This is a genomic window from Novosphingobium sp. CF614 (genome assembly GCF_900113255.1).
Classification (GTDB): Bacteria; Pseudomonadota; Alphaproteobacteria; order Sphingomonadales; family Sphingomonadaceae; genus Novosphingobium.
The window spans coordinates 114,203-171,873 of record NZ_FOOR01000008.1 but is presented as its reverse complement, the minus strand read 5'-3'; the positions used below and the strand labels follow the sequence as shown (position 1 = coordinate 171,873).

Below are 57,671 nucleotides of genomic sequence, written 5' to 3'. Positions count from 1 at the left end.
CCCGGTACGGGGAGGTGGCAGCCCGTAAGGGCTGACGGAGGGGACTCCCCGCGCAACCTGTGCCCGGTCGAGAGTCCCCTCCACCGCCTTCGGCGGTCCCCCTCCCCGTAGCGGGGAGGGGTTATGCTACGTCAGAGCTTGCCGACGAGGTCGAGCGAGGGCGCGAGGGTCTCGGAGCCTTCTTCCCACTTGGCCGGGCAGACCTGGCCGGGATGGGCGCGAACGTACTGGGCGGCCTTGATCTTGCGGACCAGCTCGACGGCGTTGCGGCCAACGCCTTCGCAGGTGATTTCCATGATCTGGATGACACCGTCGGGATCGACCACGAAAGTCGCGCGGTCGGCCAGGCCGACGCCATCGCGCAGCACGCCGAACGAATTGGTCAGGTCATGGTTCTGGTCACCAAGGAAGGCATAGCTGCACTTGCCGATCTTCTCGGAAGTGTCATGCCAGGCCTTGTGGCTGAAGTGCGTGTCGGTCGAGACGCCGAACACTTCCACGCCCATGCCCTGGAGGGTTTCGTACTGGTCGGCGAGGTCCTCGAGCTCGGTCGGGCAGACGAAGGTGAAGTCGGCGGGGTAGAAGAAGAACACGGCCCACTTGCCGGCAATGTCCGCCTCGGTGACGTCGAAGAAATCCTTGCCGGCCTGGAATGCGGTGTTCTTGAACGGCTTGATGGTGCTGCCGATGATACCCATGGTTAGTGTCTCCCTCATTGGGTGTTGAACTGACGAGAGGGGAGATAGGCCGGTCGCATGACGATTTGTAGCGCGATGATTCGATTGAGCTGATCGGCTGTGCCGATCAATGGTCGGCGAATTGTGCGATTGCATCGATAAGATGCAATCCGATCACGCCAGGTTCAACCCTCCAGCAGGTCGAGATAGGCGACCACGTCGTTGTCGGTGGCGATGAACAGGCCGTCCTGCACATCCTCGCTCTGCCGCGCCGCGATCCGCATGGCCTCGGCAAGCGGGCCGTAGAACAGCGTGTGCGCCGCGCCGCCCTCGGCGCCGTTGTCCAGGTGGTAGAGCCGCACCGTCGCATCGAGGTGGGTGGTGCGCATCAATTCCCCTCCGGATCGGGGCGCTCGCGCCGGGCGCCGTCCACGGTGCGGTTCCGGCGTTCGATTTCCGCCTCGGCAAGCATGCGCTCCGCCTTGGTGCGCCCGTGCTTCGCGCGGCCGGCATCGGCTCGCGCCTTCTCGGCGGCACGGTCCCTGGCCTTGCGGGCCAGGCGCAGATTGATGATCTCGGCCATGAGTGAGCGAACTTACGCCTCGACCGGCGCGGTTGTCACGCCCATGTCCGGCAGGCTGACCGAGCGTTTACCGGAAAAGTCGGTGCGGACCACCAGCAGGCCGTCCTTCTCCAGATAGTCGAGCAGGCGCTGCACCCGGCGGGGAGAGCTGGTTCCATAGATTCGCGCGAGTTCCGTGTCGTCGGGGCACGGCTCCCCATCCATCGCCGCCCGGGCGATCACGAAGAACGGCGCCAGCGCGTCGTCCGGGACGTGGCGGGCGAGGTTGAACAGATCCTTCCAGCGCTCGTCCTCGGGATCTTCTATGCCCGCCAGCGCGGCGGCGAAGCCGCGCCGGAACATGGTCGCGTCAAGCTCGCGCACCGAAAGGCCCTTCATCCGGCAGCGGATGGAGAAATCCTGGAACAGCGTGGTCGAGGACTGGAAAGTGCAGTCCGGCTCGCTCGCCATGGCGTTGAGGATCGCGATCACGGCGGCGCGGTTCTCTTCCGGCTCGGGCTCTGCGCGCAGGCGTTCGCGCTCACGCGCCTGCGCGCCGGTGGGTTCGAGCATCTCGTTGGCGGCGATGCGCCGGGCGAGCGTCTCGGCATCCTCGACACGCGGAGCCGGACGCGGAAACTCGGGCCGTTCCGGCTCGATGTGAAGGCCGGCGTGGAGCAGTTCACGCATGTCCTCGGTACTCGCCGTGGGCAGCGGCGCGAGGCCGGGCGTCACCGATTTCGCGCCGCTGCGCACCGATCCGATGTCCACCGCCACCGGCCGGCGGCTGATCGCGGGGCCCAGGCCCAGGAACTGGCCGCGCGAGAGATCGCGGATCTGCTCGGCCTGGCGGCGTTCCATGCCGAGCAGATCGGCCGCGCGCACCATGTCGATATCCAGGAAAGTGCGGCCCATCAGGAAGTTGCTGGCTTCCGCCGCGACGTTCTTGGCCAGCTTGGCGAGCCGCTGCGTGGCGATCACCCCGGCCAGCCCGCGCTTGCGGCCCCGGCACATGAGGTTGGTCATCGCCGCCAGGCTCACCCGGCGCGCTTCCTCGGTAACTTCGCCGGCGGCGGCAGGCGCGAACATCTGCGCCTCGTCCACCACCACCAGCGCCGGATACCACTGCTCGCGCGGGGCATCGAACAGCGCGTTGAGGAACTGCGCGGCGCACTTCATCTGCTGGTCGATCTCCAACTCGTCGAGCGCAAGCACGACCGAGGCGCGATGCTGGCGGATACGCGCGGCCAGGCGGGCGATCTCCGCCTCGCCATAAGCCGAACCATCGATGACGACATGGCCGAATTCCTCGGCAAGGCTGACGAAGTCCCCTTCCGGATCGATCACCACCTGCTGGACGATCGGGGCCGATTCCTCAAGCAGGCGGCGCAGCAGGTGCGACTTGCCGGACCCGGAATTGCCCTGCACCAGCAGGCGGGTCGCCAGAAGTTCCTTGATGTCGATCTTTATCGGTTCCCCGCGCGGGGTCTGGCCGATGACGATGGATGCGCTCACGGGCGGCTGTCTGCCAAATCCACGGGGGACAGCGCAAGGTGCGCGGCCCGCGTTATCCAGAGCCGCGAACGCAGTGGGCGCGACCGGCCGCCGCCGGGGAATGCGAAACGGGCGTCATCCCCGCGGGGATAACGCCCGTCGTGTGCCGCGAAACGCCGGCCGGACCTTGGGAGAGAGAGGATGGCCCGGCCGCGAACGCGCGGCGGATCAATCGGCCGACCGTGCCGTGAGGCGGGCCACGTCGGCCTTGGTGAAGCTGACGTAATGATCGTCGAACGTACCCGTCACGCGGTTGCCCTTGACGGCGAGGCGAAACGGTTCCCCGGCCGAGGTGCGGCCCTTGATCACCGTGACGCCGTCCTTCTGTTCGGCGGTGTAGGCGTAGTTCACGCCTTCATGAGAGAATTCGTGGGCTTCGCCGGCGTGAGCCACGGCGGGCAGGATGGCGAGCGTGGCGGCGACGGTGCCGAAAATGGACTTGAACATGGCAATATCCCTAGTTGGATGCAGGAAGATTGCCCCGGGCATCTCTTGTGTTGTTGCGATGCAGCATGACGTAATGTTGCTTCGCAGCGCAATTTCATTGAACGAATGTCATGTTGCAAAATTTGCATGATTCGCTGCATATGCTTAATAACGCGTAATAAAGTTGGCGCGCGGACGGACGGATTTATCGCGGCCAATGCCGATTTCATCCCGCCAGCCCCGTTAAAACGCGGCCCGGGGCCTGACGTCGCCGTGGCGAGAACGGTGAAACGCTTGTCCGGGGATGGGCTTGGCGGTAACGCCGGGCACATGGCCTTTCGTCCCCTTCCCTCCTCGCGCCGTGCGCTGGTGGCGGTGTCGCTCCTGCTCGCCGCCTGTCATTCGGGAGGAGACAAGGTGCCGGGAAATAGGGAGGACCACCAGCCCTGGCACGACATCTCCGAAAGCGAGACCGTGCGCTTCACCGGCACCGAGCCATTCTGGAGCGGCCAGGTTTCCGGCTCCAGGCTGACCTATTCCACGCCGGACAACCTTGACGGCGAAACCATCAAGGTCAGCCGGTTCGCCGGGCGCGGCGGGCTGTCGTTCAGCGGGCAACTGGCGGCGGGCGCGATGACGCTGGCGATCACGCCCGGGCAGTGCAACGATGGCATGTCCGACCGCCGCTATCCTTACATGGTAACGCTGCAAGTGGGCGGGGATTTGCGGAAGGGCTGCGGCTGGACCGACCGCCAGCCTCACACCGGCGGGGAATAACCACGCCCCACCTCCGCATGCGCGGAGGCGCGATCAACGCTTCCTTACGAACTCGGCGCGCAGGACCAGGCCCTTGATGCCGGGGTACTTGCAGTCGATTTCCTGCGCATCCCCGGTCAACCGGATCGATTTTATCACCGTGCCCTGCTTCAGCGTCTGGCCGGCGCCCTTGACCTCCAGGTCCTTTATCAGCGTTACCTGGTCGCCATCGGCCAGGACGTTCCCCACCGCATCGCGCACGACCAGCTCCTCGCCCGCCGCCTCGCCGGAAGCCGCGCGCTTCGCCGCGAGTTCGGATGCAGGCATCCACTCGCCGCTCTCCTCGTCGTAGACGTAGTCCTCGTCGCCTTCGGTGCCTGCCATGGCCGTCTCCTCCGCTGTCTGCGCGAAGCGCCATGGCAGGATCCAGGCCCTCACGCCAGAGCTTCCGACCGGGCTCGCCGGCGCTCGACGCAGGGGCGAGCGCTTGGCAAAAGTAAAGTGGAAAGAAATACCACCCGGTACGCAAATCATATTGCAACGCAAAAATGGCCGATTCCTAAGCTTATTGAGTAATGTTTGCTTTCGATACGGCAAGGGCAATGTTACAAGCGACGAAGAGAAAGGCGGGCCGCATGAACGGCACCGCCGGGGAAGAGGATGATGTCATGAAGCAGATCCTGACAGCGTTGCAAACGGGCCTGATCCTGTTCGCAATGGCAGTGTCTGGTACGGGTTGGGCCAGCGACAGCAGGGTCGAACCCGGTGCGATGACCGGTGCCTACTACATGCGGGACACCCTGGTTCCCCGAGCGGACGATATCGCCCTGATCCAACGCAAGCCAGCGCTCTACCTTGCCAGCTTCAATGACGGCATGGCGACGGTGGCCTATTCGGTGGAAAACGGGCGGATCGTCTATCGGGTGGTCAAGGGCGAGATCGACGCAGCCGCAAAGGCCGAGATCGACCGCGCGCTTGTCAGGCTGCAGCGCAAGCTGGCCTGACGCCTGGCCTGATACAAGGAGCTCTACGGGGTCTTTCGGGTCGCACCAAGGGGCCGAGGGAATGGGGGGAGAGGGCAAGGCGCGGCGGGGAAACCCGTCGCGTCTTGTCGTTTGGCGTCCGTGGCCGTTTGCTCCCGTTCACGCGCCGGCGACCAGGGACGGTGCCGGGATTTTCCACCCCCCTCCCGCGCTGTACATGGAACGGCAAGCCTCTTCTTCGATATTCTTGGAGATCGCGCTAGTCGGACTGTCGATCGCGAACGATCAACTTGAAGGCGTTCTATGTATATCGCCGTATCTCCTTAGCGATCGGATGCCATCCTTTATATACTATCAGTCGAACGACGGGCCGGTTCGTCGATACAGCGAATCCGCTCCGGATCACGAACGATCGCCATTCCCGGGGGGCGGGAAACGGCTTTCGACAGGAGTAGGCAATGCTGAAGTGGTTTGAAATGAACGCGCCCATCCGCAAGAAATTCGAAATCTTGCTGTTGGTGCACGGCGTCCTGGCCGGCATCGGCCTTGCCGCCACGGTGCTTGCCGTCACCGGCGGCCTCCCTGGCACCGTAGCGATCGCCGCCGCCGCCGCGGTGCTGATCGCGACGATCACCACCGTCCTGCTGACCGGAAACCGCATCTGCACGCCTTACGTGAACACCGTTGCCCGCATGGAAGGCCTCGCCGCCGGAGACACGGTGAGCCAGATCCGCTACACCGACTACAGCGACTGCGTGGGCCGCATGACCAAGGCGATGGCAACCTTTCGCGACAATGCCGTCAGCGTACAGCGGAACCGGGAAGTGCAGGAAGCCGTGGTCGTCGCGCTCAGCAGCGCGTTGCAGGACCTTGCGAAGAACAAGCTGGACTGCCAGATCCGCACGCCTTTCCCCGATGGGTATGACGGACTGCGCGAAGATTTCAACCTGGCGATCGATTCGCTTGCCGCGGCAATTTCCTCGGTCCATGAAACCGCGAATTCGGTGCTGGACGGTGCATCGGAAATCCACACCGCCTCGGACGACCTCGCGCAGCGCAACGAGCAGCAGGCGGCCAGCCTTGAGCAGACTTCGGCGGCGATGAATCAAGTGACGCGGGGCGTCAACGAGGCCGCCGAAGCCGCCGTCAACGCCCAGCAGTCGATCGCCAACGCCCATCGGGAAGCCGCCGAGGGCGGCACCGTGGTCGAGCAGGCGGAGAAGGCCATGGCCGCGATCGAGCAGTCCGCCCAGGAAATCAAACAGATCATCGGCGTGATCGACGGGATCGCCTTCCAAACCAACCTGCTGGCCCTCAACGCCGGCGTCGAGGCCGCGCGCGCTGGCGACGCGGGCAAGGGCTTCGCGGTGGTCGCCAACGAAGTGCGCGCGCTGGCCCAGCGTTCGGCCGACGCCGCCAAGGACATCTCCGCCCTCATCAACGCCTCGAGCGAGCAAGTCGAAGCGGGCGTCAGGCTGGTTGGCGATACCGGCAGCCTGCTATCCAAGATCGTTACCCGCGTGGGCGAGATCAACACGCTGATTTCCGGCATTGCCTCGAGCGCGCAGAACCAGGCGGTCAATCTCAATCACGTCAACTCGGCGGTGGCGGATCTCGATCGCGTGACGCAGCAGAATGCGGCGATGGTCGAGGAATCGACCGCCGCAGCACGTTCGTTGACGGACGAGGCGCGCGAACTGTCGAAGATCGTCGGAAACTTCAGCATCAGCGGGGCACGCCGCATGATGCCGGCGGCGGCCACGCGCCGGAGCACCGTACGCTCATCGTCCCCCCGCCCGGCGACGCATGGCAACACGGCCCTCAAGCTCGCCGAGCCCGCCGACTGGTCGGAATTCTGATCCCGGGTTTCCTGCATTCCCTTCGGCGGCTCGCAATGACGAAGCATGCAAGCGTAGTTCACTGTGCGTGAGCGCCAGAAGCGCGGAAAGCTGCCGTTTGCAACCTGGCATGGGCCGGATCTCGACGCATCCTAATAGAACCAGCGTTGCCGCCAGCGGTAGATCGCTTCGATCGGGTTGCCTGCGCCGTCGGCCGCGGGGCGGAAGCGGAAGCGCCTTGTCGCCAGTTCGCAGGTGATGCGGTCGGCCTGGGCATCGGGACTGGGCTGGACCACGCGGCACGCCCTGACCCGCCCATCGGCGCCGATGGCCAGTTCGACGGTGACCGCCGCGCCGATCCTCAGGTCGCGGCTGGCGCGCGGATAGTCTTTCGCCGAATTGATATCGCCCGCGATCTTGACCGTGGGACTGCCCGAGCCGCCGCCCTGCCCCGCTCCGCTCGCTCCCGAACCCATGCCGATGCCTGTTCCCGATGCCCCGGCGCCCTCCCCTTCGGCGCGCGCGCCCGAAGCGCTGGCATCGCCCTGGCCGGGAATCGGCGGCGCCGGGGTCGGTTTCACGGCAAGCGTCACCCGGGGCGCCTCGACCGCGCGCGGACGCGCCTTCTTGCCCGGCGCACTGGCGGCACCCTCCCGCGGCTGAGGCTCAACGCGCGGCGACGCAGGATCGACCGGAGGAGATCGCGACGGCATGGGCACCGTGAATGCCTGCGTGATGGTGTGGACCACCGTCGCGGCGAACTGGGGGGTAAAGGCGCGAATCAGGCCGGCGATCATCACGATGTGGATAAGCAGGACAAGACCGGCCACACCCCACCGCATCCGGTGTCCCATGGCGAGATCGGCCCGTGTCATGCCCCGCCATGCCATGGACGGCGCCGGCGAAGCAATGATCGGCTGCGCCAACAAGCGACTCGGATGTCCGGGGAACAAGAAAAAGGGATGCACGGCCCCCCGGCCGCGCACCCCTGCGTCAGTCTGCGTGCCCGGCGTCTCCTCCCTCCCGCCTGGCCCGCCTTCGCGCTCCGGTCTTAGAATCGGTAGCGCGCCGCCGCACCATAAGTGCGCGGTTGGTTCGGATAGCCCGTGATCGACCCGGGCTGTGCCGGGCTGTCGAAAATCTGGAGGATCGTGCGGTCATCCAGCAGGTTGCGGCCCCAGACCGAAAGCTCGACGCCGTTCGCCATCGCGTAAGTGAGCGAGGCATTCACGTCGTTGATGTCCTGCTTGAATTCCCGCGCGGCCGCGAGCGCGGCCGCCACGCTGGTGACATTGCCCGAAGAATCGCGCACCACCAGGCCGGGCAATCCCTCCACCAGCTGGAAGGGCGCTTCGTAGTGATAGTCGCCCCGCAGGATGATCCGGTCGCCATGGCCGCTCACCGGTTGCACCAGTTCGGCGCCGAACGTCACCGAAAGCGGGCTGGCGCCGGCCGGGCGGGTACCGGACAGGTCCCCGAAGGCCGAAAGCACGAACTTGTCGTACTTGGCGTCGAGATAGGTCATCGACAGCGTCAACGTCAGCGGATCGACCGGCCTGGCCGAACCCTCAAACTCGACGCCGAAAGCCGATTGCTTGCCCGCGTTGGCAAGGAAGAAGCCCGAACCGGTGAAGATGTTCGACTGGAAGTTCTTGATGACCTGCTTGAACACCGCGACATTCGCCGAAACGATCCCCCAGTTGCCCTTGAAACCGAGCTCGTAGACCGTCGAATCCTCCGGATCGGCATAGCGGCTGCCCGAGGCCAGGTTGGTCACCGCCAGGCCCCGCGCGCGCAAAGCCGCAAGGTCGGCCGGGGTTGGCCGGCTGTCGCGCGAAAGGTTGATCGAGGCGGCCTTGTAGCCGGTCGCCCAGGCGGCGTAGACGTTGACCGTGGGCGTCACGTCCCAGGCCAGGCGCGCGGTATAGCTGAAATCGCCGTCGCTCACCTTGCCGGGTTCGACCGCGTTGGGCACGTTCATGAACGGCGGGAAATACTGCAGCGCCTTCAGGCCCAGCAGCGTGTTCACCGCCGGGTTGGCCTTGTTGGCATCGGCATAGGCCACCACCGCCTGGTAGTATGGCGCGGTCGCCGGATTGGTCGCGAAAGCGGCGACGGCCGCCGGATCGGACGGATTGACGCCGAAGCCTTGCAAGCCCTGCACGAGGATCGCCGTCCGCCCATTCGCCACCAGATCGACACCGGCGAAAGTGTCGTTCGAAGTGGTGGCGGTGGCGAAACGCTTGCTGTCGTGGGTATAGTTGATCCCGCCGGTCAGGGTGAGGCCGGTGGCGACCTCGAAATCGAGCTGGCCGAAGAACGAGTAAGCCTTGTTCCCGAGGGTGTAGTTTTCGGTAAGCCCGGTGCCGGGGACGAAGAATTTGTCCAGGTACTTGGCCGGATTGCCCTCCAGCGAGCCGAGGATGAGTTCCAGGTCCCGCGCGTTCTTGTGGCCGATGTTGTAGCCGCCGCCGGTCAGGCTCTGCACCAGCAGGTCGGCATAGCCGCGCGCGTCCTCGCCCCAGTAGACCTGGTTGTCCTGGTCGATCTTCTCGTCGAAGTAGTAGCCGCCGACGAGGCCGTGGAGCTTCTCGCCGATGTCGAAGCTGGCGCGCAGTTCCTGGGTGAAGGTCTTGATCCGCAGGTCCTGCCAGTTGCGCCCCAGCAGGTCGGCGCTGGAGAAATCGGAATCCTGGTTGGCCAGCGCATCGGTACGGCGGTAGGCGGTGATCGAGGTCAGCTTGGCGGCGCCCAGGTCATGGTCGACCTGGGCGGAGAAGCCCCAGTTCTTGATCTCGTTCGACGATTCGAAATTGTTGTAGGTGATGTTGTCGTACTTCTGGCCCGGCTGCGTGACCGCCCCGCCCAGCGCGAAGATCGCCGCCGTCGGCAGCGCCTGGCGCAAATTCACCGCCGCGCAGCAGTTCTCGTCGATCTTGCCATAGTCGCCGATCAAGCGGACCTCGAGGCCTTCGTGATTATCGAACAGCAGCTGCCCGCGCGCGAACCAGCGGTCGCGATCGTTGGTGCGCTCGCCGGTGGCGAGGTCCCTGACGATGCCGCCGCGCGTGTTGAAGCCGCCGGCGATGCTGGCCGCCAGGGTCTCGCTGATCGGGCCGGTGACCATGCCCTTCACGACGATGGCATCGTAATTGCCATAGCTCGCCTCGACATTGCCGCCGAATTCGAACTGCGGCTTGCGCGTCACGATCGAGATGACGCCGGCCGAGGCGTTCTTGCCGAACAGCGTAGACTGCGGCCCCCGCAACACCTCGATTCGCTCGACATCGGGAAAATCCGCGATCATCGAGGCCGAGCGCGAGCGATAGACGCCATCGATGAACAGCCCCACCGAGGGCTCTATGCCTGCGTTGTTGGCACCGTTGCCGAACCCGCGGATGTAGAAATTGGTATTCGCCAGGTTTTGCAGCTGGTTGACCCGCAGCGAAGGCACCACCGACTGCAGATCCTTGAGATCACGTATCTGCGCTTGCTCGATCGTCGCGCCGGTCGTGACGCTGACCGCGACCGGCACGTCTTGCAAGGTCTGCTCGCGCTTGGTGGCCGTGACGATGATGGTGCTGGAAGATTCCTCGCCCGCAGGCGGTGCGGCAGCCGGCGCGGCGCCCTGGGCCAGCGCGCCCGGAGCCCAGAAAAGCGCGGCGCCGATCATGAGAAGCCGGCGCATGGCGATGCGCCCCGCCGATGCGTGAACCGGCCGCACGCCCGGGGCTGCTGACATACCCTCCTTCAAAATCCCGCGACCCTTCCTTAGTCCGGCTGCCCGCGTCGTTCATCCACCGGGCTCACCATGTTCGTGGACGGTTTTTTAGAGTCTTCCTTGACCCCGGACAATCGATCCGCGCGAATATCTGCGGACAATCCGCACCGCTGTGACAGTTGCGCCACAGAGGGCGATGGTCCTGTCAATTTGAGGTGCATGCTTGCCGGAATAGCCCGGATCGGCTAAGGGCCCGGCGATATTGCGGTGCAACATGCCCGCGACACACCCCTCTTTGATGCAAGGCCCACCGATGTCCGCCCCGCTTCCCCTGCGCAATATCGCAATCATTGCGCACGTCGACCATGGCAAGACCACGCTTGTCGACCAGCTTTTCCGCCAGTCCGGCACTTTTCGGGACAACCAGCGCGTGGAAGAACGCGCGATGGATTCCAACGATCTGGAAAAGGAGCGCGGGATCACCATCCTTGCCAAGCCGACCTCGATCGAATGGAACGGCTATCGCATCAACATTGTCGATACCCCCGGCCACGCCGACTTCGGCGCCGAGGTGGAACGCATCCTCTCGATGGTCGATGGCGTGATCCTGCTGGTCGATTCGGCCGAAGGCGCGATGCCGCAGACCAAGTTCGTCACCGGCAAGGCGCTGGGCCTGGGCCTTCGCCCCATCGTGGTCGTCAACAAGATCGACCGTCCCGACGGCCGCGCCAGCGAAGTGCTCGACGAGGTGTTCGACCTCTTCGTGGCGCTTGAAGCCCATGACGAGCAGCTCGACTTCCCTGTGCTCTACGCCTCCGGCCGCAACGGCTATGCCAGCGAGGATATCGACGCGCGCGAAGGCACGCTGGAGCCCCTGTTCCGGCTCATCATCGATCACGTGCCCGCGCCCGACCTCGATGTCGACGCGCCGTTCAGCTTCCTCGCCACCTTGCTCGATCGCGACAACTTCATGGGCCGCGTGCTCACCGGCCGCGTCCAGTCCGGCAAGCTTAAGGTCAACGACCCGATCCGCGCCATCGATGCCAACGGCAAGGTCATCGAGGTCGGCCGCGCGTCCAAGGTCCTGACCTTCCGCGGCCTTGACCGCGTGCCGATCGAGGAAGCCCGCGCCGGTGACATCATCGCGCTCGCCGGGCTCGAGAAGGCGACCGTGGCCAACACCATCGCCGACCCCTCCGTCAACGTGCCGATCAAGGCCCAGCCGATCGACCCGCCAACGCTGGCGATGCGCTTTTCGGTCAACGACAGCCCGCTTGCCGGCCGCGAAGGCGACAAAGTGACGAGCCGCATGATCCGCGACCGCCTGATGCGCGAAGCGGAGACCAACGTCGCCATCCGCGTCACCGAATCGGAAGACAAGGACAGCTTCGAAGTGGCCGGCCGCGGCGAGCTTCAGCTCGGCGTGGTGATCGAGACGATGCGCCGCGAGGGCTTCGAACTCGGCATCAGCCGCCCGCGCGTGCTGTTCCGCACCGATGAAAGCGGCCAGCGCACCGAGCCTTACGAAACCGTCGTCATCGACGTCGACGACGAGTATTCGGGCACGGTGGTCGAGAAGATGCAGCGCCGCAAGGCCGAACTCACCGACATGCGCCCCTCGGGCCTGGGCAAGACCCGCATCACGTTCTCGGCACCCTCGCGCGGGCTCATCGGCTACCACGGCGAGTTCCTTTCGGACACGCGCGGCACCGGCATCATGAACCGCCTGTTCGAGAAGTATGACGCCTACAAGGGCGTCATCGAAGGCCGCCAGAATGGCGTGCTGATCTCCAACGGCACCGGCGAGGCGGTGGGCTATGCCCTCAATTCGCTGGAAGAGCGCGGCATTCTCTTCGTGAAGCCCCAGGAGAAGCTCTACGAGGGCATGATTATCGGCGAGAACGCCAAGCCCGACGACCTCGAAGTCAACCCGATGAAGTCCAAGCAGCTCACGAACTTCCGTTCGACCGGCAAGGACGACGCCATCCGCCTGACCCCGCCCAAGGTCATGACGCTGGAACAGGCCATCGCCTATATCGACGACGACGAGATGGTCGAAGTCACCCCGCAGTCGATCCGCCTGCGCAAGGCGATCCTCGATCCGAACGAGCGCAAGAAAGCCAGCCGCAAGAAGGAAGCCGCGTAACGCCGGAAATGCGTTGAGCATGCCTCGCGAAGGCTGGCGCGAAGAACCCGAAATCCAATACAAGACGCGAAATCGAGAAGAGAGGGGCGGCGCCGTGCCATCCCCTCTCCCAACCTTCTTCTCCTGAAGGAGAGATGGCTTCGTAGGCTCCAATCATCACCGTTTGGTGCGATACTCAATTCCGTTGATCGGAACTCCTGTTCCCCTCGGTTCTTCCCCCGTTTCGTCATTGCGAGCCGCCGAAGGCGGTGCGGCAATCCAGGGCGTTCCGGTGCTGCCATGGATTGCTTCGCCGCCTCGCAACGATGAAAGGTCTCGCTCCAGGAAACTTGGTATTGCTCCAAACCCCGGGCGCGAATGGTTGAGCCGGCATTCTCCGGACTTCGCGATGCCGCTTCGATCGCGGCATTCGCTCACATGATATCGAAGACATACCCCAGCGAGCGCACCGTTCGCAGCGGATTGCCCGCGCCCGCGCTCTTGAGGGCGCGGCGCAGGCGGCCGATCCATACGTCCACGGTGCGCTCGTCCACTGGCGGTTCCTGCTTGCCGAGCGCTGCGATCAGTTGGGTGCGGCTGAACACGCGGCCAGGGTGCTCGATGAAATAGCGCAGCAGGCGCAGCTCGTTGGGCATCAGCGGGATCGGCTTGCCCTGCCACCGCGCCTGAAAAGCCGCCACGTCGACCATCAGATCACCCTGCATCACCACCCGAATGCCGCCGTTGTCCTGCTCGCCCAGGCTGGAGCCGAGCACGCGGTCCAGCAGCGCGGTGCGGGTCAGCGGGCCGGCCATGTAATCGTCCGCGCCCATGCGCAGCGCGCGCTTGCGATCCTCCAGGTTGTCCTCTTCGAGCACCATGGTGACGTGGGCATGGGCGGTAAGCGGATCGGCGCGCAGCCGCCGGCACAATTCGAGCCCCGACATCTCGGGCAGCACCCAGTCGATGAAGATCCAGAGCGCGCCTTCGATCAGCGGGAGTTCGGTGAAGTCGGTCCAGCGATGGAGGATGACGTCGAATTCGTCATGCCGAAAGGCCGACAGCCCTCCGGACAGCTCGCTCGCCAGCAAAATGTCGATCCGCCGCATCGCCCCCTGCCTGGTTGGTACGGCGGCTGTCTGCCCCTCGATTATGACGAGCGGGTGACATATCGGTGACGACTGCGTGAAACAGGGAAGACCGTGCCGGACAGCCTTGTGAATTGTCACGGAACTGACCCGCAACCGTCACCTCCACGCAACGCCGCGATGCCATAGGCTTGGACGTTGAGAACGGGGGCGCCGGAAACGGGGGCGACTGAGCGATGCGGACCGAATTGGACACATATTTCGAGCAGCACACCCGCACCGAAGGCCGTATCCCGGCCTGGCTGGAGCTTCCCGATCCCAAGGGCTTCCGCCCCAAGCGCAAGTACCGCACGATCTGGATTTCCGACGTGCACCTGGGCACGCGCGGTTGCAACGCCGCCCTCCTGGTCGATTTCCTGCGCTCGGTCGAATGCAGGACGCTCTACCTGGTGGGCGACATCGTCGACGGCTGGCGGCTGCGCAAGGGCTGGTACTGGCCCGATGCCCACAACGAGGTGGTCCGCCGCATCCTGAAGATGGCGCACCGGGGGACCCGCGTGGTGTTCATCGCCGGCAACCACGACGAGATCCTGCGCGACTATGCCGGCCTGACGTTCGGCGGCGTCGAGCTTGCCCTGGAAGCCGTGCACGAAACGCTGGACGGCCGCCGCCTGCTGGTCACGCATGGGGACGCCTTCGACGGCGTGGTGCTCTATGCGCGGTGGCTCGCGTTCCTGGGGGACAAGGCCTATGGCATGCTGCTGCGCGCCAATATCGCCTTCAATTCCGTGCGCCGCCGCCTGAAGATGCCTTACTGGTCGCTCTCGGCCTATATGAAGAAAAAGGTCAAGAACGCGGTCCAGTACGTATGCAGCTATGAGGAAGCGGTTGCCAACGAGGCGATCGGACGCGGCTTCGACGGGGTCGTGTGCGGGCATATCCACTGCGCCGAAATCCGCCAGTTCGGCGGCATCACGTATTATAACGATGGCGATTGGGTCGAAAGCTGCACCGCCCTGGCCGAAGACCTCAACGGGCAGATCGCGGTGATCGACTGGATCGCCGAGACCGGCGGCCAGGCAAGCGAGGTCGCCCAGGCAGGGGTTCCCGCCGGGGCCGGCGCGTGAAGCTGGCCCTGGCGACCGATGCCTGGCTGCCCCAGGTAAACGGCGTCGTCCGCTCGCTTTCCGCCACCCTCGATGAACTCGAGACGCGCGGCTACTGCGTCGAGAAAATCACGCCCGACCGTTTCCTGACCGTGCCGATGCCGGGCTATGCCTCGATCCGGCTCGCCATGGCGCCGCGTTTCGGCGTGCGCCGGATGCTCGACAGGGCCGCGCCGGAAATCGTCCATATCGCCACGGAAGGCCCGATCGGCTGGGCCGCGCGCGGCTGGTGCCTTTCGCGCGGGGTGCCGTTCACTTCGGCCTTCCACACCCGCTTTCCCGAATATGCCGCCGTGCGCACCGGGCTGAGCGCCGAGTATTTCTGGCCGATCCTGCAGCGCTTCCATGCGCCCAGCAGCGCCGTGCTGGTCTCCACCCGCAGCCTGGCGGAGGAACTCTCGGGGCGCGGCATCGACCACACCCGTTCCTGGAGCCGCGGCATCGACCACGCGCTGTTCCGCCCGGAAGGCCCGCGCCACCCGGTGATGGCCGCCTTGCCCGGCCCGGTGCTGCTCAACGTCGGCCGCGTCGCGCCCGAGAAAAACCTTGAAGCGTTCCTGTCGGCCCGGGTGCCGGGCAGCAAGGTGGTGGTGGGCGATGGTCCCGCGCTGGAAAGCCTCAGGCGCCGCTATCCGCATATCCTGTTCCTGGGCGCCCTGGCGGGCGAGGAGCTTGCCAGCGCCTACCGCGCCGCCGACTGCTTCGTCTTCCCCAGCCTGACCGACACCTTCGGGCTCGTCATCATCGAAGCGCTGGCCTGCGGCACGCCGGTCGCGGCGCACCCGGTGACCGGCCCGATCGACATCCTGGGCCGCGACGGCCACGGCGTGGAGGATCGACAGCTCCAGCCCGCCGGCGCCATCGACACCAGCCTGGAGCGCGCGATAGCGGCCGCGCTAAAAGTGGAACCCGGCGCGGCTTCCGCGCTGGGCCGGCTCTATTCCTGGCAGCGGGCGACCGACCAATTCACGCACGCCATCGCATCCGCGCTCAACGGCCAGGATCGAAAGCTCAAAACCGCCGCCTGATGCCAACCCGCGTTGACAAGAACTCACCTGCTTTCGCTTCGTCTTTGCGAGCCCGCGAAGCGGGTGAAGCAATCCAGGGCAGCACGAACCGCCCCTGGATCGCCGCTCCGCCTCAAGCCGGCTCGGTCACGTCCATGGCATAGCCCGCCGCGCGCACGGTGCGGATCGGGTCGGTTTCGCCGGGGCGGTTGATCGCCTTGCGCAGACGGCGAATGTGAACGTCGACCGTGCGTTCGTCGATGTCCGAATCCATGCCCCAGACGCCATCCAGGATCTGCTGGCGCGAAACGACGCGGTTGGGCCGTTCCATGAAGTAGCGCAGCAGGCGGAATTCGGTGGGGCCAAGGTGCAGCGCCTCGCCGCCCCGGCGCACGCGGTGCGAGGCCGCGTCCAGTTCGATGTCGCCCCATTGCAGCACGTTGCCGGCAAGCGAGGGCCGCGCCCGGCGCAGCAGCGCCTCGATACGGGCCAGCAGTTCGCGCGGGGAGAAGGGCTTGGTGACATAATCGTCGGCGCCGGTCTTGAAGCCGCGGATCATGTCCTCCTCCTCACCGCGCGCGGTCAGCATGAGGATCGGCACCTGCGCAGTTTCCTTGTCCTTGCGCAACTGGCGGCAGACCTCGATGCCGGGGACCTGTTCGATCATCCAGTCCAGGATGATCGCATCGGGCATCTGCTCGCGCACCATCAGCAGCGCCTCCTCGCCGTCGCCGGTGGAGCGCACCTCATAACCCTCGGCGCTGAGATTCCAGGTCAGCAGCTCGCACAGCGCGATATCGTCTTCGACGACGAGGACCGACGGGTTCATGTCATCATCCCCATGGTGTCGTCGGTCTGGGAATCGCGTTCGGTGCAATATTCCCCGGTCGCGGCGTAATAGACCATTTCGGCGACGTTGGTCGCATGATCGCCGATGCGTTCCAGGTTGCGGGCGATGAACAGCAGCTGCGCGGCGCTGGTGATCGTCGCCGGGTTCTCCATCATGTGGGTCAGCAGCGAGCGGAACAAGGTGTTGTAGAACTGATCCAGCTTCTGATCGCGGCGGATCACTTCCACCGCCAGCGTCGCATCGCGCGAGCCGTAGGCGTTGAGAACGTCGCGCACCATGCTTTCGGCGATCTCGGCCATGGCGGGCACAAGCGTCACCGGCTCGATCTTGTTGCGCCCCTCGAGCGCGTTCACGCGCTTGGCGATGTTCTTGGCATAGTCGCCGATGCGTTCGATGACGCCCGAGATCTTGAGCGCGGCGATAACGTCGCGCAGATCGTCGGCCATCGGCGCCCTCAGCGCGATCGTGCGCACCGCGAGCCGGTCCACCTCGGCCTCGAGCGCATCGAGCCGGGCATCGGCGGCGACGACCTGGCCGGCGAGATCCTCGTCATGCTGGACGAGCGCGGTGATGGCGTCGCGAATGGCGACTTCGGCAAGCCCGCCCATTTCGGCGACAAGCCCGCGAAGCTGGCCGATCTCGGAGTCGAAGGCCTTGACGGTATGATCTACCATGGCGTGTTCCCTTTGGGGCGTATTCCCTTTGGACCGACGGCTTCAGCCGTAGCGGCCGGTGATGTAGTCCTTGGTCTTTTCCTCGCGAGGATTGGTGAAGATCGTGCTGGTCTCACCATACTCCACAAGGTTGCCAAGGTGGAAAAAAGCGGTGCGCTGCGAAACGCGCGCCGCCTGCTGCATCGAATGCGTGACGATGACGATCGCGTAGTTTTCCTTGAGCTCGTCGATCAGTTCCTCGATCCTGGCGGTGGCGATCGGATCGAGCGCCGAGCACGGCTCGTCCATCAGGATGACCTCCGGGCTGACGGCGATGGCGCGGGCGATGCACAGGCGCTGCTGCTGGCCGCCCGAGAGCGCGGTGCCGGGATCGGCCAGGCGGTCCCTGACTTCGTCCCACAGGCCCGCCTTGTTGAGCGCGCTTTCGACGATACCCTCCATGTCCGCCTTGGAAGCGGCCAGTCCATGGATGCGCGGACCATAGGCGATGTTCTCGTAGATCGACTTGGGGAACGGGTTCGGCTTCTGGAACACCATGCCCACCCGCGCGCGCAGGGCGACCGGGTCCATCGAGGACGCGTAGATATCCTCTCCGTCGAGCAGTATCTCGCCGGTCACGCGGGCGCCGGCGATGGTGTCGTTCATCCGGTTGAGCGAGCGCAGGAAGGTGGACTTGCCGCAGCCGGACGGGCCGATGAAAGCCGTGACGAGACCGTTGTCGATATCGATCGACACGTTGTCTATCGCCTTTTTCGGGCCATACCAGACGTCGACGTTGCGGGCTGTGAGCTTGGTTTCGGTCATGTCCCTACCAGCGGACTTCGAATTTGTTTCGAAGGTAAATCGCAAGGCCATTCATCGCCAGCAGGAAGACCAGCAGGACGATGATGGCGGCGGATGTGTTGCGGACGAAGGCCTTGTCGATCTCGTCCGACCACAGGAATATCTGCATCGGCAGCACGCTGGAGGGATCGGTGATCCCCGAAGGCGGCGTAACGACGAAAGCACGCATGCCGATCATCAGCAGCGGCGCCGTCTCTCCCAGCGCGCGGGCCATGCCGATGATGGTGCCGGTAAGGATGCCCGGCAGCGCCAGCGGCAGCACATGGTGGAACACCGTCTGCACCTTGCTCGCCCCCACCGCCAGCGCGGCGTTGCGGATCGAGGGCGGCACCGCCTTGATCGCGTTGCGGCCGGAAATGACGATCACCGGCATCGTCATCAGCGCCAGCGTCAGGCCGCCGACCAGCGGCGAGGAACGCGGCATGTTCAGCGTGTTGATGAAAACCGCAAGGCCCAGCAGGCCGAAGATGATCGAGGGCACCGCCGCGAGGTTGTTGATCGAGACTTCCACCCATTCGATCCAGCGCGCGCGGGGCGCGAATTCCTCGAGATATATCGCCGCCAGCACGCCCATCGGGAACGACAGCAGCAGCGTCACCAGCATCGTCAGCAGCGAACCCTTGGCCGCCCCCCAGATGCCCGCGACGCTGGGATCGGTCGAATCCGAGCCGGACAGGAACCGCCAGTCGAGCCCGCCCACGCCGTTCCTCATCATCATGACCAGCAGCAGCGCGAGGAAGCCGAGGGAAAGCGCGATCGCGCCCAGTCCCAGCAGCTTGAAGCGGCGCTCCGCGGCGTGGCGCCGCGCCAGCCGTTTCACGATCTCGGGCGAGTTCCAGTTGAGGTTACTCATAAGCTTCGCGGAACCGTTTCACGACGCGCAGGGCGATGATGTTGAGAATGAGCGTCACCACGAACAGCACCAGGCCCAGCGCGAAGGCGGAGAGCGTCTTGGGACTGTTGAATTCCTGGTCGCCGGTCAGCATCTGGACGATCTGATAGGTGACCGTGGTCATCGAGGCGAACGGATTGGCCGAAAGCTGGGCGGAGGCGCCGGCGGCCATGACGACGATCATCGTCTCGCCGATGGCGCGGCTGATCGCCAGCATCACGCCGGCGACGATGCCGGGCAGCGCGGCCGGCAGCAGTACTTTCTTGATCGTTTCCGACTTGGTCGCGCCCAGCGCCAGCGAGCCGTCGCTCATCGCGCGCGGAACCGCGGCAAGCGCGTCGTCCGCCATCGAGGAGACGAACGGGATAATCATCACGCCCATGACGAGGCCGGCGGCAAGCGCGCTCTCGGTGGATGGGTTGGGCATGCCCATGCTTTCCGCGAAGTCGCGGATGATCGGCGCCACCGTGAGCGCGGCGAAGTAGCCGTAGACGACGGTGGGAACGCCGGCGAGAATCTCCAGCATCGGCTTGAACCACTTGCGCACCGCGCCGGAGGCGTACTGCGTGAGGTATATCGCGCTCATCAGGCCAAGCGGGATGGCGACCAGCATGGCGATGATCGCGCCGATGTAGATCGTGCCCCAGAACAGCGGGACGGCACCGAAGGCACCGTCGATATCCGTGCCGCGGGCATTGCCCGGCGCCCAGTGGGTCCCGGTCAGGAAAGCGATCGGCGAGACGTCCTTGAAGAACAGCCCCGCCTCGAACAGCAGCGAGGCGACGATGCCGAAGGTCGTCAGGATCGCCATCAGCGAGGCCGCCAGCAGCAGGCCCAGTATCGCGCGCTCCACATGGGTGCGGGCCGGGAATCCGGCGCGAACGCGGGTGAAGCCGTAACCACCGCCGGCCAGCGCGATAATCAGCACCAGCAGCGCGCCGATCGCGGCGAAGCGTGTCTGTGCGGCCCGCATCGGTTCGGCAAGCGCTTGCGACTGCCGGTCGAAGGCGGTCGCGGAAGGATCGGCGGCCAGCGTACTCGCTTCGGCCAGGATGGCCGCGCGGTGCATCTCGTCGGCGGGCAGGTCGGCGGCGGCGGGATCGGCCATGACCACTCCCTCGACAAGCCCCGGCATGATCGCCGACCACGCCGTCCACGCCAGCAGCGCCGGAACCAGGACCCACAGCGCCATGTGCCAGCCATGGTAGCCGGGCATCGAGTGCATCGATCCCCGGCCGGCATAGAGCAGCCGGGCCCGGGCCCGCGCGGCGAACCAGCCGACCAGGCCCAGGCCGAGCACGACCAGGAGAACTCCCGTGAGAATCATGACTGGCCGTTACTTTCCTTACTTCAGCTCGCTGGGTCTTACTTCAGTTCGCCGGGATCGAGCGGGGTCATGTTGGCGACGATGTCGGCATTCTTCTTGCGCACCTCGTCAGGCGCGATGACCATGCCCTTGGCCTTGAGCACGCCGTCGCTGCCCCACGACTTGACCCATTCCTTGACGTAGCCTTCCAGCCCCTTGATCGGCGCGAGGTGCTGCTTCTTGACGTAGATGTAGAGCGGCCGCGCGCCGGGATACGAGAAGTTCGAGATCGTCTCGTAAGTCGGCACGATGCCGGACATCGGGACGCCCACCAGGCTGTCCGGATTCTCCTCCAGGAACGAATAGCCGAATATTCCGAGCGCCTTGGGGTTCTGCGAAATCTTCTGGACGATCAGGTTGTCGTTCTCGCCCGCGTCGACATAGGGCCCGTCCTCGCGAATGTCGTGGCAGATCGCCTCGTACTTGTCCTTGTCGCTGTCCTTGAGCGCCTTGGTCGCCTCGTCGGTCTTGCAGCCGGCCTCGAGAATCAGTTCCTTGAGCGCATCGCGCGTGCCCGAGGTCGAAGGCGGGCCGTAGACGAGGATCGGTTCGTCGGGCAGCGAAGGATTGACGTCCTTCCAGGTCTTGGCGGTATTGGGCTTGCCGAACGGGTTGGCGGCAAGCGCCTTGTAGACATCGGCGGGGGTCAGCTTCATGCCAGGGCCGTTCTTCGCCTCGGCGAAGGCGATGCCGTCGATGCCCACCTGGACTTCGACGATCTCCGTCACGCCGTTCTTCTGGCACTCTTCGTACTCGGACTTCTTCATCCGGCGCGAGGCGTCCTCGATGTCGGGATGCGCGGCGCCGACGCCGGCGCAGAACAGCTTCATGCCCGCGCCGGTGCCGGTCGATTCGATCACCGGGGATTTCTGGCCGGTCTTGGCATAGGCTTCCGCGACGGCGGTGGCGAAGGGGTAGACGGTGGAGGAGCCGACGGCGGTCACGTGGTCGCGGGCGCCGGAAGTGGAGCCCCCCGAACCGCCGCAGGCGCTCAGCGCGAGCGCGGACGCCGCGGCAACAATGATGGTCTTGGTCGAACGCATGATGATTACCCCTTGGGCCTAGTTCTGGAACGCCCCTATTGGGGTACAATGACACTTCTATGACTAATACGTGACATTGCGCCTCGGACCCTGAATTTGCTGAAATAACTTTGGCTTGAGCGATTTGCCGGCGACACGCCGCGACGGGAGGCCCAGCCCGCGCGCTTTCCGGCGGGAATGCCTGGTCTGGAGCAAGGGACCCCAAATCCGAATCAAGGTCCGCTCACTCTTGAACTTGTCGAAGAGCGGTGCGGGCTTCGGGTTCCCCGCCCTAGAAATCCAGCTGCGCGCGCATGCCGAAGGCGTCGGCGCCGTAGTTGCCGTCGCCATTGGCGGTCACGGGCGAATCCTTCACCCAGATGTGGCCGTAATCGAGGATGAAGCGCACATAATCCATCGGGACCCACAGCGCCGAGATGCCGGCCGTCTGCTGGCGGCCTCCGGCGATGCCGGCGTCGGCCAGGTCCAGCCAGTCGTAGCGGGCATTGACCTGGATCGCGCCGATCCCGCCCTTGTCGAAGCCGTTCTTCGGCCTGATGCGGTCATACATGCCGCCCTTGTACGCGGTCTGGTCGTCGGTCAGCAGGTAGCCGACTTCGGCATAGCCGCCGTCGAACGTGGGATCCTGGAAGCCGGTGCGGCGCACCGTCTGCCAGAAACGCTCCGCCGTCGCGTGGAAACGGCCCTTGATATATGCGGCTTCAAGGCCCAGGCCGCGCTCCCGCGTGGCGCCGGCTATCGCCGCGCTGACGAAGCGCAAGTCGGCGCCGTGAAGCAGCGGACGCGTCTGGTAGGTGACGGTCGGGATCGAGGCGTTGAGATCGCGCCAATGGGCCGAACCGCCTAGATGCAGCGTGCCCCCGCCCAGCTTCGGCATGGCGACGAGGCGCCCGTCGACGCTCCACGATTTGTCCGTGTCGCTCCCCAGCGAATTGGGGTCATCCGCGAACACGCCCAGCTGCGCCGCCACGGTCTTGCCGTCGTACAGCATGTTGAAGCCGACCCGGCGCTCGAACCCGAAAGCCTGCGAAAAGCCGGAACGTTCCTGGAAGCTGGTGAACAGGTCGGATGTCATTTCCTCCAGGCCCCAGTTCGGCTTCTGGTTGCCCAGGATCAGCGTCATGTCCTTGCCGGCTTTGTAAGTCAGGTACATGTCGTTGATGACGACGTTCGAATCGGCAACGTTGATTTCGGCGCGGTAACCGAAGCCGCCCGGCATGGTGCCATCGAAGCCCAGGTAGATGCGGCGGAACTCGACGCTGGTGCCCAGGTGCGCCTGCTGGCTCGACGACAGGCCCGACGGACCGTTGACGCTGTCGATATCCAGTTGCATGCGGGCGCGCGGCTTGAAGCTCCAGCCATTTGCGCCCTTGAGTTCGGGAGCGCCTTTCCAGGCGATCTGCACCGGTGAAGCCTTGTCGGCGGCCTGCTGCGCGGCAGTGGCGGCCTGGGCCGCAGCCTGGGCGTTCTGATCGGCGGCGGCGGCCTTGGCGTTGGCGGCGGCCAACTCGGCTTCAAGGGAATCGATGCGCCGTGCCATGGCCTGCATCTGCGCCCGCATCGCCGCAAGCTCTTGCTGGACCGAAGCGGCATCGGCGGCGCTCGCCTGAGTCGGGAGCGTCCAGCCGGCGGATACGGCCAGCGCGATCGCGGAAACGCGAAGGTTGTTCCTCACTTCTCGGTTTCTCCATGAACCTTTGATTACATTCCGCTGACGCGCGTATGACCGATATGTTGCTGTTCGATGACAATCCGTGCGATTGGACTGTACGATGGGATCGGGCAATCGGCGATAGCGGCAAGGAACTAAGTTTCCTTGAGCGGGAGCATAAGGGATGCGGTAGTGCCGGAACCCGGCCGGCTCTCGATGTCGAAGCGGCCGCGATGACGCTCCACGATGTGCTTGACGATCGACAGCCCCAGGCCGGTGCCGCCGGCGGCGCGGCTGCGGCTGGTATCGGCGCGGTAGAAGCGCTCGGTGATGCGCGGAAGATGCTCCGGCGAGATCCCCTCGCCCTCGTCGCGCACGGTAACCAGCACCCAGCCGGTGCGCGCCGCTTCCACCGCGATCTCCACCGGTCCGCCCGCCCTGCCGTACTTGAGCGCGTTGTCGATAAGGTTGCGCAGCACTTGCGAAAGCTGGCCGCGATCCCCGGCGATCACGGCATCTGCCCGGTTCGCGGTCACCGAAACCCGCGCTCCGCTGCGGAACTCGCCGGCGACTTCGTGCGCGAGCGCGACCACGTCCACCCGGTCCGACGGCACTTCATGCTTGACCGCCTCGATCCGGGACAGCGACATCAGGTCCGAAATCAGCGCCTGCATGCGCTGCGCCTCATGGCGGATCGTGCCCAGGAACCGGTTGCGCACCGCCTCGTCGCCGCCGGCCTTGGGGTTCATCAGGGTCTCCACGTAGCCGATCACGTTGGCCAGCGGCGTGCGCAGTTCGTGGCTGGCATTGGCCACGAAATCGGCGTGGGACTTGGCCACGCTGACTCGCTCGGAAAGGTCGTAAAGGCTGACCAGGCGCTCGTTCGGCCCGATCGTCCGGCAGTCCACTTCCCAGACGGAGCCGCCGGTGGACAGGCCCGACACGCGCGCCGAGCCGCCGTCTTCGCTCAGGATCGCGGCCACCGCCTTGGGGTCTCGAATCGCGATGCGCACGTCCTCGCCAACGATATGGGCGCCCAGCAATCCCTTGGCCGCGCTGTTGGCGAACTGCACCTGCCCGCGCGACACCATGAGCGCCGGGGTCTGAAGTTGCTCAAGAAGATGAACGCCTTCCATCGTCATACGCGAACTGCCTCTCTGCATGCGCCGGTCAACCGCCTCCCTCGCCATCGCCTAGCCGCCTGAAAGGACAATCCCGTGGCAACGGCATTTGAGCAACCGAATTCATGACCCACTCGTTTCGCGGGGACCGATCGGATATGGAGCGGCTTGGCCATCGACCTGGCGTGCCCCGTCATGCTCTTTTGTCATGCTCTTATGCGCTAGCGTTCGCATAGCACACTCGTTATGCTGCACCTGCGTGGGCGCGAAAGCCCAGGACATCAACCATGGTCGCAAGGAAGCTTGATCCCGATGGAAGGGTATACGTGACGAATTTCATCTCCGATCGGCTTCTTCTCTTCGGTGCCACGGGCGATCTATCCCGCAGGATGCTGCTTCCCTCGCTGTGCGCGCTGGACGTGGAGGGATTGCTCGATCCCAAGATCGAGATCATCGGCACCGCGCGTTCGGAACTCGACGATCAGGGATTCCGCAATCTCGCGCGCCAGTCGCTCGAACAGTTCCTGCCCGTCGACCGGCGCGGCGGCATGGCCACGTTTCTCAACCGGCTGAGCTACCAGGCGCTCGATGCGAACCGGATCGAAGGATTCCAGGCGCTCGCCGACAAGGTGGGAACGCCCCAGGAAGGCCTGTCGATCTTCCTGTCGACCGCGCCCAGCCTGTTCGAGCCGACCATCCACGGGCTGGGGCAGAGCGGGCTTGCCGGCAGCAACGTGCGCATCGGCCTGGAAAAGCCGCTCGGCATCGACCTTGCTTCGAGCAGGGTTATCAACGATGCCGTGGCGACGGCCTTCCCCGAACCGCGCATCTACCGGATCGATCATTATCTCGGCAAGGAAACCGTCCAGAACCTGCTGGCGCTGCGCTTCGCCAACCTGATGTTCGAACCGCTGTGGAACGCCGCCCACATCGACCATGTGCAGATCACCGTGGCGGAGACCGTCGGCCTCGAAGGGCGCGTCGCCTTCTACGACGATGCCGGGGCGCTGCGCGACATGGTGCAGAACCATATGCTCCAGCTGCTGGCGCTGGTGGCGATGGAGCCGCCGGTGTCCTATGACGCCACCAACGTGCGCGACGAGAAGGTGAAGGTCCTGCGGTCCCTGCGCAAGGTGCGGGTCGGCGAGACGGTGACCGGCCAGTACCGCGCCGGCGCCATCGGCGGCCAGGCGGTGCCCGGCTACGACGACGAGCTGGGCAAGGATTCCGATACCGAGACATTCGTCGCGATCAAGGCGCATATCGACAACTGGCGCTGGCAAGGCGTGCCGTTCTACTTGCGCACCGGCAAGCGCCTGCCGCGCCGCACCACCGAGATCGTCGTCCAGTTCCGCAGCGTGCCGCATTCGATCTTCACCGGACGCGGGGCCAAGATGGTGCCCAACCGGCTCGTCATCGGCATCCAGCCGAGCGAGAACATCACCCTGTCGCTGATGGCCAAGGTCCCGGGCCTCGATCGCGAAGGCATCGGCCTGCGTTCGATCCCGCTGGCGATCACCATGCCCGATGCCTTCGCCGGCCCGCAGCGGCGCATCGCCTACGAGCGCCTGCTGCTGGACCTCATCGAAGGCGACCAGACCCTGTTCGTGCGCCGCGACGAAGTGGAGGCGCAGTGGGACTGGATCGACGCGATCCGCGCCGGGTGGGAGGAACAGCAGCTCGAACCCCGGACTTATACCGCCGGAAGCTGGGGCCCCTCGGCCGCCATCGCCCTCGCCGAGCGCGACGGGGTGACCTGGCACGAGTAAGAGCCCGCCGCACGGCGCAGGATTTGAATTGGTACCGGCGGCCCGACGCGCACGATCGCACAAGGCGAACACAGGCGCACAGGGCGAACACAGGCCGGACAGGACATCAGGAGTAATCCCATGAGCAACCTCAACCCCGTGGTCGCGCATGTCACGAATCGCATCATCGAGCGGTCGCGGCCAAGCCGCGCCCGCTATCTGGCCCTGGTCGCGCGCGAGCGGGACCGGCATTCCGATCGCGGCTTCCTGTCCTGCTCGAACCTCGCGCACGGCTTCGCCGCCGCGGGCGAGGACAAGCCGGCGATCGCCGCCGGCGGCACCGTGAACCTTGGCATCGTCACCGCCTACAACGACATGCTGAGCGCCCATCAGCCTTATGGGCGCTATCCCGAGCAGATGAAGCTCTTCGCCCGCGAGGTCGGCGCCACCGCGCAAGTCGCGGGCGGCGTGCCGGCGATGTGCGACGGCGTGACGCAAGGCTTCGACGGCATGGAACTTTCGCTGTTCAGCCGCGATGCCATCGCCCTTTCCACCGCCGTCGCGCTCAGCCACGCGATGTTCGACGGCATGGCGATGCTGGGCATCTGCGACAAGATCGTGCCCGGCCTGGTCATCGGCGCCTTGCGCTTCGGCCACTTGCCCGCCGTCTTCGTGCCCTCGGGCCCGATGCCCAGCGGCATTTCCAACAAGGAAAAGCAAAAGACGCGCCAGCTCTACGCCGAAGGCAAGGTCGGGCGCGAGGAACTGCTGGCGAGCGAGAGCGCCAGCTACCATTCGGCCGGCACCTGCACCTTCTATGGCACCGCCAATTCCAACCAGATGATGATGGAGATGATGGGCCTGCACATTCCCGGCGCCGCCTTCGTGCCGCCGAATACGCCGTTGCGCCAGGCGCTGACCCGCGCCGCCGTCCACCGGCTCGCCGGGATGACCAGGAAGGGCAACGACTATCGCCCGATGGCCGAAGTCGTGGACGAGAAGGCGATCGTCAATGCCCTGGTCGGCTTGCTGGCGACCGGCGGCTCGACCAACCATGCGATCCACCTGCCCGCCATGGCGCGCGCGGCCGGGATCGTGATCGACTGGGAGGATTTCGATGCGCTTTCCGGCGTGGTCCCGCTGATCGCGCGCGTCTATCCCAACGGTTCGGGCGACGTGAACCACTTCCACGCCGCCGGCGGCATGGCCTGGATCGTGCGCGAGCTGCTGGGCAGCGGCCTGGCCCATGCCGACGTGCTCACCGTCGCCGAAGGCGGGATGGGCGCCTATGCCTGCGAGCCGGTGCTGATGGACGATGCCCTGGCCTGGACCCCCGCCCCGGCCCGGAGCGGCGACGAGGCGATGCTGCGGCACGTCTCCGATCCGTTCCAGCCCGACGGCGGCATGCGCCTGGTCTCGGGCAATCTAGGGCGCGGCACGTTCAAGACCAGCGCCGTCGACGAGGAGCGCTGGACCATCGAGGCGCCGTGCCGCGTGTTCGAAACGCAGGAAGCGGTGACGCAGGCGTTCAAGGCCGGCGAACTCGATCGGGACGTGGTCGTCGTGGTGCGCTTCCAGGGCCCGCGCGCCAACGGCATGCCCGAACTGCACAAGCTCACCCCGCCGCTGGGCGTGCTGCAGGACCGCGGCCACAAGGTCGCGCTCGTCACCGATGGCCGCATGTCGGGGGCGAGCGGCAAGGTCCCCGCCGCGATCCACGTCACCCCGGAGGCGCTGGCCAAGGACGGGAACTGGGGGCCGCTCGCGCTGCTGCGCGATGGCGACATGGTCAAGCTCTGCGCCCGCGAAGGTTCGCTTTCCACCACGGCGGACCTCTCCGCCCGCCTGCCCGTCCCGCCGCCGCCCGCCGAAATGGGCATGGGCCGCGAACTGTTCGCGATGTTCCGCCTGAACGCCGGCGGCGCCGAACAGGGCGGCTCGGCCATGCTGGAGGTCGCAGGGCTATGATGACGCATTTTCACGCGGAGACGCGGAGGGGCATCGAAGGTTTTATGCACGCAGAGACGCAGAGGCGCGGAGATTTCGCGATCGCGGCGAAGCCGCTTTCCTTCTCCACGATGCGTTTGGCGCCAAATATGCCAACTGCAAGCGCCTGCGGCGCGGAAAGACGCCTCTGCGCCTCTGCGTCTCTGCGTGCCTTATCTCTTCTCCGCGTCCCCGCGCCTCCGCGTGACCCCCGTATCCCGACGAGGCGATGGCGATGACTGAACTCGTCGCCGTCGACATCGGCGGCACCCATGCGCGCTTTGCGCTGGCGCGCGTGGCTGCGGACGGCACCATCGCGATGGATCAGCCGACCACGCTGCACACGTCCGACCATGCCAGCTTCCAGACCGCCTGGGAGGCCTTTCGCGACCGGAGCGGCGGCACCCTGCCCCCGGCGGTGGCGATGTCGGTCGCGGGGACGGTCGGCGGGGAAGTGATTCGCTTCACCAACAATCCCTGGATCATCCGCCCGGCCCTGATCGAGGAGAAGCTGGGGGCGAGGCGCCACACCATCGTCAACGACTTCGCGGCCGTCGCCTATGCGGTGGCCCGCGCCGAGCCGCACGAATTCATCGACCTGGCCGGCCCACCCGGCATCCCGCTGCCGCCCAGCGGCACGATCTGCGTGATCGGCCCCGGCACCGGCCTGGGCGTCGCCCACCTCTGGCGCGACGGGCGGCCGATCACGGAACCAGGCAGCTATCATGTCCAGGGGACCGAGGGCGGACACACCGACTTCGCGCCGCTCGACCAGATCGACGACGCGATTCTCGCCCGCCTCCGCAAGCGCCACAACCGCGTCTCGGTGGAACGCGTGGTTTCCGGCCCGGCGATCGTCGATATCTACGAGACCCTGGCCGCGCTGGAGCACCGGACTTTCGCCCAGCGCAGCGACGTGGAAATCTGGACCGCCGGGACCAGCGGTGAAGACAGCCTCGCCGCCGCCGCGGTCGATCGCTTCTGCCTTTCGCTGGGCTCGGTGGCCGGCGACTACGCCCTGGCGCAAGGCGCTTGCGGCGTCGTCGTCGCCGGGGGGCTGGGCTACCGCATCCGCGAGACCATCCTGAAATCGGGCTTTGCCGACCGGTTCCGCGCCAAGGGCCGTTTCTCCAACATCATGGCGGCCATGCCCGTCAAACTCATCACGCATCCGCAGCCGGGCCTGTTCGGCGCGGCCGTAGCCTTCGCAAGGGAGCATCCGCAGCAATGACCAGCCCATCCGCCGCCGTCGAAAAGGTCATGCTTCTGGCGCCGGTCATTCCGGTGCTGGTGGTCGAGGACATCGAACATGCCCTGCCGATCGCCGAAGCCCTGGTGGCGGGCGGCCTGCCCGCGCTGGAAGTGACGCTGCGCACGCCATGCGCGATCGCGGCGATCAAGGCGATGAAGCAGGTGCCCGGCGCCGTGGTGGGCGCGGGCACGGTGCTTACCCCGGACGACCTCGCGCGCGCGATCGATGCCGGCGCCGAATTCATCGTCTCGCCCGGCCTCACGCCCAGGCTGGGCGAAGCGGCGCTCAAGGCGGGGATTCCGTTCCTGCCCGGCACCGCCAATGCCAGCGACGTGATGCTGGCGCTCGAACTCGGCTTCGACCGGCTCAAGTTCTTTCCCGCCATGGCGGCGGGAGGCCCCCCCGCGCTCAGGGCGATCTCGGCGCCGCTGGCGGCCGCCAGGTTCTGCCCCACCGGCGGCGTCACCATCGACAACGCGCCCGAATGGCTGGCGCTCGACGCGGTGCTGTGCGTCGGCGGAAGCTGGATGGTGCCCAAAGGCGAGCCGGACGTCGCCGGGATCGAGGCGATGGCGCGCGCCGCCGCCGGGCTGGCCCGATGACGGGCGCGATGACGGGGCCAATGACCGGCCAGGCGCTCTCCACCGTCGCGGACCTGGAGATCCGGCTGCAGGAACTGCACAAGCTGACCGCGCAGACGCCGCTCTACAACCCGGTCTTCCAGCTCGGTCTCGAACTCTCGCGCAAGCTGGAGAACGGCGAGATGAGCCTTGACCACATCGAGGCGCTGGTCGCCGAAATGGAGTGCGAGGGGCTGCGCGCCCGCGCCGCGCGGCTCGGCCGCATGATCGAGACGGTGCTCCCGGCGGAAAACGACGCCCGGCTCGACGCCGCCGCCGGTCCGGAAGCCGATGCGGACGATTTCACCGCCTTCGCGGTGCGCTGGCAGCGCCCGGCCGCGCACGTCGTCTTCACCGCGCACCCGACCTTCCTGCTGACATCGGCGCAGAGCGAGGCGGTGACGCAGGCCGCGTCCAGCGGCGACCTGAGCGAGACCACCGTCTGCGCCGCCTCCCACAGGCGCGACGCGATCACGCTCGATTACGAGCACGAGAAGGCCATGGCCGCGATCGCGCGCGGCCACAAGGCGCGCGACCGCATCTGCGCGCGCCTGTTCGACATCGCCGCCGCCCGCTGGCCCAAGCGGTGGAAAAGCCTGCACCCGATGCCGGTACGCTTCGCCACCTGGGTCGGCTACGACATGGACGGGCGCACCGATATCGGCTGGTCCACCTCGATCCGCTACCGCCTGCTGGAAAAGGCCCGGCGCCTGGCCGGCTATGCCGAAAGCCTGGAGGATATCGAACCCGAAATCGCCGCGAGGCTGGAACGCGCGGCGGCCCATACCAGCGACATGGCGGCCCGCTTCGGCGAGGATCTCTCCGCGCCCGAGGCGCTTTCCGCCGCCGCCAACGCGCTTACCGCCGATCATCCGGACAAGCTGGTCAGCCTCTCGGGCGTGATCGCCGAGCTTGAGGAAGAAGCCCGCCACGGCGGCCAGGACGTGGCGCGCCGGCTGCTCGTCACCGCCGCCGCGATGCGCGCGGATGGCCTGGGCATGGGCTGGATCCACTTCCGGGTGAATTCCTCGCAGCTCCAGAACGCGATCCGCCGCCGCATCGACCCCGAAGGCAAGCTCAGCCTCGCCAGCCAGGCGGCGCTGGTGCGGATGCGCGAGCTGCTGGCCGAAGTGAAGCCGCTGCGCTCGAACTTCGCGGCCCTCGCCATCGAGAACAGCACCGCCGTGCGCCAGTTCCTGGCGATGGCGCAGATCCTTGGCCATGTCGACGCCGATGCGCCGATCCGCATGCTCATCGCCGAGTGCGAGGAGCCGACCACGATGCTCGCCGCGCTCTACTTCGCGCGCATGTTCGGGATCGAGGACAAGGTCGACGTTTCCCCCTTGTTCGAGACCGAGAGCGCCCTGGAGCACGGCGGCCGCTTCCTCGACGCCGTGCTCTCCGAGCCCGCCTATCGCGACTATGCGCACAAGCGCGGCCGCGTCTCGATCCAGACCGGCTTTTCCGATGCCGGCCGCTTCGTCGGCCAGATCCCGGCCGCCCTCGCGATCGAGCGCCTGCAGGGCCGCCTGGCCGAGACCATGGCCGCCAACGGGCTGGTGGACGTCGCCGCGCTGATCTTCAACACCGGCGGCGAATCGATGGGCCGCGGGTGCCATCCCTCCAGCATCGACGACCGCTTCGACTGGCAGCTTTCGCCCTGGACCCGCCGCCGCTTCCTGCGCGCGGGAATCCGGCTGGAACCCGAAGTCAGCTTCCAGGGCGGCGACGGCTACTTGTGGTTCGGTTCCGACGAGCTGGCGCTGGCGACGCTTACCCGCATGGCCGAAAAGCCGCTGTGGGGCGCCGACACCAAGGCCCCGACCGACATATTCTATCGCCGGACCGACCTCAGCCTCGATTTCTACCGCGCGATCCGCCGCATCCAGCACGCCCACCTCGAAAGCGCGACCTACAGCCGGGCGATCACCGCTTTCGGCCTTGGCCTGCTCAACGACACCGGCAGCCGCAAGTCGCGGCGCCAGTCGGACCTTGCCGCCGACCGCACGATGAGCCTGCGCCAGATCCGCGCGATCCCGCACAACGCGATCCTCCAGCAGCTGGGCTATCCGGTGAACGTGATCGCCGGGGTCGGCACCGCATCGGACGGCAACCGCGAGGAAATCGCCGACATGCTGCGCGCCAGCGCGCGCGGGGGCCAGCTGATCCGGCTGGTGCGCGCCGCCAACGCGCTCGCCTCGATCAAGACCGTGGCGGCCTATGGCGAGCTGTTCAATTCCGCGTACTGGGCCAGCCGGCCCTATCGCGGTGACGAGCAGCACATCTCCGAAGCCTGCCTCAAGCTGGCGGAATACCTCACCAAGGACGACCGCGCCGGCGTGTTCCGCCGCCTTGCCTCGCGCCTGCGCGTCGATGCGATGAAGCTGCACAAGCTGCTGGACCTGCTGCCGGACGAAACCCCGCTGGCCGACCGCGAGCACACCCGCCGCAGCCTGGGCGTCCTCCATTCGCTCAGGATCGCGCTGTTCAAGCACATGTTCCTGCGCACGGTGATGGTCCCGCCCTTCAGCCGCGCCAACGACATCAGCCGCGACGATGTGGTGGAAATGGTGTTCACCTTGCGCGTGGACGAGGGACTGGCCCAATTGCGGCGCGCCTTCCCGGTCCATTTCCCCTCGATCGGCGACTTCTCGGTGGCCGAACCCAGCGACTATCCCGATTCGCGCGCGACCGGATACGCCCAGATCCACAAGGACTACATCGATCCCATCGCCCGGTCCCATGCCCTTGGCCTCAGGATCACCACCGCCCTCGCCAACGAGTTCGGCGCGCATGGATAGGCGCCATGGACTTCCCGATTTTCGTTTCTTATATTGCAAGCCCACGCAATAAATAAACAACGGGGATCCCATGGGCCCTGCCTCCGGCAACGCCGCCAACCAGAACGAAATCCTCCACCGGCTGCTGGCCTCGGTGGTCGGCGAACCGCGCGCCGGCTGGGTGCTGGCGACGCTCGCCATCGATCCGGCGCTTCGCGGCGCCACCGACCGCCCGAGCCGTGCGCAAGTGGCGATGGCGCTGAACGCGGCGCTGTTCGTCGACCTGATGGACCGGGTGCCCACCGCCGCCCGCTATGTCGAAAGCGCGCGCGCGGCCGGCGAATCGATCGTGTTCGACCATGGCGCGCTGCGCACGATCGCCGGCGATTGCGGCGATCTGCCCGCGGGCCGCGATGCCTTCGCGCGCTTCCTGGCGCCGCTCGGCTACGAGGTGGGCGGAGTCTACCCGCTGCCGGCGCTCACGATGACCGGCCATGCCTTCGTGCACCGCGACTTTCCAGAGACAGTGCCGCAGTTCTTCGTCTCCGAACTGCACGTCGGTGAACTGCCGGAAACGGCGCGGGCGGCGGCCGCGCGCATCTTCGGCCAGTCGCGCGATCCGCTCGGCGACGCCGAGTGGAAGGCGCTCGATACGCTCGCCCGCGAAGGCGCGTGTTCGCTGGGCGAGGCGGAAACGATCGTGCAGGGCGCCCTGCGCGCTTTCGATCGCCAGCATCCAGTCCCCGCGCTGGAAGATTACCGCGCGCTGCTCGAACACAGCAAGGAAGGCGCCTGGATCGCGACCGAGGGCAATGCCTTCAACCACGCCACCACCCGGGTGCCCGACGTGACCGCGCTGGCCGGGAAGCTCAAGGCGGCGGGCTATCCGCTCAAGCCCACGGTGGAAATATCGCGAAACGGCCGAGTGCGGCAGACCGCGATCCTGGCCGACAAGGTCCGCCGCCCGTTCCGCCTGGCCGATGGCGGCGAGACGGCGATGGAAGTGCCCGGATCGTTCTATGAGTTCATCACCCGCGACGTGGAACCGGAAAGCGGCAGGCTCGACCTCACTTTCGACAGCGGCAACGCCACCGGCATCTTCGCGGTGACGAGGGACCGATGACCACGCTGCGATCGTTCGATCCGGCCAGCGGCGATCTCGTCTGGGAAGGCGGGATCGCGAACGCCGCGGCGGTATCGGCCGCGCTGCTGCACGCGCGCAAGGCCTTTCCGGGCTGGGCGGCGCTTCCCGTGGCAGCCCGCGTCGAGGCGGCGCGGCGCTACCAGGCGGTGCTCGAAGCGCGCAAGGATGCGATCGCCGAGGTGATCTCACGCGAGACCGGCAAGCCCTTGTGGGAAACCCGCGCGGAGCTTGCCTCGATGATCGGCAAGGTCGGCCTCTCGATCGCCGCGCAGGCCGAGCGCGCGGGCGAGAAGCGGTCTGGCATGCCGTTCGGGCAGGCGGTGCTGCGCCACCGGCCGCACGGGGTCATGGCGGTGCTGGGGCCTTTCAACTTTCCGGGGCACTTGCCCAACGGCCACATCGTGCCCGCCCTGCTCGCGGGCAATACGGTGGTGTTCAAGCCCAGCGAGATGACCCCGGCGACCGGCGCGGCGATGGCCGATGCCTGGGCCGAGGCGGGCCTGCCCGCCGGCGTGTTCCAGATCCTGCAGGGCCCGCGCGAGACCGGCGAGGCCCTGGTTTCCGGCCCTATCGACGGGCTGCTGTTCACCGGCTCGGCGGGCGCGGGCGCGCATTTCCGGCGGGCGTTCGCCGATCGTCCGGACGTGATCCTGGCGCTGGAGCTGGGCGGCAACAATCCGCTGGTCGCCTGGGATGGCGACGTGGAGGAGGCCGCCTCGGTGGTCGTGCAATCGGCCTTCGTCACCACCGGCCAGCGCTGTTCCTGCGCGCGGCGGCTGATCGTGCCGGACAATGCCTTCGGCACGGCCCTGGTGGAGGCGGTGGCGAAGGCGGCGGAGAGGCTGCTGATCGGCGCCTGGAACGACACGCCCGAACCCTACATGGGCCCGCTGGTTTCCGAAGCGGCGGCGGCCGGAGCCAGGGCCCGTTTCGACGGGCTGGTCGAACGCGGTGCCCGGATCATCCGCCCCTTCACCGGTATCGAGGGGCGCAGCGCCGCCTTCGTCACGCCGGCCATGCTCGACGTGACCGGCGCTTTCGTGCCCGATGAGGAAATCTTCGCCCCCGTCCTGCAAGTCTGCCGGGTCCCCGATTTCGACGCCGCGATCCGGGCCGCCAACAACACCCGCTTCGGCCTTTCCGCCGGCCTCGTCAGCGGCGACGACGCGCTGTGGGACCGGTTCCTGGGCGAATGCCGCGCCGGCGTCGTCAATCGCAACCGGCCGACCACCGGCGCGGCCGGCTCGATGCCGTTCGGCGGCCTCGGCGAAAGCGGCAATCACCGCCCCAGCGCCTATTACGCCGCCGACTACTGCGCCTATCCCGTCGCCAGCTTCGAGGCGGCGAGCGCGCAGGGCAATGCCGCGGCGCTGGCCGGCAAGCTGCGCGGATGAGCGGCCTCAGCGGCGAGGAGCACGATCTGCTGGCGGCGATCGAGCGCGGCCCGATCCTGGCGCGCACGCTGGACTGGGCGGCGATCAACAGCGGCACCGGCAACCTGGAAGGGCTTGCCGCCATGGCCGGGCGGCTCGCCGATGCCTTCGCGGCGCTTCCCGGCGAGATCCGCCTGGCAGAGCCCGCCCCGGTCGAGAAAGTCGATGCCGAGGGGCGGCCGCACGCCGTCGCGCACGGCCGCCACCTGGTGCTTTCGGTTCGGCCCGAGGCCGGGCGCCGCGTGATCCTGACCGGGCACATGGACACCGTCTATGCCAGGAACCACCCCTTCCAGGCCTGCGACTGGCTGGACGCGGAAACCCTGCGCGGCCCCGGCACCGCCGACATGAAGGGCGGCCTCGCGCTGATGCTCGCCGGCCTTGCCGCCTACGAGCAAGGCGGGCCAACGCTCGGCCCAACGCTCGGCTACGATGTGCTCATCAACAGCGACGAGGAAACCGGATCGCTGTCCTCCGCCGCGCTGATCGCCGAGCTGGCGCGCGGCAAGATCGCGGCGCTGACTTACGAGCCCGCCCTGCCCGACGGCGGCATGGCGCGCGCGCGGCCCGGTTCGGGCAATTACGCGGCGGTGATCCGCGGCAGGTCCGCCCACGCCGGGCGCAATCCCGAGGAAGGGCGCAACGCCGTGGTCGCCGCCGGCGACCTCGCCCTGCGCCTCGCGGCGGCGCGGCGCGAGGGGCTGTCGGTCAACCCGGCGCGGATCGAGGGCGGCGCGCCCAACAACACCGTGCCCGACCTGGCGATCCTGCACTTCAACATGCGCCCGCGCACGCCCGGGCTGGCCGAGGCGGCGCGCGCGGCGATCGATGCCGCGATCGCCGAAGTCGCGGCCGCCCACGACGTTTCGATCCAGCTCCACGGCCATGTCTCGCGCCCGCCCAAGCCGGTCGGGCCGGGCACCGAGGCGCTCTACGCCCTGGTCTCGCGCGCTGCCGCCGATCTTGGCCAGGCGATGACCTGGAAGGACACCGGCGGCGTGTGCGACGGCAACAACATAGCCGCCTGCGGCGTGCCGGTGCTCGACACCATGGGCGCGCTGGGCGGGGCGATCCATTCGCCCGGCGAGTTCCTGCTGACCGGCTCGCTCGATGCCCGCGCGCGGCTGACCGCGCTGGTCATGCACCGCCTGGACCGCCACGGAGTACCCGCATGACCTTCATCCTGCGCACCGCGCGCGAAAAGGACCTCGACGCGCTTTACCGCATGGCCAAGGGCACCGGCGGCGGCTTCACCAACCTGCCGCCCGACAAGCCGACGCTGAAGGCCAAGCTCGAACGCGCCGCGAAAAGCCTTGCCCGCGACGAAGATGCGATCGGCAACGACCTGTTCGTGTTCATTCTGGAGGACACCGAGACCGGCAAAGTGCGCGGCACTTGCCAGGCCTTTTCGCAAGTGGGCACCGAACTGCCGTTCTACTCCTACCGCATCGGCCGGATCACCCAGCATTCGAAGGAGCTTGACCGCACCTTCCGCGCCGAGATGCTCACGCTCACCACCGATCTCGACGGCGCCAGCGAAGTGGGCGGGCTCTACCTCGACGCCGCCGAGCGTTCGGCCGGCGTCGGCAAGCTGCTGGCGCGCAGCCGCTACCTGTTCATCAAGATGCACCGCTCCCGCTTCGGCGAGGTGACCCTGGCCGAACTGCGCGGCGCCATCGACGATGCCGGAAACTCCCCGTTCTGGGATGGCCTCGCGGGCCGCTTCTTCGACATGTCCTTCCGCGACGCCGACGAGTTCAACGCCAAGCACGGCAACCAGTTCATCGCCGATCTCATGCCCAAGCACCCGATCTACACCGCGCTGCTGTCCGAAGCGGCGCGCCAGGTCATGGGCCAACCCCACTACTCCGGCCGGCCGGCCATGCGCATGCTGGAAAGCGAAGGCTTTTCCTTCCAGAACTACATCGACATCTTCGACGGCGGCCCGACCATGATCGCCGCCACCGACCAGATCCGCACCGTGCGCCAGGCCCGCACCGAACCGGTCGCGGCGGTGAGCGGCGAGCCCGGCGGCGAACCGAGCCACATCATCGCCACCGGCCACCTCGCGACCTTCCGCGCCTGCCTGGGCCGAATCGCCGCGACCGAAGGCGGCGTGACGCTGGATGCGGCGGCGGCCAGGCTGCTGGGCGTGGGCGCGGGGGACACGGTCACCTTCGCGCCGGGGTGATACCAAGTAATATCACCCTGCATTGTCAAGAACTCATACCCCCATCTTCGTCCTTGCGAGGAGCGAAGGGAGAAGATGGGTCTCCCTCCAAGAGACCTGGCATGGTCCCGCTCACCCCGCGAAGAAAGCCGCCGCCTGCGGCAGCAGGACGCGGACGGTCACTGCCGCTGCGCCGCATGCGCAAAGCGTGCCCAGGACACCGATCCGGGTGCGGAACAGCAGCAGGAAAGCCAGGATGCAGAGCGCCAGGGCAAGCGGATCGATGCTTCGCCAGTCCGGCGTCTGAAGCGTGACGAAGCCGTGCTTCACCGCTTCCACCCGCGCGAAGATCACGTGGACGGCGAACCAGATGGCGAGGTTGGCGATCACCCCGACCACCGCCGCCGTCAGCGCCGCCAGTCCGCCTTGCAGCCGGCGGGCATGTTCAAGCCGCTCGATCCAGGGCGCGCAGACGAAGATGCCGAGGAAACTGGGCGCGAACGTCGTCCATGTGGTGACTGCCGCGCCCAGGATGCCCGCGACCATCGGCGAGAACGGCCCCGGCGCGCGATAGGCGGCAAGGAAGCCCACGAACTGGGTCACCATGACCAGCGGCCCGGGCGTCGTTTCCGCCAGTCCCAGTCCGTCCGCCATCTCGCCCGCGCTCAGCCAGTGATGCGTGCGGACGGCCTCCTGCGCCATATAGGCAAGGATGGCATAGGCGCCGCCGAAGGTGACCGCCCCCAGCTTGGAGAAAAAGGCGCCGATCCCGAACAGCATGTGATCGGGGCCCAGCCAGGCCGCGATTCCCGCCAGCGGCAGGCCCCAGATCGCGCCCCAGACCAGCGCCGTCCTGAATGCCTGGCCCAGCAGGGATCGGCCTGATGGGGCGGGCCGGGCCGCCGGTCCCGCCTTCAGCGCCAGCCACCGGGGCGCGAAAGCCGCGACCGCCATGCCGAGGGCGCCGGCGCCCAGCACGACGAGCGGAAACGGCAGGTCGAGGAAGAACAGCCCGACGAACGAGAGGACCGCGAGCAGGCACTTGAAAGAGCTGTCGAGCGCCCGCTTGCCGATCCGCAGCAGGGCCTGCGCCACCAGCGCCAGCACGGCGGCCTTGATCCCCACGAACAGCGCCGTGAACCACCCCAGATGCGCCGCATGGACATAGAGGATCGACAGGCACAGCATGACCAGGGCGCCGGGAAGCACGAACAGGCCGCCGCCGATCAGCCCGCCTTTCGTGCCATGCAGGTGCCAGCCGATATAGGTCGCCAGCTGCTGCGCTTCGGGGCCGGGCAGCAGGTGGCAGAAGTTCAGCGCCTGGAGAAAGCGTTCCTCGCTGATCCAGCCGCGGTCATCGACCAGTTCCTTGTGCATCAGCGCGATCTGCACGGCCGGCCCGCCGAAGCTCAGGAAACCGATACGCCCGAAGACGCGCGTCAATTCGTGCAAGCTCGGTTCGTGCAAGCCTGGTTCATGCAGTATCGGTTCGGTCACACGTTCCCCCATGGCGCAAGGCGCCACCACGATCACGCAACGCTTGGGCGGGGAACGCCTGAACGGGAGGTTGCCCGGTCCCGTTCGGTTTTTGCTGCCACAGCCAGTCCGGGATCGCAAGGCATCTGGTGACCGGGTTCATCCGCGCCGAAACAATTTTCCTACACTTCCCGCGTTCGATACGATCGCGGCGGGATTCGGTATCGTGCAGCGCGCTCCATGGAACCCGGTATCGGCCCGCCGCTCTTTCCCATCGTCAAACTTTTTTCCGAATCGTTCGCGGGCCCTGCCCGTCGTCCCGGGGAGAGCCCGGGACGACGGGCATTCCGGGACCGGAGCGGCGGCCCCCTCCATTCGCGCCCCCCTCCATTCACCGGATGACGCCAGCGGGAAAATCGCGCTAGATCGCTCCATGCTCACTGAAATCAACTTCGACGGAATCGTCGGTCCCAGCCACAACTACGCCGGGCTGAGCCTGGGCAATCTCGCCTCCGCCCGCAACTTCGGCAAAGTCTCTCGCCCGCGCGACGCGGCCTTGCAGGGGCTTTCCAAGATGCGCGCCAATCTCGAGCGCGGGCTGGCGCAGGGGATGTTCCTGCCCCAGCGCCGCCCCGACGAAGGCTGGCTGCACCGGCTCGGCGCCAGCCTGGCGGAGGCGGGCCCGGCCTTGCGCGCCAATGCCTTGTCCGCATCCTCGATGTGGGCGGCCAATGCGGCGACCGTCTCGCCCGCGCCGGACACGGCGGACGGCCGCTGCCACCTTACCGCCGCCAACCTGGTGACGATGCCCCATCGCAGCCATGAGTGGCGCGAAACGCTGTGCCAGCTTCAGCTCGCCTTTGCCGATACGGCGCACTTCGCGGTCCACGCCCCGGTGCCGCCCCCGTTCGGGGACGAGGGCGCGGCCAATCACATGCGGCTTTGCGCGGACCACGCCTCGCCCGGCGTCGAAGTCTTCGTCTACGGCGAGGCGGGCGGCCCTTTCCCCGCGCGCCAGCACCGCGAGGCAAGCGCGGCCGTCGCCCGCATCCACGGCCTCGACCCGGCCCGCACCATGCTTGCCCGGCAGTCTGGGGAAGCCATCGCCGCCGGCGCTTTCCACAACGATGTCGTCGCGGTGGCCAACGAGCGGGTGTTGTTCACGCACGAACAGGCTTTCGCCGACCGCGAAGGCCTTTACGCCGGCTTGCGCGACAGGCTGCCCGAAGTGGAAATCGTGGAAGTGCCGGCCAGCGCCGTCAGCCTGGCCGATGCGATCGCCTCGTATCTGTTCAACGCCCAGCTGGTGACGCTGCCATCGGGCGAGATGGCGCTGGTCCTGCCCGGCGAGGCGCAGGAGACGCCGGCGGTCTGGGCGTGGCTGGAAGCCCACGTCGCCGGCAACGGCCCGATCCGCCACCTCTTCGTCCACGACTTGCGCGAATCCATGGCCAACGGCGGCGGCCCCGCCTGCCTGCGGCTGCGCGTGGTGGCCGATCCCGCCACGGTGGATCCCCGCTTCATCGCCACGCCGGAGAAGCTCGACGGCATCGAGGCGCTGGTGCGGGCGCACTGGCCGGAGCAGATCGCCGTGGAAGACCTCGCCTCGCCGGCGCTCTGGCGCGACTGCATCGCCGCGCGCGCCGCGCTGTGCGCGCGGCTGGACTTGCGGGAACTGGATCGGGACTTCTTCTGATGGGGCCCGATACCGACAAGCGGTGATTGGTACTCTTCTCCCCTTCAGGGAAGGGGCCGGATGGTTCCATTCATCGCGGGCCAAAGCGACGTGCGGTTGATCTGAACCGTACCCGCTCGGGCTGTAGCTTCAGATTTTTCGCATGATGGTCTAGCCCTACGCCGCGATCGGCGATTCCGGCTTGGGAAGCGCCCTGCCCGGCGGGATCGCCCCGGCGGCGGCGGCCCGGTCGGCCTTGCGGACCGCGGATTCGTGCCCGGAGGGAGCGAATATCAAGGTGGAAGGCAGCAGGGCCAGTTTCCCGTCATACTCGAACGCCGTCGAAACGAGCACGCCGGACTGGGATTTCTTGGCCTTGTACATAAGCTCGTCAGCGGCCCTCAATTCCACGTCGATGGATTTCGAACCTTCCGGAAGCAGCAGGACCCCCAGGCTGCACTTGAGGCGGCAGCAGTTTTCCACGACATCGGCGTTCAGCGCCTTGTGCAGTCTCCTGGCGACGGTCGCTCCTGCTTCCTGGTCCTTCAGCTTCATGAAGATGACGAATTCGTCGCCGCCCATGCGGGCAAGGACATCGCCCTTGCGGATGGTGTTCCTCACGGTTTGCGCGAAGATCTTCAGGCACTGGTCGCCCTGGTCGTGCCCTTCCTCGTCGTTCAAGCGCTTGAGGCCGTCCAGATCCGCGTAGATTATCGCCGACCAGCCGCCAAGGCGCTGGTCGCCCCTGACGATCTCGAAAAAGGCCTGGCGGTTCAATGCCCCGGTCAGCAGATCCGTCCGGGCGAAGCGCCACTCCTTCTCGCACGATTTTCGCGCCATCCCGATGAATGCCATGACGACCATGATGCCGGCGATCCTGACGACCAGGTTGGGGACCACCAGTCCGGCGTCCCCCGGGTAGAAGGCGAGATTGCCCGTCACCAGTTTCAGCACGAGCACGAACAGCCCGATCGCCACCGCCGTGCCGGTGCTCCGCGACCACGCGGCCAGCGCCAGCACGCCGAGATAGACCGGCCCGAACCAGATCTCCCTGGGCACGAAATGCTCGATCGTCGCCACCGCGCACAGCAGCGCGACGATGACTGCCAAGGCGATCCGAGGGGGGATGTGAAAGAGAAACGAGTGTTCCAGCGTCAGGGCGACGTGCTTGGCCTGTCTGCGCTCGGTCGGGCGTCTGGAAGTCATGAGACTGCCTAAACCTTGTATAACTAATTCTTAGTTAAGGCGCTCATCTTCTCGCTTCATCGCGGTACGGCATCATACCTCGATCGGGCAATCGGGCTGGTTGTCCGGATGGGCCGCCACGAAGGCGGGATGCGCGAGGCATGCGGCTTCGATCCGCGCGGCGTGGGGCAAGGCCGAGACATCGAATGCGAAGCGCCGCGCGTTGTAGAGCTGGGGGATCAGCACGCATTCGAACAGGCCCGGCGCGCCGAACAGGAAATCGCCGGTGCCCAGGGCGGCAAGCCTGGCCTCGAGCGGAACCAGCGTCCTGGCCAGCCAGTGACGATACCAGGTGTCGATCTCGTCCTGCGAATGGCCCAGCTCGCGCTTGAGGTATTGCAGCACCGGCAGGTTGAGCGGCGCGTGGAGTTCGGTGGCGATCGCCATGGCCAGCTCGCGCGCGGTGAAGCGGTCCTCCGCGCCGCGCGGAAGCAGCGGCCGGTCCGGATAGCGTTCGTCGAGCCATTCCAGGATCGCCATCGACTGGGCATAGACGCGCCCGTCCACTTCCAGCGCCGGCACCCCGGCGAAGGGATTGAGCCTGCGGAATGCCTCTCCCCGCTGTTCGGCTCCGAGGAGGTTGACCGGCACGATCCGGTAATCCAGCCCCTTGAGATTGAGCGCGATGCGGACCCGGTAGCTGGTGGAACTGCGGTAATAGGCGTGGAGACGCACGTTCAGCTTCCTCTTCCGGTCTCGGCAGCGATCTGTTCGTGCAACCAGGCCGCGTGGCGCGGCGCCTTCCTGGTGCGGGACCATTCCTCAAGCATGTCGTCCGCCACGTCATGCAGGCGCCGCATCTGGTCGGGCGTACCGAATTGCCACGCCAGTTCAAGCCGGTGACCGTTGGGATCGAAGAAATAGATCGACTTGAACACGCCGTGATGCGTCGGGCCCACCACCTCCAGGCCGCAGGCCTCGGCGCGGGCCTTGGCCGCCATCAGGCTGTCCTCGCTCTCGACCTTGAAGGCGATGTGCTGCACCCATGCGGGCGTGGCCTCGTCGCGGCCCATCGCGGCCGCGTTGGGTAGCTCGAAGAAAGCCAGCACATTGCCGCCGCCCGCATCCATGAATACATGCATGTAAGGATCGGGTTCGCCGGTGGAAGGCACCGCGTCCTCGGCGATGGCGAGCATGAAGTCCATGCCCAGCACCTCGCGGTAGAACGCGACCGTCTCCTTCGCGTCCCTGCACCGATAGGCGACATGGTGAATGCCGCCGAGCCTGGGGGCTGCCGCTCTCGTCATCCCGGGGTCTCCAGCTTGAGCACGCCGCGACGCACCTGGTCGCGTTCGATCGATTCGAACAGGGCCTTGAAGTTCCCCTCGCCGAAACCTTCGTCACCCTGGCGTTCGATGAATTCGAAGAAGACCGGGCCGACCTGCGGCTCGGCGAAGATCTGCAGCAGCAGGCGCGGGCGGGCGTCTTCGGTGGTGCCGTCGAGCAGGATGCCGCGCGCCTTCAGTTCGCCCACCGGCTGGCCGTGGCCCGGCAGGCGGGTGTCGAGCATCTCGTAGTACGTCGCGGGCGGCGCGGCCATGAACGGCACGCCCAGCGCCTTGAGGCGATCCCAGGTCTTCACGAGACTGTCGCAGCCCAGCGCGATGTGCTGGATGCCCTCGCCATTGAAGCGGCGCAGGAATTCCTCGATCTGCCCCTTTCCGCCCCCGTTTCCGTCGGCGCCTTCCTCGTTGAGGGGAATGCGGATCTTGCCGTCGGGCGCGGTCAGCGCCTTCGATGTGAGGCCGGTATATTCGCCCTTGATGTCGAAGTAGCGGATTTCGCGAAAGTTGAAGAGCTTCCCGTAGTAGTCCGCCCAGTAGGCCATGCGGCCGCCATAGACATTGTGCGTGAGGTGGTCGATCAGCTCAAGCCCGGCGCCGGCCGGATGCCTGTCCACGCCGGGCAGGTACTCGAAATCGATGTCGTAGATGGTGAGGGCACCGTCGCCGCTTCGCTCATAGCGATCGATCAGGTAGATGATCGAATTGCCGATGCCGCGGATACCCGGCAGGTGCAGTTCCATCGGGCCCGTGGCGACCTGCACCGGCTCGGCCGAGCGCGCCAGCAGTTCGGCGTAGGCCAGCCGCGCGTCCCGCACGCGAAAGCCCATGCCGCAGGCGCTGGGGCCATGCTCGCGGCTGAAGAACCAGGCCGGGCTGTGCGGCTGGTAATTGGTGATGAAGTTGATCTGCCCCTGCCGCCACAGCTCCACGTCCTTCGAGCGGTGCCGCGCGATCCTGGTGAACCCCATGCCCTGGAACACCGGCTCGAGCACGCCCTTGTCGGGAGCGGAGAACTCGACGAATTCGAAACCGTCGAGACCGATGGGATTGTCGAACAGGTCGGTCATGTCCTGGCTCCGGGAAAAGGGATGAGGGTTTCTCCGGGCAGGCACTGGCCGGCCGGCAGCGCGGGCGCCGCGCGCCATTGTTCGTAGATGGGCCCGAAATCGCGGCCGACCAGCTCGCCGATCAGCTGGGGCAGGCTTTCGAGCACGAAATAGATCTGCTGGAAACGATCGATCATGTAGCCGGTGCGCATGATGCGCACCGGTTCGAAGGGCAGGCGCGGCACCTGCCCGTCACCGATCGAATGCAGCGTCTCGCTGGCCGAGGACATGATCCCGGCGCCGAAGACCTTGAGGACATCGTCCTCGCGCACCAGGCCGAACTCGATGGTGTACCAGTACAGGCGCGCCAGCATCTCCAGCGCGCCCATCGCCATCGCCCGCGCGCCGGCCTTTCCGTAAAGCTCCAGGAAATCGGCGATGGCCGGGTCCAGCAGCATCGGCACATGGCCGAAGAAATCATGGAACACGTCGGGCTCGACCAGGTAGTCGAGCTCGTGCTCCTCGCGAATCCAGCGGGTTACCGGGAAGCGGCGATGGGCAAGGTGATCGAAGAACACGTCATCGGGGATGAAGCCGGGCACCGCGACCAGCCGCCAGCCGGTGGCCGGGCGCAGGATCGCGTTCGCGTCCTCGAAACGCGGGATGCCGCCGGCGCAATCGAGCCGGGCCAGCCCATCCCGGAACGAACGGCAGGCATGACGCTCGACCAGCGCCGACTGGCGGGCGTGGAGCCGCCGCCAGCGCTCGTGCATCTCCGGGGTATAGGCGTGCCAGTCCTGCCCGACGCTATAGTCGGCGGCGGCGCCTTCGTACTCTCCGCGAAGGCCGCTGGTGCTGGTTTGCGTGCACGGCACTTTCATGGTTCGCACAATACCACGGCGCGCGGTTCATTTCCGTGCGATTGTAACAGAAAATGCGTATGCTATTAGCGGAATCCACCAATAATAAGGGAAGAGGGAGACGATCCGTGCAGCTTGACGAATTCGACCGCAAGATCATCCAGTCCCTGCAGGAAGACGCGCGCATGCCCGTCGCGCAAGTGGCGGAACGCGCCGCGCTCTCGGCCACGCCGGTCAGCCGCCGGATCAAGCGGCTGGAGGACGAAGGCGTCATCCTCGGCTACCAGCCGGTGCTGGATCCGCGCAGGCTCGGGTTCGAACTCGATGCCTACGTGCTCATCAACCTTGACGGGCACAGCGACGAGAACATCTCCCGCTTCGAACAGGCGATCCAGGACAACCGCTATGTCATCGCCTGCCACGCCGTGACCGGAGACATGGACTACCTCGTCCACGTGATCGCCCGCGACGTCGAACATCTTTCGCAGATCACGCTCAAGTCGCTGGTGCGCATCCCCGGCGTGCGCGACGTCAAGTCGATCATCGTGCTGGAGACGATCAAGGAAGCGCGGGCACTGCCGCTGGCGTGAAATCCGAAGCCCGGCCCGGGTTCTCTTCCCTGCGGGGGGCGAGGGTTCGGCAGGTTGCGATCACACCGCTACCGCCCCAGCAGGTTCCGTGCCTGGCTGGCGATCTGGGCGAGCATCGCCGGCGTGATCGCCACCGCATGCTCGGCCCGGCGCACCATGGCGCGGAAGGCCTGGATCGAGGCCATGTGGCTGCGTCCCCAGTCCTCGGCGGCGGCGAGCGGATCCTTCCGGCCCAGCCTGGTGTGGGCCAGGCCCTTGAGGAAATCCAGCCGCATCTGCTGGAAATCGCGCGCCAGGCCCGCCACCAGCAACCGCTCCCAGGGATCGGACGGACTCATGATCGCGGCGCTCGCCTGCGCCCAGTCGAGGCCGAGCCCGGCGCCGATCCGGGTGAAGGCGGCCACCAGTTGCCGCGGGCCGATCCCGGTATCGCCCGCGAGCTGGGCGATGCCGACCGCGCCGTCGAGGTCGAACAAGTTCCCCACGTCCGCCGCTACCGCCTCCGGCGCGCCCAGTTCGAGCAGGCCGGCGCGCAGCTTGAGCGAATGCGCCAGCGTCCTCTCGCCAAGCAGTTCCACGGTATCGGTCGAAAGCGCCGCGATCCCGTCATGCAGGCGCGCGGCCAGTTGGGAGGGGGCGACCTGACCGGCACCGGCGCGCAGCAGGTCCGCCATGTGGCCGCGCACCGCGATCGCGACCCGATCGAACAGCGTCACGCGCGCGGCTTCCGGCATCGGCGCCGTTTCCAGCCGGTCCCACAGCGCGTCCAGCGAGAACAGCCGCTCGGCCAGCGAGAAGGCGGCGGCGACTTGCGCAAGGCTGGCGCCCTCCTCTTCCGCCAGTTCGAAAGGATGGACGATCCCCAGCCGGTTCACCATCCGGTTGGCAAGCTTCGTCGCGATGATCTCGCGGGCCAGGCGATGGCCCTTGATGAAGCGCGGGAACTTCTCCTGCATCGCCCGCGGGAAGGCGGAAAGCAGCATTTCGGCAAGGCCCGGATCGGACGGAAGCTCGCTCTTCTCGATCGCGTCCTGCAACAGCAGCTTGCCGCTCGAGAGCAGCACCGCCAGCTCCGGCCGGGTCAGCCCGCGACCGTCCTGCGCGCGGCGGGCGAGCGCCTCGTTGTCGGCAAGGCCCTCGGTGCGGCGGTCGAGATGCCCGCCTTCCTCCATCATCTCGATCAGGCGCACCAGCGAAGGCATGGCCTCCGCCCCGCCGCGCTCGGCGATCGACAGCGCGAGGGCCTGGAGCCGGTTGTCCTCCAGCACCAGCGCGGAAACCTCGTCCGTCATAGCGCGCAGCAGTTCGACGCGCTTCTTCTCCGAAAGCTTGCCGGCGCGGCGCGCGGCGGCAAGCGCGATCTTGATGTTGACCTCGTTGTCCGAGCAATCCACGCCCGCCGAGTTGTCGATGAAGTCGGCGTTGATGCGTCCGCCCAGTCCGTCGCGGCCCTTGAGCGCGAACTCGATGCGTCCGGCCTGCGTCACGCCCAGGTTCGCGCCTTCGCCGATCACCTTGGCGCGCAGTTCGTTGGCACTGACGCGCAGCGCATCGTTGGTGGGATCACCGACCGTGGCGTTGTTCTCGCTCGACGCCTTCACGTAAGTGCCGATGCCGCCGAACCAGAGCAGGTCGACCGGAGCCCACAGAATCGCCGAGATCAGCGAATCCGGATCGATCTCCGCCGCTTCGATGCCCAGCGCCTCGCGGATCTCGGGTGTCAGCGGGATCGACTTCAGCGTGCGCGGGAAGACCCCGCCGCCCTTGGAGATCAGCCCCTTGTCGTAATCGTCCCAGCTCGAATGCGACAGTTCGAACAAGCGCTTCCGTTCCGCCCAGCTCCGCGCCGGATCCGGGTCCGGATCGATGAAGATATGGCGATGATCGAAGGCGGCCACGAGCTTGAGCGCCTGCGAAAGCAGCATGCCGTTGCCAAACACATCGCCCGACATGTCCCCGCAGCCGACCACGCGCACCGGCTCGGTCTGGATATCCACGCCCAGTTCCAGGAAGTGGCGCCGCACCGAAAGCCAGGCCCCGCGCGCGGTGATGCCCATGGCCTTGTGATCGTATCCGTTCGAGCCGCCGCTGGCGAAGGCATCGTCGAGCCAGAAATCGCGGCTTGCGGCGATCGCGTTGGCGACATCCGAGAACTTCGCCGTGCCCTTGTCGGCGGCGACCACGAAGTACGGGTCGTCACCATCGAGCACGACGATGCCGGCCGGATGCACCACCTTGTCACCGACGATGTTGTCGGTGATCGAAAGCAGCGTGTCGACGAAGACCTGGTAGGCGGCCTGGCCCTCTGCCGCCCAGCCGGCGCGGTCGTGCGCCGGATCGGGAAGCTGCTTCGGATAGAACCCGCCCTTGGCCCCGGTCGGCACGATCACCGCGTTCTTGACGCGCTGCGCCTTCATCAGGCCCAGGATCTCGGTGCGGAAGTCGTCGCGCCGGTCCGACCAGCGCAAGCCGCCGCGCGCGATGGGCCCGGCGCGCAAGTGAATGCCCTCTACCCGGCGTGAATAGACGAAGATCTCGCGCCATGGCACCGGCTTCGGCAGGCCCGGCACTTGCGCGGAATCGAACTTGAAGGCGAGCGCGACCTGGCCTGCCCCGGCGAAGGCGTTGGTGCGCAAGATGGCGCCGACAAGGTCGCGATAGGCGCGCAGCAAGCGATCGTCGTTGATCGCGCCCACCCCGGCAAGGCCGGTGCGGATCGCTTCCTCGGCCCGCCCGCGCGCGCTGGCGCGATCGGCGGAGAAGCCGGGATCGTGGATGGCGCGGAACAGATCGATCAGGCCCAGCGTCACCGTCGGCGCGCCCTGCAAGGCATCGACCACCGTGGGGATGCCATAATGCATGCCGGCCTGGCGCAAGTAGCGATACCAGGCCCGCAACCAGTTCGCCTCGCGCTTGGACAGGCCAAGGCCCGGCACCAGGCGGTTGAACGCATCGTTCTCGCTCGACCCGTTGAGCACGCCGCACAGGGCATCCTCGATCATCGGGGCAAGGCGCAGCACGTCACCGGCGCGGCGCCCGACCGGCAGGGCCAGGGTGAAATCGTGGATCGTCCCGATCCGCCCCTGCTCAAGCGGCGTGGGAACTTCCGCAAGCACCCGGAAGCCGAAGTTCTCCAGCGCCGGAACCGCGTCGGACAGCGGCAGGCTGCCGTGGGCCTCGTATATCTTGAGCCGCAGGCTTCCTGGCGCGTCGCTTTCGTGGGCATAGATCCGGGCGTCGCGATGGCCTTGCAGCCGTTCCCCGTCGGCGGCCTCGCCAACCACGATCTTGCGCATGTGGCCGATGTCGATCGCCGCTTCCATGGGGCCGTAGTCGCTGCGGTAGGCCAATGGAAAGGCGTCGGCATAGCGGCCGGCGACCGCCGCCGCCCGCGCCGGCTCGAGCGTCTGGGCCAGCGCCGCCTCGACCGCTTCCGGCCAGCCGCGCAGCATCACCTGCAGGCGGCGGTCGAGTTCCTCCTCGTCGGGCTCGTGCACGCCGTCGCGGATATCGACGGTGAAGCGCAGCATCGCCAGGTTGCCCGCCTCGACGCTGAGGCTCCAGTCGAGCGAGGGCGCCTGCGCGGCCTCCTCGATCATCGCCTGGATGCGCTTGCGCATCTCGGTGGCGACCAGGTCGCGCGGCAGCCAGACGAAGGCGAAGAGGTGGCGCATCAGCGGCGCGCGGGTGATGAGCAGGCGGGGTCGCGGCCGATCGACCAGCCCGGTCATGGTCGTCGCCAATCGCTCCACGTCCTGGGCGCCAAGGCCGAGCACGAGATCATGCGGCAGGCTGGTGAGCGCATGGGCCAGCGCCTTGCCGGTATGCCCGGCCGGATCGAGCCCCAGCTTGCTGGCCAAACCCGCCAGCAGCCAGCGCAGTCTCGGCACCCGGTCCGGCGGCGCGGCCAGCGCGGCGCTCGTCCAGATCCCGGCATGCACCGAAAGCGCGGTGACGGCGCCCTTCTCGATGACCGGAATGAGGAACAGGTCCAGCGGCACGCGGCGGTGGACAGTGGCCATCTGGTTGGCCTTTATCACCATCGGCGCACGCACCTCGCCATCGGCCAGTTCGGCATCGAACACCGCGAAGGCGCGGTCATAGCTGGCGTCGGACAGCAATTCCCCCGCACCGCGCCGGCAGACCCCAAGCCGCTGCGACTTGCTGCCGTCGCGCTTGCGGGTCACGTGGCCGAGCTGGGTGAGCATGCCGCCCGCGAACCAGCGCAGCAGTTCGGCGCCCTCCCGATCGGCCACGGTCTCGGCATCGGCGCGCAGCGCCTCCACCATGCGCGGCCAATCGGCCACGGCGCCGCGCACGTCGGCCAGCGTCGCCTCCAGCGAGCGCACCAGTTCGCGGCGCTGGCGCGCATCGACGCGGGCGGTTTCGATGTAGATCATCGATTCGCGGCTGCTGCCGGGCACGCCGGATTCGGGAATCGCGACAAGCTTGCCCTCGGCATCGCGCTCGACCGAGAGCACGGGATGAGCGAGCCGATCGATCACCAGCCCTGCCTCGGCGACGGCCGCGGCAATCGAATCGACCAGAAACGGCATGTCGTCATTGATAAGCGCGATGCGCAGCAGGCGGCGCCCTTCGCTGGCCGAGGCCAGCTCGATCGCCGGCTCGCCCGGTTTGCGCGACTGCGCGGCCGCGAGCAGGAAACGGGCCGATTCCTCGATCCATGCCCCGTCGGCCGGGCCGTCGCCCGGCAGCAGCGAATCGCGGACGCGTTCCGCGATGGCGCCTTGCAGCGATGCATGCAGCGCGGCCTCCGGCTGCGCGCCGTTGCGCTTCTTGCGGGAAGCCCTGGTTTTCAGGGGGGCGGTCAATTCACCTGCGCTCATTGCTTTCTCCGCAATCCTCAAGCTCCAACCGGCGGCGCTTCTGCGGCGCAGTTCCGGCCGGACCACGATATAGGGCCGATCGAACGATACGGCATCCATGGCACCAAAGGTATTTCCCTAGGCCACAAACAGGAAATGGCAACGATACGAGGCCGGCGCTTGCGACCCGAAGCGCTCGGCACGATGCCTCCAGCTTTCGCAGCCCTGTAACATAATTTTCCGTCTCCGCAATATTAGCATAACCACCAGCAATGCCGGCCGCTGCAAATACATGATCCGCCAGCCGTTCGGCGGGTTGGAACGAAGCCGCGGGGCGCGCTTGCAGTGGATAGGCTCGCAGCCCCTCTTGGCGATGCATGCTGCGATGCCGAACAATTCGGCAACTAACAATACAAGTAACTTCCGCCCAGCGTTTCAATATGTTAAGAGCATCGCCGATGGTGACAGGGACGGCGGGCGACACTCAGGAAAACCACGTTCCGGATAGTTCCGGAGCGGATGTGGAGGTGCGCACGCTGGCGGACCTGGCACGCCTGGCCGGCGTTTCGGCGGGCACCGTCTCGCGCGCGCTTGCCGGCAAGGCGCTGGTGAACACCGAGACGCGCGAACGAATCCAGGCCCTTGCCCGGCGGCACGGCTTTCGCCCCAACCAGATGGCAAGCAAGCTGCGTTCGCGGCGGACCGGTGTCATCGGCGTGGTCGTTCCGCTGGCCCAGGAAGAGCGCCAGCAGATTTCCGATCCGTTCTTTCTCACGCTGCTCGGCTGCCTGGCCGACGAGCTGGCCGAAAGCGGGTATGACGTCATGCTCAGCCGCGCGATCCCGGACGGGACCAGCGACTGGCTGGAACGCATGACAAGTTCCGGCATGGTCGATGGCGTCCTGCTGATCGGCCAGTCCGACCAGTTCGGCGTGGTCGAGGCGGTTTCCGCCGGCTATCGGCCGATTGTCGCCTGGGGCACCTTCCGGGAAGGTCAGAACCACTGCGCCGTGGGGACCAACAACATCGCCGGCGGACGCGTCGCGGCAGGGCACCTGATCGCCTCGGGAGCCCGCAAGCTGGCTTTCCTGGGCGATACCACCGGCATCGAGATCGACGAGCGCCACATGGGCGCGGCCGCCGCCGCCGCGGAAGCCGGCATTCCCCTGATCCATGTCCCCATCGATCTCGCCAGCGATCGAATGGGCCCGCAGATCAAGGCGGCCATGGCCGAATGCGATCACGATATCGACGGCATCGTCGCCGCTTCGGACCTGATCGCGATAAACGTGCTCTACCGCCTCCACGAGCACGGGCGCCGCGTGCCGGAGGATGTCCAGGTGGTCGGCTTCGGCGACCTTCCGCTGGCGGCGCTGACGATCCCGCCCCTCACCACCGTCCGCCAGGAAATCGCCATCGGCGCCAAGGCCATGATCGAAAGGCTCAAGGCGCGGATCGAAGGCGAGCCGGCCGAAAGCCTGGTGATGCCCCCGCAACTCATCGTGCGGGGAACCACCCGGCCCCGCTGAGCCCGCACCCGCGCGCAGGGCCCGCGCGGGAGGCGATCCTGATGACTCTCCGGGCTCGAAGGTGTAACCTTCCCGCGGTCCTGGCCGAAAACCGCAGGCAAGAAAAGCCGGAGAGCCTGCCATGATGATCCGCCCGATTGCCCTCCTTGCCCTCGGCGCGGCGTGCGCCGTCGCGCTCGTCGTTGGCGGCGGCGCACTGTCCGCCGGCAAGCCTGCGGTTCCCGCGCGTTTCCCCGGCCCGCCGGCGGAACAGGCGGCGGCCACCGGGGATCAGGTGGCGGTGCTGGCGGGCGGCTGCTTCTGGGGCATGGAAGGCCTGTTCGAGCACGTGAAAGGCGTGAAGTCCGTCACCTCGGGCTATGCCGGAGGAACGAAGGCCTCCGCCAGCTACGCCAAGGTCTCCACCGAAACAACCGGTCATGCCGAGGCGGTGCGGATCGTCTATGATCCGGCAAAGGTCAGCTACGGCACGCTGCTGGAAATCTACTTCGCGGTCGCGCACGATCCGACCCAGGTAGACAGGCAGTTCCCGGATACCGGCCCCAGCTATCGCTCGGCGATCTTTCCGCAGAACGCCGCCCAGCGCGCGGCGGCGGCGGCCTACATCGCGCGGCTGGACAAGGCCAGGGTCTTCGCCGGACCGATCGCCACCAGGCTGGAAAGCGGCGGCTTCTATCCGGCCGAGAGCTATCATCAGGACTACATGCGCCGGAACCCGCAGGCTTCCTACATCCAGCGCTACGACATGCCCAAGCTGGCGGCGTTCAGGAAGGCCTATCCGGGGTTGTACCGGGACTGATACCAGGTCTCATCGCGCGGAACCCTTGCTTACCTTTCCTTCGTCGCCCGCGAGGCGCTGAAGGGAGAAGACGAGTCTCAGTCCTGGAGACTCGGTTTGAACGGGATCGCCAGCCCGGCCGCGCGGGCGCTCGCCCAGGCCCATTGGAAGTTGTAGCCGCCCAGCCAGCCGGTGACGTCCACCGCCTCGCCGATCAGGTAGAGGCCCGGCACGTTGCGCGCTTCCATGGTCTTGGAGGAAAGCCCGCCGGTATCGATGCCCCCGGCGGTGACTTCGGCCTTGGCGAAACCCTCTGAGCCGTCGGGCACGAACGGCCAGCGCGCCAGCTTCTGCTCCACCTTCTCCAGCGCCTTGTCAGCCAAGTTGCCGAGGTCCCCCGAAAGGCCCAGCCGCTCGCACAGGGCTTCGGCAAGGCGATCGGGCAGGCCTTCGGCAAGGACCTTGCGCAAGGTACTGCGCGGCCTTTCCCGCTTCGCGCCCCGGAGCCACCCTTCCTCGCGACCGGGCAGAAACTGCGTCGTCACGGTCTGCCCGCGCCGCCAGTAGCTGGAGGCCTGCAGGATCGCCGGGCCGGACAGGCCGCGATGGGTGAACAGCGCCGCCTCGCGGAAAGCGGCCCCGCCGCATCGCGCGATCACTTCGGTGGAGACGCCGGCGAGCTCCCGAAACAGGGCCTCCTCGCCGGGCAGGGTCAGGGGCACCAATGCCGGGCGCGGCTGCACCACCTTGAGACCGAACTGGCGGGCAAGGTCATAGGCAAAGCCGGTCGCGCCCATCTTCGGGATCGAGGGGCCACCCGTGGCGACGACGAGGGCGGGCGTCCGCACCATGCGCTCGCCGAACGCGACGCGGTAGCGTCCGTCGGCATGCTCCACCGCGCGGACCGCCTCGCCACAATGCAGTTCAACGCCGCCCTTCGCGCACTCTTCCAGCAGCATCGCCACGATCTGCCTGGCGCTGTCGTTGCAGAACAGCTGGCCCAGCGTCTTCTCGTGCCAGGCGATGCCGTGGCTTTCCACCAGCGCGAGGAAATCGGTGGGCGTGTACCGGCTGAGCGCCGATTTGGCGAAGTGCGGGTTCGCCGAAAGATACCGATCGGGCGCCGTGTGCACGTTGGTGAAATTGCAGCGCCCGCCGCCCGAGATCAGGATCTTCTTGCCGGGTTCGCCGGCATGATCGAGCAGCAGCACCCGCCCGCCTCGCTGTCCGACGGTCGCCGCGCAAAACAGGCCGGCCGCGCCCGCGCCCAGGATCACGGCGTCGTATTCGGCGGGCGGCGTCATGCGCGCCGTCCCGATCCCGGCGTTCGCCGGAATGGCGGGCGATCCCCGTGGGCGGTCGCGGAACGGTGGGTCACGCCGGCACGAGTTCCAGCGCCAGCGCCTCGGCCACGCGGATGCCGTCGACGGCGGCGGACAGGATACCGCCGGCATAGCCCGCGCCTTCCCCGGCCGGATAGAGCCCCCGCGTGTTGAGGCTCTGAAAATCGCGGCCGCGCGTGATGCGAACCGGCGATGACGTGCGCGTCTCGACACCGGTCATGACCACGTCGGGGTGATCGTAGCCAGGAACCTGCCGCCCGAACGCGGGGAGTGCCTCGCGGATCGCCTCGACAACGAAATCGGGCAGGCACTGCCTGAGATCGGTAAGATGCACGCCGGGCTGATAGCTCGGGATCACCTCGCCGAATTCGCTGGAGGGTCGGTCCGCCAGGAAATCGCCCAGCTTCTGCCCCGGCGCCTTGTAGTTCGATCCGCCCGCCCGGTAGGCCAGCTCCTCGAACTTGCGCTGAAAGGCGATGCCGGCGAGCGGGTGTCCGGGGTAGTCCCGTTCCGGCGTGATATCGACCACGAGGCCGGAATTGGCATTGAATTCGGCGCGCGAATACTGGCTCATGCCATTGGTGACGACGCGCCCTTCTTCCGAGGCAGCGGCCACCACGCGCCCGCCCGGGCACATGCAGAACGAATAGACCACCCGGCCGTTGCCGCATTTGTGCGAGAGCGAATAGGCCGCCGCGCCCAGGATGCCATTTCCCGCGCTGGCGCCGTATCGCGCCTTGTCGATCCAGCTTTGCGGGTGTTCGATGCGCACGCCGATGGCGAAGGGCTTGGCCTCGATGTGGACGTTCCGATCGTACAGCACCTGGAAGGTATCCCGCGCCGAATGGCCGACCGCCATGATGACATGGCTGGCGGCCAGGAATTCGCCGGTCGAAAGATGCAGCCCCCTTAGCCGGCGCTCGCCGTCCTCGCCTGTCTCGATCTCGAAATCCTCGACGCGCGTGCCAAAACGGTATTCGCCGCCAAGCCGCTCGATCGTCTCGCGCATCGAGATGACCATGGTGACGAGGCGGAAAGTGCCGATGTGCGGGTGCGCCTCGGTCAGGATATCGTCCGGCGCGCCGGCCTTGACGAATTCCGTGAGCACCTTGCGCCCCAGGTGGCGCGGGTCCTTGATGCGGCTGTAGAGCTTGCCGTCGGAAAAGGTCCCCGCCCCGCCCTCACCGAACTGCACGTTGCTTTCGGGATTGAGCACCGAGCGGCGCCACAGGCCCCAGGTATCCTTGGTCCGCTCGCGCACGGCCTTGCCGCGTTCGACGATGATCGGCTTGAACCCCATCTGCGCCAGCACCAGCGCGGCGAGCAGGCCGCAGGGACCGGCACCGATCACCACCGGACGCGGGCCTTCATAGCCTTCCGGCGCGCGGGTGACGAACTTGTAGCTGGTATCAGGCGTGGACCGCACGTGCGGATCGCCGGCGAAACGCGCCAGCACGTCCGCCTCGTCGCGGACCAGCACGTCGAGCGAATAGACCAGCTTGATCGCGCTCTTGCGGCGTGCATCGTTTCCGCGCCGCGCCACCGCCAGCCGATGGAGATCGCCGGCGGCTATCCCCAGCCTTTCGCAGACCGCCCGCTCGAGGTCGGCAGGCGTGTGGTCGAGCGGCAATGCAAGGTCGGTCAGGCGGAGCATGGGGCCCCATAGCCGCGAAACCGGCGCCGCGCCATGCCCTGCCGCTGCCCTGCCACTGTCCTGCCGCTGCCTTGTCCCGGCCGCCTCCCGCCCATGAGGACCCGTCGACCGACGGCCGAGCCACACAAATCTCTTGAAGCGAGACTCATCTCCCCCCTCGCCGCCTTCGGCAGCTCGCAATGACGAAGGGAAGGGAAACAAGAATTCCGATCAATGTGATTTGATATAAATGGGAAAATACAGGCCTGACATTGATGATGGAATAGATGCCGGAGTTCTTGTCGCATTGCAGTATGACAGGTTAACTCAGTTGACTCGCTTAAAGAATCTTCGAATAAACGCGGGGGGCCAGCGCAATCACACAAATGTGCTGGTTACGATTCCGCCCTGGCGGAGGGAGGGGTTAATGAGGAACGGTTGGGGCAAGTCGATTCTGGCGGCTGCCAGCATGTGCACTGGCGGTGCGGCCCTGGCCCAGGAAACCCCTCCTCCCCCGCCCGATCTGCCGACCCGTGGCCAGATCGAGCAGAACCTCCCTGAGAACCAGCGTCCCGAACCGTCACGCGCGCGGATCGATACCAGCAAGGCGATGGCGCATCCCCCCTGCGCCCTGGAACAGTCCGATGTCCGCGTGAACCTGACCTCGCTCTCGCTGGAAAAGCCGGACGGCAGCGCGCTGGCGCCGGAATTGCAGAGCCTGCTGGCGGGTGTCGATGCCGATCTGCACGGCGAGCAGCCGATCGCCGTCGTCTGCCAGGTGCGAGACCGCATCAACGCGCGCCTGGGCGAAGCGGGCTACGTCGCCCTTGCCCAGATTCCGGGGCAGCAGATCAGCAATGGCGTGCTGCACGTCCAGGTCGTCACCGCCCGCATCGTCGAAGTGCGCATCGTCGGCGATCCGGGGCCGTTTCGCTCGCTGCTGGAAGAACGTGTCGCCCAGATCCGGGCGCTCGAACCGCTCAACCGCCACGATGCCGAGCGCATCCTGCTGCTGACCGGGGACACCCCCGGCCTTGACGTACAGCTTGCCCTCAGCGCCGCGAACGGCACGCCGGGCGACGTGATCGGCACCCTCACCGTCGAAACGCGGCGCTTCGCCCTGCTGGCCAACGTCCAGAACTACGGCTCCCATGAACTCGGCCGCTGGATCGGCTCGGTTCGCGGCGAGGCTTATGGCCTGACCGGGATGGCCGATCGCACGTATCTCGCCTTCTCGAACGCGTTCGACTGGAAGGAAGTGCGCGTCCTCCAGGCCGGCCATGACTTCACGCTTGCCGACAACGGGCTGCGCATGGGCCTGCGCGGAAGCCTTGCCTGGTCGCGGCCCGATATCGAGAATCTCGATCTGCGCTCGCGCTCGACCATCGCCGGCCTCGACCTGACCATGCCGATCAGGCGCACCGTGCGCCAGACGATCTCGGCGACCACCGGCTTCGAATTCCTCGACCAGAAGTCGGACATCCACGCCAGCGACACCACGCTGCCCTTCACGTCCGACAAGCTGCGCGTGCTCTATGCGCGCATCGACTACGACCTGAGCTTCCTGGACGGCAACAGCGAACTCGTCCGCGCCGCCGGATCGCTCGAACTGCGCAAGGGCCTCGACATTTTCGGCGCCACCAAGGAGGGTCTCATCAGCGGCCAGGCCGCTCCCAGCCGCCTGTTCGGCAACCCGACCGCGACCGTGGTGAAGGGCAACCTGGACCTCGCGATCAAGCCGCATCCAATGTTCGAGCTCGATCTTGGCGGTTTCGGGCAGTGGGCGAACGATCCGCTGCTCAACCTGGAGGAATTCTCCGTCGGCAACTATACGCGCGGGCGCGGCTACGATCCCGGCGCGAACGGCGGCGACCGCGCCTACGGTTTCACGATCGAGCCACGCATCAA

46 protein-coding genes (1 of these 46 cut by a window edge) are annotated in these 57,671 nt (G+C 66.9%); 20 read left to right on the top strand and 26 right to left on the bottom strand.

Annotated features, from left to right (window positions below; translation table 11 throughout):
* Positions 1-131: 131 nt before the first annotated feature.
* The 5 genes from ahpC to BM052_RS11520 form a co-directional block, all read right to left on the bottom strand.
* A complete protein-coding gene (ahpC, locus tag BM052_RS11540; RefSeq protein WP_091146851.1) occupies positions 132-698 on the bottom strand; it encodes an alkyl hydroperoxide reductase subunit C in 567 nt (188 codons plus the stop codon).
* Positions 699-862: 164 nt separating this feature from the next.
* A complete protein-coding gene (locus tag BM052_RS11535) occupies positions 863-1,066 on the bottom strand; it encodes a hypothetical protein (protein WP_091146848.1) in 204 nt (67 codons plus the stop codon).
* Positions 1,066-1,260, bottom strand: a complete 195-nt coding sequence (locus BM052_RS11530) for a DUF4169 family protein (RefSeq protein WP_091146847.1) — start codon at positions 1,258-1,260, stop codon at positions 1,066-1,068. The genes BM052_RS11535 and BM052_RS11530 overlap by 1 nt, the downstream gene beginning before the upstream one ends.
* A gap of 12 nt (positions 1,261-1,272) precedes the next feature.
* The gene (locus BM052_RS11525; protein WP_091146844.1) at positions 1,273-2,754 is read right to left on the bottom strand and encodes a helicase HerA domain-containing protein; all 1,482 of its coding nucleotides are present in this window, start codon (positions 2,752-2,754) and stop codon (positions 1,273-1,275) included.
* 207 nt (positions 2,755-2,961) lie between these two features.
* A complete protein-coding gene (locus BM052_RS11520; RefSeq protein WP_091146841.1) occupies positions 2,962-3,240 on the bottom strand; it encodes a hypothetical protein in 279 nt (92 codons plus the stop codon).
* A gap of 264 nt (positions 3,241-3,504) precedes the next feature.
* On the opposite strand from BM052_RS11520, the gene BM052_RS11515 reads away from it, so the two are divergent.
* Positions 3,505-3,996, top strand: coding sequence for a COG3650 family protein (locus BM052_RS11515; protein WP_255406092.1), 492 nt, complete (start codon positions 3,505-3,507; stop codon positions 3,994-3,996).
* A gap of 33 nt (positions 3,997-4,029) precedes the next feature.
* On the opposite strand, the gene BM052_RS11510 is transcribed toward BM052_RS11515, so the two are convergent.
* Entirely contained in the window at positions 4,030-4,359 is a 330-nt protein-coding gene (locus BM052_RS11510) for an alkylphosphonate utilization protein (RefSeq protein ID WP_091146837.1), read from the bottom strand.
* A 251-nt stretch (positions 4,360-4,610) separates the two neighbouring features.
* Between BM052_RS11510 and BM052_RS11505 the strand changes: the two genes are divergently transcribed.
* Both BM052_RS11505 and BM052_RS11500 read left to right on the top strand, forming a co-directional pair.
* Positions 4,611-4,979 (top strand): hypothetical protein, encoded by a 369-nt coding sequence (locus BM052_RS11505; protein WP_255406091.1) that lies wholly within the window; start codon positions 4,611-4,613, stop codon positions 4,977-4,979.
* 437 nt (positions 4,980-5,416) lie between these two features.
* Complete coding sequence (locus BM052_RS11500; protein ID WP_091146834.1) at positions 5,417-6,817, top strand: methyl-accepting chemotaxis protein; 1,401 nt, start codon at positions 5,417-5,419, stop codon at positions 6,815-6,817.
* 131 nt (positions 6,818-6,948) lie between these two features.
* Here the strand turns inward: BM052_RS11500 and BM052_RS11495 are convergent, their stop codons facing one another.
* Both BM052_RS11495 and BM052_RS11490 read right to left on the bottom strand, forming a co-directional pair.
* Positions 6,949-7,671: a TonB family protein gene (locus BM052_RS11495; protein WP_091146909.1), complete on the bottom strand. Its 723-nt coding sequence runs from the start codon at positions 7,669-7,671 to the stop codon at positions 6,949-6,951.
* Between the two features lie 176 nt (positions 7,672-7,847).
* Positions 7,848-10,538 carry a TonB-dependent receptor gene (locus BM052_RS11490; protein ID WP_369821525.1) on the bottom strand — a complete coding sequence of 897 codons (2,691 nt, stop codon included), beginning with the start codon at positions 10,536-10,538 and terminating at the stop codon, positions 7,848-7,850.
* 292 nt (positions 10,539-10,830) lie between these two features.
* Here BM052_RS11490 and typA point away from each other — a divergent pair, with 292 nt between their 5' ends.
* Positions 10,831-12,663 (top strand): translational GTPase TypA, encoded by a 1,833-nt coding sequence (typA, locus tag BM052_RS11485; RefSeq protein ID WP_091146832.1) that lies wholly within the window; start codon positions 10,831-10,833, stop codon positions 12,661-12,663.
* A gap of 413 nt (positions 12,664-13,076) precedes the next feature.
* Here the strand turns inward: typA and BM052_RS11480 are convergent, their stop codons facing one another.
* Complete coding sequence (locus BM052_RS11480; RefSeq protein ID WP_091146829.1) at positions 13,077-13,751, bottom strand: response regulator transcription factor; 675 nt, start codon at positions 13,749-13,751, stop codon at positions 13,077-13,079.
* Positions 13,752-13,966: 215 nt separating this feature from the next.
* Between BM052_RS11480 and BM052_RS11475 the strand changes: the two genes are divergently transcribed.
* Positions 13,967-14,857 (top strand): UDP-2,3-diacylglucosamine diphosphatase, encoded by an 891-nt coding sequence (locus tag BM052_RS11475; protein ID WP_091146826.1) that lies wholly within the window; start codon positions 13,967-13,969, stop codon positions 14,855-14,857.
* Positions 14,854-15,924 carry a glycosyltransferase family 4 protein gene (locus BM052_RS11470; protein WP_091146824.1) on the top strand — a complete coding sequence of 357 codons (1,071 nt, stop codon included), beginning with the start codon at positions 14,854-14,856 and terminating at the stop codon, positions 15,922-15,924. The genes BM052_RS11475 and BM052_RS11470 overlap by 4 nt, the downstream gene beginning before the upstream one ends.
* A 112-nt stretch (positions 15,925-16,036) precedes the next feature.
* On the opposite strand, the gene phoB is transcribed toward BM052_RS11470, so the two are convergent.
* From phoB to BM052_RS11430, 8 genes are all read right to left on the bottom strand, one after another.
* A complete protein-coding gene (gene phoB, locus BM052_RS11465; protein ID WP_091146822.1) occupies positions 16,037-16,732 on the bottom strand; it encodes a phosphate regulon transcriptional regulator PhoB in 696 nt (231 codons plus the stop codon).
* The gene (gene phoU, locus BM052_RS11460; RefSeq protein ID WP_091146820.1) at positions 16,729-17,427 is read right to left on the bottom strand and encodes a phosphate signaling complex protein PhoU; all 699 of its coding nucleotides are present in this window, start codon (positions 17,425-17,427) and stop codon (positions 16,729-16,731) included. Before phoU ends, phoB begins: the two co-directional genes overlap by 4 nt.
* Before the next feature lie 42 nt (positions 17,428-17,469).
* Entirely contained in the window at positions 17,470-18,231 is a 762-nt protein-coding gene (gene pstB / locus BM052_RS11455) for a phosphate ABC transporter ATP-binding protein PstB (protein ID WP_218151544.1), read from the bottom strand.
* A gap of 4 nt (positions 18,232-18,235) precedes the next feature.
* A complete protein-coding gene (gene pstA, locus BM052_RS11450; RefSeq protein ID WP_091146815.1) occupies positions 18,236-19,123 on the bottom strand; it encodes a phosphate ABC transporter permease PstA in 888 nt (295 codons plus the stop codon).
* Positions 19,116-20,489 (bottom strand): phosphate ABC transporter permease subunit PstC, encoded by a 1,374-nt coding sequence (gene pstC / locus BM052_RS11445; protein ID WP_091146812.1) that lies wholly within the window; start codon positions 20,487-20,489, stop codon positions 19,116-19,118. Before pstC ends, pstA begins: the two co-directional genes overlap by 8 nt.
* A 38-nt stretch (positions 20,490-20,527) precedes the next feature.
* Positions 20,528-21,571 carry a substrate-binding domain-containing protein gene (locus BM052_RS11440; RefSeq protein ID WP_091146810.1) on the bottom strand — a complete coding sequence of 348 codons (1,044 nt, stop codon included), beginning with the start codon at positions 21,569-21,571 and terminating at the stop codon, positions 20,528-20,530.
* 271 nt (positions 21,572-21,842) lie between these two features.
* The gene (locus tag BM052_RS11435; RefSeq protein ID WP_091146808.1) at positions 21,843-23,246 is read right to left on the bottom strand and encodes an OprO/OprP family phosphate-selective porin; all 1,404 of its coding nucleotides are present in this window, start codon (positions 23,244-23,246) and stop codon (positions 21,843-21,845) included.
* Positions 23,247-23,377: 131 nt separating this feature from the next.
* Positions 23,378-24,364: a sensor histidine kinase gene (locus BM052_RS11430; protein ID WP_091146806.1), complete on the bottom strand. Its 987-nt coding sequence runs from the start codon at positions 24,362-24,364 to the stop codon at positions 23,378-23,380.
* 305 nt (positions 24,365-24,669) lie between these two features.
* On the opposite strand from BM052_RS11430, the gene zwf reads away from it, so the two are divergent.
* The 9 genes from zwf to BM052_RS11385 all read left to right on the top strand — a co-directional run bounded on the left by zwf (position 24,670) and on the right by BM052_RS11385 (position 37,497).
* Complete coding sequence (gene zwf / locus BM052_RS11425; protein WP_091146904.1) at positions 24,670-26,112, top strand: glucose-6-phosphate dehydrogenase; 1,443 nt, start codon at positions 24,670-24,672, stop codon at positions 26,110-26,112.
* Between the two features lie 120 nt (positions 26,113-26,232).
* Entirely contained in the window at positions 26,233-28,059 is a 1,827-nt protein-coding gene (edd, locus tag BM052_RS11420; protein ID WP_091146804.1) for a phosphogluconate dehydratase, read from the top strand.
* Positions 28,060-28,312: 253 nt separating this feature from the next.
* Entirely contained in the window at positions 28,313-29,308 is a 996-nt protein-coding gene (locus BM052_RS11415) for a glucokinase (protein WP_091146902.1), read from the top strand.
* Positions 29,305-29,931 (top strand): bifunctional 4-hydroxy-2-oxoglutarate aldolase/2-dehydro-3-deoxy-phosphogluconate aldolase, encoded by a 627-nt coding sequence (gene eda / locus BM052_RS11410; RefSeq protein WP_091146802.1) that lies wholly within the window; start codon positions 29,305-29,307, stop codon positions 29,929-29,931. Before BM052_RS11415 ends, eda begins: the two co-directional genes overlap by 4 nt.
* Positions 29,932-29,951: 20 nt before the next feature.
* On the top strand, positions 29,952-32,750 hold the full coding sequence (locus BM052_RS11405; RefSeq protein WP_091146900.1) for a phosphoenolpyruvate carboxylase: 2,799 nt from the start codon (positions 29,952-29,954) through the stop codon (positions 32,748-32,750).
* A 70-nt stretch (positions 32,751-32,820) separates the two neighbouring features.
* On the top strand, positions 32,821-33,852 hold the full coding sequence (locus BM052_RS11400; RefSeq protein ID WP_091146799.1) for a 2-oxoadipate dioxygenase/decarboxylase family protein: 1,032 nt from the start codon (positions 32,821-32,823) through the stop codon (positions 33,850-33,852).
* On the top strand, positions 33,849-35,267 hold the full coding sequence (gene astD / locus BM052_RS11395) for a succinylglutamate-semialdehyde dehydrogenase (RefSeq protein WP_091146798.1): 1,419 nt from the start codon (positions 33,849-33,851) through the stop codon (positions 35,265-35,267). Before BM052_RS11400 ends, astD begins: the two co-directional genes overlap by 4 nt.
* Entirely contained in the window at positions 35,264-36,481 is a 1,218-nt protein-coding gene (locus BM052_RS11390; RefSeq protein ID WP_091146795.1) for a hydrolase, read from the top strand. The genes astD and BM052_RS11390 overlap by 4 nt, the downstream gene beginning before the upstream one ends.
* Positions 36,478-37,497: an arginine N-succinyltransferase gene (locus tag BM052_RS11385; RefSeq protein WP_091146794.1), complete on the top strand. Its 1,020-nt coding sequence runs from the start codon at positions 36,478-36,480 to the stop codon at positions 37,495-37,497. Before BM052_RS11390 ends, BM052_RS11385 begins: the two co-directional genes overlap by 4 nt.
* A gap of 111 nt (positions 37,498-37,608) precedes the next feature.
* On the opposite strand, the gene chrA is transcribed toward BM052_RS11385, so the two are convergent.
* Positions 37,609-38,985 carry a chromate efflux transporter gene (chrA, locus tag BM052_RS11380; protein WP_091146792.1) on the bottom strand — a complete coding sequence of 459 codons (1,377 nt, stop codon included), beginning with the start codon at positions 38,983-38,985 and terminating at the stop codon, positions 37,609-37,611.
* A 400-nt stretch (positions 38,986-39,385) separates the two neighbouring features.
* Here chrA and BM052_RS11375 point away from each other — a divergent pair, with 400 nt between their 5' ends.
* Positions 39,386-40,648, top strand: coding sequence for an N-succinylarginine dihydrolase (locus tag BM052_RS11375; protein WP_091146791.1), 1,263 nt, complete (start codon positions 39,386-39,388; stop codon positions 40,646-40,648).
* 156 nt (positions 40,649-40,804) lie between these two features.
* Here the strand turns inward: BM052_RS11375 and BM052_RS11370 are convergent, their stop codons facing one another.
* The 5 genes from BM052_RS11370 to phhA form a co-directional block, all read right to left on the bottom strand.
* Positions 40,805-41,833: a GGDEF domain-containing protein gene (locus BM052_RS11370; protein WP_255406088.1), complete on the bottom strand. Its 1,029-nt coding sequence runs from the start codon at positions 41,831-41,833 to the stop codon at positions 40,805-40,807.
* Between the two features lie 72 nt (positions 41,834-41,905).
* Positions 41,906-42,547 (bottom strand): maleylacetoacetate isomerase, encoded by a 642-nt coding sequence (gene maiA, locus BM052_RS11365; protein WP_091146790.1) that lies wholly within the window; start codon positions 42,545-42,547, stop codon positions 41,906-41,908.
* Between the two features lie 2 nt (positions 42,548-42,549).
* Positions 42,550-43,119: a VOC family protein gene (locus tag BM052_RS11360; RefSeq protein ID WP_091146787.1), complete on the bottom strand. Its 570-nt coding sequence runs from the start codon at positions 43,117-43,119 to the stop codon at positions 42,550-42,552.
* On the bottom strand, positions 43,116-44,225 hold the full coding sequence (gene hppD / locus BM052_RS11355; RefSeq protein WP_091146785.1) for a 4-hydroxyphenylpyruvate dioxygenase: 1,110 nt from the start codon (positions 44,223-44,225) through the stop codon (positions 43,116-43,118). The genes BM052_RS11360 and hppD overlap by 4 nt, the downstream gene beginning before the upstream one ends.
* Positions 44,222-45,085, bottom strand: a complete 864-nt coding sequence (gene phhA, locus BM052_RS11350) for a phenylalanine 4-monooxygenase (protein ID WP_091146783.1) — start codon at positions 45,083-45,085, stop codon at positions 44,222-44,224. Before phhA ends, hppD begins: the two co-directional genes overlap by 4 nt.
* A gap of 107 nt (positions 45,086-45,192) precedes the next feature.
* Between phhA and BM052_RS11345 the strand changes: the two genes are divergently transcribed.
* Positions 45,193-45,654, top strand: a complete 462-nt coding sequence (locus BM052_RS11345; RefSeq protein ID WP_091146780.1) for an Lrp/AsnC family transcriptional regulator — start codon at positions 45,193-45,195, stop codon at positions 45,652-45,654.
* Positions 45,655-45,722: 68 nt separating this feature from the next.
* Here the strand turns inward: BM052_RS11345 and BM052_RS11340 are convergent, their stop codons facing one another.
* Positions 45,723-50,501, bottom strand: coding sequence for an NAD-glutamate dehydrogenase domain-containing protein (locus tag BM052_RS11340; protein WP_091146894.1), 4,779 nt, complete (start codon positions 50,499-50,501; stop codon positions 45,723-45,725).
* A gap of 437 nt (positions 50,502-50,938) precedes the next feature.
* Between BM052_RS11340 and BM052_RS11335 the strand changes: the two genes are divergently transcribed.
* Positions 50,939-52,009, top strand: a complete 1,071-nt coding sequence (locus BM052_RS11335; RefSeq protein ID WP_091146779.1) for a LacI family DNA-binding transcriptional regulator — start codon at positions 50,939-50,941, stop codon at positions 52,007-52,009.
* A gap of 121 nt (positions 52,010-52,130) precedes the next feature.
* On the top strand, positions 52,131-52,808 hold the full coding sequence (gene msrA, locus BM052_RS11330) for a peptide-methionine (S)-S-oxide reductase MsrA (protein WP_091146777.1): 678 nt from the start codon (positions 52,131-52,133) through the stop codon (positions 52,806-52,808).
* 77 nt (positions 52,809-52,885) lie between these two features.
* Here msrA and BM052_RS11325 read toward each other — a convergent pair whose 3' ends face one another.
* Entirely contained in the window at positions 52,886-54,091 is a 1,206-nt protein-coding gene (locus tag BM052_RS11325; protein WP_091146775.1) for a BaiN/RdsA family NAD(P)/FAD-dependent oxidoreductase, read from the bottom strand.
* A 70-nt stretch (positions 54,092-54,161) separates the two neighbouring features.
* Positions 54,162-55,784: an NAD(P)/FAD-dependent oxidoreductase gene (locus BM052_RS11320; RefSeq protein WP_091146773.1), complete on the bottom strand. Its 1,623-nt coding sequence runs from the start codon at positions 55,782-55,784 to the stop codon at positions 54,162-54,164.
* Positions 55,785-56,190: 406 nt separating this feature from the next.
* On the opposite strand from BM052_RS11320, the gene BM052_RS11315 reads away from it, so the two are divergent.
* Positions 56,191-57,671, top strand: partial view of a ShlB/FhaC/HecB family hemolysin secretion/activation protein gene (locus BM052_RS11315; RefSeq protein ID WP_091146770.1) — the 5' portion only. 250 nt of this gene lie beyond the right edge of the window; 1,481 of the gene's 1,731 nt are visible here — the first part of the coding sequence; its start codon is at positions 56,191-56,193; its stop codon lies off the right edge, out of view.

Coding starts and splice junctions, on each gene's coding strand:
- pstB (WP_218151544.1), bottom strand. CDS start 18,231: ATGACCGAAACCAAGCTCACAGCCCGCAACGTCGACGTCTGGTATGGC.
- BM052_RS11375 (WP_091146791.1), top strand. CDS start 39,386: ATGCTCACTGAAATCAACTTCGACGGAATCGTCGGTCCCAGCCACAAC.
- BM052_RS11490 (WP_369821525.1), bottom strand. CDS start 10,538: ATGTCAGCAGCCCCGGGCGTGCGGCCGGTTCACGCATCGGCGGGGCGC.
- BM052_RS11430 (WP_091146806.1), bottom strand. CDS start 24,364: ATGACGATGGAAGGCGTTCATCTTCTTGAGCAACTTCAGACCCCGGCG.
- BM052_RS11325 (WP_091146775.1), bottom strand. CDS start 54,091: ATGACGCCGCCCGCCGAATACGACGCCGTGATCCTGGGCGCGGGCGCG.
- BM052_RS11530 (WP_091146847.1), bottom strand. CDS start 1,260: ATGGCCGAGATCATCAATCTGCGCCTGGCCCGCAAGGCCAGGGACCGT.
- phhA (WP_091146783.1), bottom strand. CDS start 45,085: ATGAAAGTGCCGTGCACGCAAACCAGCACCAGCGGCCTTCGCGGAGAG.
- BM052_RS11480 (WP_091146829.1), bottom strand. CDS start 13,751: ATGCGGCGGATCGACATTTTGCTGGCGAGCGAGCTGTCCGGAGGGCTG.
- typA (WP_091146832.1), top strand. CDS start 10,831: ATGTCCGCCCCGCTTCCCCTGCGCAATATCGCAATCATTGCGCACGTC.
- astD (WP_091146798.1), top strand. CDS start 33,849: ATGACCACGCTGCGATCGTTCGATCCGGCCAGCGGCGATCTCGTCTGG.
- BM052_RS11390 (WP_091146795.1), top strand. CDS start 35,264: ATGAGCGGCCTCAGCGGCGAGGAGCACGATCTGCTGGCGGCGATCGAG.
- BM052_RS11475 (WP_091146826.1), top strand. CDS start 13,967: ATGCGGACCGAATTGGACACATATTTCGAGCAGCACACCCGCACCGAA.
- BM052_RS11360 (WP_091146787.1), bottom strand. CDS start 43,119: ATGACGAGAGCGGCAGCCCCCAGGCTCGGCGGCATTCACCATGTCGCC.
- BM052_RS11370 (WP_255406088.1), bottom strand. CDS start 41,833: ATGACTTCCAGACGCCCGACCGAGCGCAGACAGGCCAAGCACGTCGCC.
- edd (WP_091146804.1), top strand. CDS start 26,233: ATGAGCAACCTCAACCCCGTGGTCGCGCATGTCACGAATCGCATCATC.
- BM052_RS11400 (WP_091146799.1), top strand. CDS start 32,821: ATGGGCCCTGCCTCCGGCAACGCCGCCAACCAGAACGAAATCCTCCAC.
- BM052_RS11510 (WP_091146837.1), bottom strand. CDS start 4,359: ATGGCAGGCACCGAAGGCGACGAGGACTACGTCTACGACGAGGAGAGC.
- phoB (WP_091146822.1), bottom strand. CDS start 16,732: ATGAACCCGTCGGTCCTCGTCGTCGAAGACGATATCGCGCTGTGCGAG.
- BM052_RS11500 (WP_091146834.1), top strand. CDS start 5,417: ATGCTGAAGTGGTTTGAAATGAACGCGCCCATCCGCAAGAAATTCGAA.
- BM052_RS11495 (WP_091146909.1), bottom strand. CDS start 7,671: ATGACACGGGCCGATCTCGCCATGGGACACCGGATGCGGTGGGGTGTG.
- BM052_RS11340 (WP_091146894.1), bottom strand. CDS start 50,501: ATGAGCGCAGGTGAATTGACCGCCCCCCTGAAAACCAGGGCTTCCCGC.
- hppD (WP_091146785.1), bottom strand. CDS start 44,225: ATGACCGACCTGTTCGACAATCCCATCGGTCTCGACGGTTTCGAATTC.
- pstA (WP_091146815.1), bottom strand. CDS start 19,123: ATGAGTAACCTCAACTGGAACTCGCCCGAGATCGTGAAACGGCTGGCG.
- pstC (WP_091146812.1), bottom strand. CDS start 20,489: ATGATTCTCACGGGAGTTCTCCTGGTCGTGCTCGGCCTGGGCCTGGTC.
- BM052_RS11520 (WP_091146841.1), bottom strand. CDS start 3,240: ATGTTCAAGTCCATTTTCGGCACCGTCGCCGCCACGCTCGCCATCCTG.
- msrA (WP_091146777.1), top strand. CDS start 52,131: ATGATGATCCGCCCGATTGCCCTCCTTGCCCTCGGCGCGGCGTGCGCC.
- ahpC (WP_091146851.1), bottom strand. CDS start 698: ATGGGTATCATCGGCAGCACCATCAAGCCGTTCAAGAACACCGCATTC.
- BM052_RS11505 (WP_255406091.1), top strand. CDS start 4,611: ATGAACGGCACCGCCGGGGAAGAGGATGATGTCATGAAGCAGATCCTG.
- BM052_RS11320 (WP_091146773.1), bottom strand. CDS start 55,784: ATGCTCCGCCTGACCGACCTTGCATTGCCGCTCGACCACACGCCTGCC.
- BM052_RS11405 (WP_091146900.1), top strand. CDS start 29,952: ATGACCGGCCAGGCGCTCTCCACCGTCGCGGACCTGGAGATCCGGCTG.
- eda (WP_091146802.1), top strand. CDS start 29,305: ATGACCAGCCCATCCGCCGCCGTCGAAAAGGTCATGCTTCTGGCGCCG.
- BM052_RS11415 (WP_091146902.1), top strand. CDS start 28,313: ATGACTGAACTCGTCGCCGTCGACATCGGCGGCACCCATGCGCGCTTT.
- chrA (WP_091146792.1), bottom strand. CDS start 38,985: ATGGGGGAACGTGTGACCGAACCGATACTGCATGAACCAGGCTTGCAC.
- BM052_RS11535 (WP_091146848.1), bottom strand. CDS start 1,066: ATGCGCACCACCCACCTCGATGCGACGGTGCGGCTCTACCACCTGGAC.
- phoU (WP_091146820.1), bottom strand. CDS start 17,427: ATGGTAGATCATACCGTCAAGGCCTTCGACTCCGAGATCGGCCAGCTT.
- BM052_RS11385 (WP_091146794.1), top strand. CDS start 36,478: ATGACCTTCATCCTGCGCACCGCGCGCGAAAAGGACCTCGACGCGCTT.
- BM052_RS11440 (WP_091146810.1), bottom strand. CDS start 21,571: ATGCGTTCGACCAAGACCATCATTGTTGCCGCGGCGTCCGCGCTCGCG.
- BM052_RS11335 (WP_091146779.1), top strand. CDS start 50,939: ATGGTGACAGGGACGGCGGGCGACACTCAGGAAAACCACGTTCCGGAT.